General features: G+C 42.5%; 43 protein-coding genes and 1 tRNA gene (2 of these 44 cut by a window edge). 19 read left to right on the top strand and 25 right to left on the bottom strand.

Annotated elements, in window-relative coordinates; all coding sequences use genetic code 11:
- The 3 genes from RM556_RS00520 to RM556_RS00510 all read right to left on the bottom strand — a co-directional run.
- Nucleotides 1–1,227: the 5' portion of a M1 family aminopeptidase gene (locus RM556_RS00520; RefSeq protein WP_311373595.1), read on the bottom strand. Its footprint begins 2,328 nt before the window's first position; the window shows 1,227 of its 3,555 coding nt (coding positions 1–1,227); it begins with the start codon at nt 1,225–1,227; its stop codon lies off the left edge, out of view.
- Nucleotides 1,228–1,236: 9 nt separating this feature from the next.
- Entirely contained in the window at nt 1,237–2,115 is an 879-nt protein-coding gene (locus tag RM556_RS00515; RefSeq protein ID WP_311360005.1) for an ABC transporter ATP-binding protein, read from the bottom strand.
- A gap of 201 nt (nt 2,116–2,316) precedes the next feature.
- Nucleotides 2,317–3,903: an ABC-F family ATPase gene (locus RM556_RS00510; protein WP_311373594.1), complete on the bottom strand. Its 1,587-nt coding sequence runs from the start codon at nt 3,901–3,903 to the stop codon at nt 2,317–2,319.
- Nucleotides 3,904–4,077: 174 nt separating this feature from the next.
- On the opposite strand from RM556_RS00510, the gene RM556_RS00505 reads away from it, so the two are divergent.
- A complete protein-coding gene (locus RM556_RS00505; protein ID WP_311360003.1) occupies nt 4,078–4,572 on the top strand; it encodes a DUF1456 family protein in 495 nt (164 codons plus the stop codon).
- A gap of 16 nt (nt 4,573–4,588) precedes the next feature.
- Here RM556_RS00505 and RM556_RS00500 read toward each other — a convergent pair whose 3' ends face one another.
- From RM556_RS00500 to RM556_RS00485, 4 genes are all read right to left on the bottom strand, one after another.
- On the bottom strand, nt 4,589–5,758 hold the full coding sequence (locus RM556_RS00500; RefSeq protein WP_311373593.1) for an SMP-30/gluconolactonase/LRE family protein: 1,170 nt from the start codon (nt 5,756–5,758) through the stop codon (nt 4,589–4,591).
- Nucleotides 5,733–9,116: a S41 family peptidase gene (locus tag RM556_RS00495; RefSeq protein ID WP_311373592.1), complete on the bottom strand. Its 3,384-nt coding sequence runs from the start codon at nt 9,114–9,116 to the stop codon at nt 5,733–5,735. Before RM556_RS00495 ends, RM556_RS00500 begins: the two co-directional genes overlap by 26 nt.
- Nucleotides 9,117–9,243: 127 nt before the next feature.
- Nucleotides 9,244–11,250: an EAL domain-containing protein gene (locus RM556_RS00490; RefSeq protein WP_311373591.1), complete on the bottom strand. Its 2,007-nt coding sequence runs from the start codon at nt 11,248–11,250 to the stop codon at nt 9,244–9,246.
- 115 nt (nt 11,251–11,365) lie between these two features.
- Complete coding sequence (locus tag RM556_RS00485) at nt 11,366–12,622, bottom strand: multifunctional CCA addition/repair protein (RefSeq protein WP_311373590.1); 1,257 nt, start codon at nt 12,620–12,622, stop codon at nt 11,366–11,368.
- Between the two features lie 298 nt (nt 12,623–12,920).
- Between RM556_RS00485 and RM556_RS00480 the strand changes: the two genes are divergently transcribed.
- Nucleotides 12,921–13,382 (top strand): hypothetical protein, encoded by a 462-nt coding sequence (locus tag RM556_RS00480; RefSeq protein WP_311373589.1) that lies wholly within the window; start codon nt 12,921–12,923, stop codon nt 13,380–13,382.
- 36 nt (nt 13,383–13,418) lie between these two features.
- Complete coding sequence (locus tag RM556_RS00475) at nt 13,419–15,101, top strand: dipeptidyl-peptidase 3 family protein (protein WP_311373588.1); 1,683 nt, start codon at nt 13,419–13,421, stop codon at nt 15,099–15,101.
- A gap of 116 nt (nt 15,102–15,217) precedes the next feature.
- On the opposite strand, the gene RM556_RS00470 is transcribed toward RM556_RS00475, so the two are convergent.
- The 3 genes from RM556_RS00470 to RM556_RS00460 all read right to left on the bottom strand — a co-directional run bounded on the left by RM556_RS00470 (nt 15,218) and on the right by RM556_RS00460 (nt 18,386).
- Nucleotides 15,218–16,093: a LysR family transcriptional regulator gene (locus RM556_RS00470; RefSeq protein ID WP_311373587.1), complete on the bottom strand. Its 876-nt coding sequence runs from the start codon at nt 16,091–16,093 to the stop codon at nt 15,218–15,220.
- A 115-nt stretch (nt 16,094–16,208) separates the two neighbouring features.
- Nucleotides 16,209–16,409, bottom strand: a complete 201-nt coding sequence (locus RM556_RS00465; RefSeq protein WP_311373586.1) for a hypothetical protein — start codon at nt 16,407–16,409, stop codon at nt 16,209–16,211.
- Nucleotides 16,410–16,532: 123 nt separating this feature from the next.
- Nucleotides 16,533–18,386, bottom strand: coding sequence for a M1 family metallopeptidase (locus RM556_RS00460; RefSeq protein WP_311373585.1), 1,854 nt, complete (start codon nt 18,384–18,386; stop codon nt 16,533–16,535).
- A gap of 356 nt (nt 18,387–18,742) precedes the next feature.
- On the opposite strand from RM556_RS00460, the gene RM556_RS00455 reads away from it, so the two are divergent.
- The 4 genes from RM556_RS00455 to modC are packed head-to-tail and all read left to right on the top strand — an operon-like array spanning nt 18,743 to nt 23,298.
- Nucleotides 18,743–20,665: a methyl-accepting chemotaxis protein gene (locus RM556_RS00455; RefSeq protein ID WP_311373584.1), complete on the top strand. Its 1,923-nt coding sequence runs from the start codon at nt 18,743–18,745 to the stop codon at nt 20,663–20,665.
- Nucleotides 20,666–20,680: 15 nt separating this feature from the next.
- The gene (gene modA, locus RM556_RS00450) at nt 20,681–21,472 is read left to right on the top strand and encodes a molybdate ABC transporter substrate-binding protein (protein ID WP_311373583.1); all 792 of its coding nucleotides are present in this window, start codon (nt 20,681–20,683) and stop codon (nt 21,470–21,472) included.
- 27 nt (nt 21,473–21,499) lie between these two features.
- Nucleotides 21,500–22,189 (top strand): molybdate ABC transporter permease subunit, encoded by a 690-nt coding sequence (gene modB, locus RM556_RS00445; protein WP_311360706.1) that lies wholly within the window; start codon nt 21,500–21,502, stop codon nt 22,187–22,189.
- A 2-nt stretch (nt 22,190–22,191) separates the two neighbouring features.
- Nucleotides 22,192–23,298 carry a molybdenum ABC transporter ATP-binding protein gene (gene modC, locus RM556_RS00440; protein ID WP_311373582.1) on the top strand — a complete coding sequence of 369 codons (1,107 nt, stop codon included), beginning with the start codon at nt 22,192–22,194 and terminating at the stop codon, nt 23,296–23,298.
- On the opposite strand, the gene RM556_RS00435 is transcribed toward modC, so the two are convergent.
- The 5 genes from RM556_RS00435 to RM556_RS00415 all read right to left on the bottom strand — a co-directional run bounded on the left by RM556_RS00435 (nt 23,278) and on the right by RM556_RS00415 (nt 29,733).
- A complete protein-coding gene (locus tag RM556_RS00435; RefSeq protein WP_311359990.1) occupies nt 23,278–23,742 on the bottom strand; it encodes a DUF2721 domain-containing protein in 465 nt (154 codons plus the stop codon). The two genes, modC and RM556_RS00435, sit on opposite strands and share 21 nt — an antisense overlap.
- A gap of 401 nt (nt 23,743–24,143) precedes the next feature.
- Nucleotides 24,144–24,455 carry a DUF3240 family protein gene (locus RM556_RS00430; RefSeq protein ID WP_311359989.1) on the bottom strand — a complete coding sequence of 104 codons (312 nt, stop codon included), beginning with the start codon at nt 24,453–24,455 and terminating at the stop codon, nt 24,144–24,146.
- Nucleotides 24,436–27,513, bottom strand: coding sequence for an efflux RND transporter permease subunit (locus RM556_RS00425; RefSeq protein ID WP_311373581.1), 3,078 nt, complete (start codon nt 27,511–27,513; stop codon nt 24,436–24,438). Before RM556_RS00425 ends, RM556_RS00430 begins: the two co-directional genes overlap by 20 nt.
- Before the next feature lies 1 nt (nt 27,514).
- Nucleotides 27,515–28,531 carry a hypothetical protein gene (locus tag RM556_RS00420; RefSeq protein WP_311359987.1) on the bottom strand — a complete coding sequence of 339 codons (1,017 nt, stop codon included), beginning with the start codon at nt 28,529–28,531 and terminating at the stop codon, nt 27,515–27,517.
- The gene (locus RM556_RS00415) at nt 28,528–29,733 is read right to left on the bottom strand and encodes a hypothetical protein (protein WP_311373580.1); all 1,206 of its coding nucleotides are present in this window, start codon (nt 29,731–29,733) and stop codon (nt 28,528–28,530) included. The genes RM556_RS00420 and RM556_RS00415 overlap by 4 nt, the downstream gene beginning before the upstream one ends.
- Before the next feature lie 141 nt (nt 29,734–29,874).
- On the opposite strand from RM556_RS00415, the gene RM556_RS00410 reads away from it, so the two are divergent.
- Complete coding sequence (locus tag RM556_RS00410; protein ID WP_311359985.1) at nt 29,875–30,366, top strand: LuxR C-terminal-related transcriptional regulator; 492 nt, start codon at nt 29,875–29,877, stop codon at nt 30,364–30,366.
- 99 nt (nt 30,367–30,465) lie between these two features.
- Here the strand turns inward: RM556_RS00410 and RM556_RS00405 are convergent.
- From RM556_RS00405 to apbC, 4 genes are all read right to left on the bottom strand, one after another.
- Nucleotides 30,466–30,542, bottom strand: a tRNA-Pro gene (locus RM556_RS00405).
- 76 nt (nt 30,543–30,618) lie between these two features.
- Nucleotides 30,619–33,006 (bottom strand): EAL domain-containing protein, encoded by a 2,388-nt coding sequence (locus RM556_RS00400; RefSeq protein WP_311373579.1) that lies wholly within the window; start codon nt 33,004–33,006, stop codon nt 30,619–30,621.
- Between the two features lie 42 nt (nt 33,007–33,048).
- Nucleotides 33,049–33,642: a dCTP deaminase gene (gene dcd / locus RM556_RS00395; protein WP_311359983.1), complete on the bottom strand. Its 594-nt coding sequence runs from the start codon at nt 33,640–33,642 to the stop codon at nt 33,049–33,051.
- Between the two features lie 101 nt (nt 33,643–33,743).
- A complete protein-coding gene (gene apbC, locus RM556_RS00390) occupies nt 33,744–34,868 on the bottom strand; it encodes an iron-sulfur cluster carrier protein ApbC (RefSeq protein WP_311373578.1) in 1,125 nt (374 codons plus the stop codon).
- Between the two features lie 132 nt (nt 34,869–35,000).
- Between apbC and metG the strand changes: the two genes are divergently transcribed.
- The gene (gene metG / locus RM556_RS00385) at nt 35,001–37,091 is read left to right on the top strand and encodes a methionine--tRNA ligase (RefSeq protein ID WP_311373577.1); all 2,091 of its coding nucleotides are present in this window, start codon (nt 35,001–35,003) and stop codon (nt 37,089–37,091) included.
- Nucleotides 37,092–37,124: 33 nt separating this feature from the next.
- On the opposite strand, the gene RM556_RS00380 is transcribed toward metG, so the two are convergent.
- Nucleotides 37,125–37,868 (bottom strand): methyltransferase domain-containing protein, encoded by a 744-nt coding sequence (locus tag RM556_RS00380; RefSeq protein WP_311359980.1) that lies wholly within the window; start codon nt 37,866–37,868, stop codon nt 37,125–37,127.
- A 123-nt stretch (nt 37,869–37,991) separates the two neighbouring features.
- Between RM556_RS00380 and gloB the strand changes: the two genes are divergently transcribed.
- Both gloB and RM556_RS00370 read left to right on the top strand, forming a co-directional pair.
- Entirely contained in the window at nt 37,992–38,759 is a 768-nt protein-coding gene (gene gloB, locus RM556_RS00375; protein WP_311373576.1) for a hydroxyacylglutathione hydrolase, read from the top strand.
- Between the two features lie 146 nt (nt 38,760–38,905).
- On the top strand, nt 38,906–40,594 hold the full coding sequence (locus RM556_RS00370) for a LysM peptidoglycan-binding domain-containing protein (RefSeq protein WP_311373575.1): 1,689 nt from the start codon (nt 38,906–38,908) through the stop codon (nt 40,592–40,594).
- On the opposite strand, the gene cysS is transcribed toward RM556_RS00370, so the two are convergent.
- The gene (gene cysS / locus RM556_RS00365) at nt 40,591–41,976 is read right to left on the bottom strand and encodes a cysteine--tRNA ligase (RefSeq protein WP_311373574.1); all 1,386 of its coding nucleotides are present in this window, start codon (nt 41,974–41,976) and stop codon (nt 40,591–40,593) included. The two genes, RM556_RS00370 and cysS, sit on opposite strands and share 4 nt — an antisense overlap.
- A 171-nt stretch (nt 41,977–42,147) precedes the next feature.
- On the opposite strand from cysS, the gene RM556_RS00360 reads away from it, so the two are divergent.
- The 5 genes from RM556_RS00360 to RM556_RS00340 all read left to right on the top strand — a co-directional run bounded on the left by RM556_RS00360 (nt 42,148) and on the right by RM556_RS00340 (nt 45,472).
- Nucleotides 42,148–42,648, top strand: coding sequence for a peptidylprolyl isomerase (locus RM556_RS00360; RefSeq protein ID WP_311359976.1), 501 nt, complete (start codon nt 42,148–42,150; stop codon nt 42,646–42,648).
- On the top strand, nt 42,623–43,369 hold the full coding sequence (lpxH, locus tag RM556_RS00355) for a UDP-2,3-diacylglucosamine diphosphatase (protein ID WP_311359975.1): 747 nt from the start codon (nt 42,623–42,625) through the stop codon (nt 43,367–43,369). The genes RM556_RS00360 and lpxH overlap by 26 nt, the downstream gene beginning before the upstream one ends.
- Before the next feature lie 146 nt (nt 43,370–43,515).
- Nucleotides 43,516–44,406, top strand: a complete 891-nt coding sequence (locus RM556_RS00350) for a hypothetical protein (RefSeq protein ID WP_311359974.1) — start codon at nt 43,516–43,518, stop codon at nt 44,404–44,406.
- A 23-nt stretch (nt 44,407–44,429) separates the two neighbouring features.
- On the top strand, nt 44,430–44,873 hold the full coding sequence (locus RM556_RS00345) for an adenylyltransferase/cytidyltransferase family protein (RefSeq protein ID WP_311359973.1): 444 nt from the start codon (nt 44,430–44,432) through the stop codon (nt 44,871–44,873).
- Complete coding sequence (locus RM556_RS00340) at nt 44,873–45,472, top strand: SDR family NAD(P)-dependent oxidoreductase (protein WP_311359972.1); 600 nt, start codon at nt 44,873–44,875, stop codon at nt 45,470–45,472. Before RM556_RS00345 ends, RM556_RS00340 begins: the two co-directional genes overlap by 1 nt.
- Here the strand turns inward: RM556_RS00340 and miaE are convergent.
- Together miaE and RM556_RS00330 are read right to left on the bottom strand one after the other, a co-directional pair.
- On the bottom strand, nt 45,418–46,239 hold the full coding sequence (miaE, locus tag RM556_RS00335) for a tRNA isopentenyl-2-thiomethyl-A-37 hydroxylase MiaE (RefSeq protein WP_311359971.1): 822 nt from the start codon (nt 46,237–46,239) through the stop codon (nt 45,418–45,420). The genes RM556_RS00340 and miaE overlap by 55 nt on opposite strands.
- A 153-nt stretch (nt 46,240–46,392) precedes the next feature.
- Entirely contained in the window at nt 46,393–47,265 is an 873-nt protein-coding gene (locus RM556_RS00330) for a DMT family transporter (protein WP_311373573.1), read from the bottom strand.
- Nucleotides 47,266–47,529: 264 nt separating this feature from the next.
- Between RM556_RS00330 and RM556_RS00325 the strand changes: the two genes are divergently transcribed.
- Nucleotides 47,530–49,434, top strand: a complete 1,905-nt coding sequence (locus tag RM556_RS00325; RefSeq protein WP_311373572.1) for a propionyl-CoA synthetase — start codon at nt 47,530–47,532, stop codon at nt 49,432–49,434.
- Between the two features lie 76 nt (nt 49,435–49,510).
- On the opposite strand, the gene RM556_RS00320 is transcribed toward RM556_RS00325, so the two are convergent.
- Entirely contained in the window at nt 49,511–50,266 is a 756-nt protein-coding gene (locus tag RM556_RS00320; RefSeq protein WP_311359968.1) for a sterol desaturase family protein, read from the bottom strand.
- A gap of 187 nt (nt 50,267–50,453) precedes the next feature.
- On the opposite strand from RM556_RS00320, the gene RM556_RS00315 reads away from it, so the two are divergent.
- Nucleotides 50,454–52,307, top strand: coding sequence for a winged helix-turn-helix domain-containing protein (locus RM556_RS00315; protein ID WP_311373571.1), 1,854 nt, complete (start codon nt 50,454–50,456; stop codon nt 52,305–52,307).
- Nucleotides 52,308–52,512: 205 nt separating this feature from the next.
- Nucleotides 52,513–54,600 (top strand): TonB-dependent siderophore receptor, encoded by a 2,088-nt coding sequence (locus tag RM556_RS00310; protein WP_311373570.1) that lies wholly within the window; start codon nt 52,513–52,515, stop codon nt 54,598–54,600.
- A 78-nt stretch (nt 54,601–54,678) separates the two neighbouring features.
- On the opposite strand, the gene RM556_RS00305 is transcribed toward RM556_RS00310, so the two are convergent.
- On the bottom strand, nt 54,679–57,671 hold the 3' portion of the coding sequence (locus RM556_RS00305; RefSeq protein WP_311373569.1) for an efflux RND transporter permease subunit. Its footprint extends 91 nt past the window's final position; the window shows 2,993 of its 3,084 coding nt (coding positions 92–3,084); its start codon lies beyond the right edge, outside the window; it ends in the stop codon at nt 54,679–54,681.

Here is a 57,671-nt window from a genome sequence, read left to right as displayed (position 1 = left end):
GATAATGACCAGACATACTGCGAAGAACTTAGACAACCAGTAGGTAACATTAGCCACCGGCATACTGTCAGTAATGTCTCCGATTCCGGCACTTCGCTCTCGCCAAACCACTTCTGCACTGTAATAGGTAATGACAATAATATTGACCAAGCCAAAGGCACCATCTATTAACTGCACCATAGATTGAGTCAGTGGCCAGTTTGGTGCGCCATAGAAACCACGCGGATCAATAAACTGAGCAATTAAATTAAATGCACAAAACACCATTAATACTGGGAATGCAGGGCTGAACATAATTTGCTTCATTTCAAAGCGCGTACGCGTAAGAAATTGCTTTATACCCGAGCCGGCTTGGTACTTCACTTTACTCAAACGAAGTGTTGGCGCTTCCTCAATGTTATTTTTTCGTTTTTTCTTTTCAGAGTAAATTTTGATGGATAGCGGAGAAAACATTTTTCCAAACACTAACAAACAGCCTATCCCAAAGCTCAACCACAAGAGACGGTTTGAAATAACAATATCACTGAGTGGAATAGATAAGGTATTGCGCTCGAATGGGCTCCAATAACTGCTTAATTGGCCAAATGTATGCCAACCAAAAGGGTCAAATAAGGCCAAAAGTTGTTTCTGATCTGGTTCATCGAATACGTTTCGAGACACGATATAAATAATGAATAAACCAAGCGCCGACAGGTAAACGGCCATCATACTTCTAAAGCGCAAAGCGACCGAATAGAAGATTGCGGATAACACAAACAAAGTAGTGATTGAAAAAATCACAAATGGGCTAACATAAGCCATCAATGAAAATTCACCTAGGCGAGTCTGATCCAGCCAAGGCATTAATGAACCTAGTAACAACGCAAGTGGCACCATGGAAAACACAGTGACTGAAACTAAAAACGCCCCAAAAAAGCGGCCAAGGCGGTACGGCACTGGTGGAATAGGTTTGGTACAAATGATCTCTGACATCATTGAACTGTCATTTCTGGTCGCCGTATTCGCAACAAAATTGATCACTAAAAACATGGCAAAAAGGCTAAACAAAAACAAGGTCTCAGCTATCGCATAGGGACTATTGAGGTTAGTGTTCCCGCCGGCACCAATAGTAATTTGATCAATTGTCATTGCCAGAAATGGCAACAAGAAAAACACTAAACAAGTCACGATAAAAGAAGGCTGCTTAGTATAATAACGCCATTCAAAGGCAAGCATTTTTAAGAACATATTACTCTCCTAAGCAGCAGTATTGCGCTGTTTATGCAAAGTTGAAAAGTAAACATCTTCTAAATTAGTCGGAGCGAGTTCAAAGCCTTCTGGCGCGCTGTCAGCCATAACATGCACCACGGTTCGCCCAGCAAACAAACGTTTTGAGATAAGTGCCATATTTGCTTCAATTTCTTTTGCTTCTTCCATCGAAACGGTTTTACGCCATATTTTGTCGGCGAGATTGTTAGTCACTTCGATCGGATTTCCTTGCAACAGAATTTCGCCGGCTCCTAGAACCGCCATGTCTGCACAAAGCTCAGATACGTCGTCAACGATATGGGTAGAGAGAATAATGACTTTGTCTTCCCCTAAAGTAACAAGCAAATTGTGGAAGCGATTTCGTTCTTCGGGATCAAGGCCTGCTGTGGGTTCATCTACAATCAAAAGGTCAGGATCACCTAATAATGCTTGAGCGATACCAAATCGTTGGCGCATACCGCCAGAAAATCCGCTGACAGCATTTTTACGATGCTGGTATAAATTAACATGGGCAAGTAAGCCATTCACAGCTTCAACTCGGTCAGCTTTATTTGAAATTCCTTTCAGAATGGCTAAATGATCTAATAGGTCATAAGCACTCACACGAGGGTACACGCCAAAGTCTTGTGGAAGATATCCTAAACGTCTGCGCAGTTCGTTGGGCTGCGAGAGCACGTCTATGCCATCGAAAGTAATGGTGCCCGCATCAGCCTGCTGCAAAGTTGCAATAGTACGCATTAAAGAAGATTTTCCAGCGCCGTTAGGACCTAATAAGCCGAACAGTCCCTTCGGGATAGTCAGATTAACGTTATTCAGTGCTTTTACACCATTGTCGTAGGTTTTTGTGATCCCTGAGATACTTAGCATAACACCCTCTTTTTTATTATTTTATGCGCTAGACGTCTTTGTCTGCTGTTTTTCTTTTGCGTCTACCCTAACAGTGACAACAATGAATATGAATATTTTTTGCACAAAGTGTGCGCTTTATTCGTTTCTAAATGTTACAAAAAAGGCGAGGTATTTGCGCACCTCGCCTTGATAATAAATCTACTCTATTTTCATAGCAAACTAGCGTTTCCCAGAAACATACTCGTCGTAAGTCCCTTGGAAATAATGCAGTTTTTGGTCTCGTATTTCGATAATACTTGTTGCCAAGCTGGAAACAAACTCACGGTCATGGCTCACAAATATCAGGGTACCATCAAAATTTTTCAATGCTTTGTTTAAAGCCTCTATCGCTTCCATGTCCATGTGGTTAGTTGGTTCATCCATTACCAAAACATTGATATCTTGCATCATCAATTTACCAAACATTAGACGGTTCTTCTCACCACCTGAGCACACTTTAACTTTTTTGTTCACATCATCAGCAGTGAACAGCAAACGGCCCAGTATCGCTCTAACTGCAAGGTCGTCATGCTTTGGTGTACGCCACTGTGACAACCAGTCGAATAGATTCAAATCACAATCAAAGTCTTTAGTGCTATCCTGTGGGCAGTAACCAATACTGGCATTCTCCGACCATTTCACTACACCACCATTGGCTTTTAGTTCATCCACTAAGCAACGAATGAAAGTGGTTTTTCCAGCGCCGTTTTCACCGATAACCGCTAATTTCGAACCTGCTTCTAATAAAATCTCATCACCTTTGAAAAGAGTGTCACCATCGAAACCATGGGTCAAACCAGAGAGCTCCAATGCTAAACGATGCAACTTCTTATGTTGCTGATAGGTGATGTAAGGCGATTGGCGACTTGAAGCCACAACTTCTGTTAATTCAATTTTTTCTAATTTCCGCGCCCGAGAGGTCGCTTGCTTCGCTTTTGATGCGTTTGCTGAAAAGCGTGCAACAAAGCTTTGTAACTCTTCGATTTCCGCTGACTTCTTTGCGTTTTCTGTGTGGATTTGTTCTTGCGCTAACGAAGCGGCTGCCATATAGGCTTCGTAATTACCTGGATAAATACGCAACTCGCCATAATCAATGTCTGCCATATGCGTACACACTGAGTTTAAAAAGTGACGATCGTGAGAAATGATGACCATAGTGCATTTTCGTTGATTCAGAACATCTTCCAACCACTTAATCGTGAAAATATCCAAGTTGTTGGTCGGTTCATCAAGCAACAAAATATCTGGATCCGCAAACAAAGATTGTACGATCAAAATACGTAATTTAAGACCTGGCGCCACTTCAGACATCAAACCAAAGTGATATTCTTCGCCAATACCTGCTTCAACAAGAAGTTCAATAGCCCTTGTTTCCGCAGTGTAGCCATCCATCTCGGCAAACTCTGACTCTAAGTCAGCCACTTTCATACCGTCTTCTTCAGACATTTCTGGTAATGAATAAATGCGGTCGCGTTCTTGTTTCACTTCCCACAAGTGCACGTCACCCATGATAACAGCATCGATAACAGAAAAGTTTTCAAATGCGAATTGGTCCTGGTTCAGGGTACCAATTTTCTCGCCAGGTGATACCGAGATATTACCGCCAGTTGGTTGCAACTCACCACTCATTATTTTCATGAAAGTTGATTTACCGCATCCATTCGCACCTATCAGTCCATAGCGATTGCCGTTGCCGAATTTGGCAGAAATGTTTTCAAACAATGGCTTAGCGCCAAACTGCATGGTAATGTTTGCTGTTGTTATCAAGGGAGTATCCGAATTTAAAAAAGTGGGTGTAAAAATATCCATAGAGTTGCGATGGATGAAACGCGCGCACTATACACGAAAACCCCTCTAGGTTAAACCACGAAGCACGACAAAACTATAATCTCGTTAAACGATCCGCTATACTCGCGGTTTTCTATTTCACGTAAGTTACCTATGATCCACAATGATATTCTCAGACGTCTACGCTTCGCACTAAAAGTGAATGATGGTGCAGCAATCGATATTTTTAAATTAGCGGGCTATGAGATGGAGCAAGATTACTTGCAGTGCATCATGAAACGGGAAGAGGAAGAAGGATTTATTCGTTGTCGCGATAAAATACTTTCTTTGTTTTTAGATGGCTTAATTATTAAGCGCCGAGGAAAACAAGAAGGTGTCGAACCCAAAGTGTTAAAGGGCGAAGAACGCATTAACAACAACGAAATACTGCGCAAAATTAAAATCGCTATGACCTACCGTGATGATGACATGATTGAAATACTAAAGTATGCAAACTTTCGCGTCAGCAAAGGCGAGTTATCTGCCTTGTTTCGCAAACCCGATCATCGAAGCTACAAAGCCTGCGGTGATCAACTCCTACGAAATTTCTTGCAGGGCATGGTCAAAAAATACCGTCCGGAAACCAAGCACGCGTCGAAAAACCCTTAGTATCCGCTGAGAAAAACTATTGCGGTGCAGGAATGACCGCAATCGAGTCGTTTTCTAGTGAGCCAAGGAACAAAAACCCTTGGTACTCGACAACAGACGTTATTGCCTGATATCCCTTATCAGACTGCATATTATGCACCAGCTGTCCCTGCTCATTAAACGCAGCAACAAAGCCATATGACGAACTAGCTTGCAAGAGCGATTTGGGCAAACCGCCTATTATTCTTCGTAACAATGGGTACTGTGCGAGTGCTTCAACCTTCGGGTCACGCAGCGCTATAAGCGGTAACCAAAACAAGCCATTGTTTGCAGAAATATTGTCGGGCATCGCCGGTAAGTTTTGAATAAATAACTCTGAGTCTCCGGCTTTTTCGCCCTTTAACCACAATCGATGAACTCGTGAACGACCCGTTTCGTTGATCAAGACAAAGCTATTGTCTTCGCTCATTGCTACCCCATTAGCAAAGAATAGACCATCGATATGGACCTGAGTTAACTTACTTTTAGGGTCGTAACTCAGCAGTCGCCCAGTGGAACTAGCTTCGATAAAGTCATACATAAAGCCATGATAATCAAAGCGTGTAGAAGCATCACTAAACCAAATAACGCCATCATTCCCGATAGCAAGATGGTCAACAAATTTTAGCGCTTTACCATTTACTTCATCTACGAGTACCGTCACTTTGCCCTGCTGATCAATGGATAAAACACCCCGTTCCGCGTCGGCAACTATCAGGTTGTTTTGTATATCCAGTTTCAAGCCCAAGGGGCGACCACCTGTATTGGCGAACTCCATGACGTCAAGGCGAGTAACATTATCTTTATCGAACGAATCAATTATCGGGGCAACGAGCGTTTTGATAATTCGACCGTCTGCATACGCAGTGAACAAATAACCATCATCACTAATCACAATGTCTTCTGGCCCAAGACCAACGCCCTGTAGAAACTCTTTTTGTCTGTGCTTTATCGTGCTTGAGTTCGGCGAATGAGAATACAAATGATCATTAGGATAGAAATCCTCAATCAAACCGGAGTTACTTGAGGGTATCCATGCCACAGGCCTGACAGGCGATATCAGCCATAAAGCGATGAGGAGCAGAAACAGACAGAGAAGTGCAATAATGACACTTCTCTTTAGCCATTTGACTAGCACGCGACTATTCGATGTCGTCTGCAGTTTCATTAACTGGTGGTAAGGACTTTGCTTCTATTGGCATCACAGGCTGTTCAGCAATTTTACTTTTTAAATAAGCAATTGCCGCAGCCAACTGTGCATCCTCGCCATTGAACGTTGCATGGGGCAAGTTGTTCACCTCAATATCAGGTGATATACCTCGCCCTTCTGTAATCCAACGTCCGTCCATTGAATAGACTGGAAACTCAGCTGCTCGGGCTATTCCGCCATCAACGACATTATTACCGCCGCTTAACCAAACACCGGCACCTGCAGTTTGTTTACCGATCACAGTGCCTAAGTCGAGTGCTTTGATACCTGCGGTGAAGGTTTCACCATCAGAGTAAGTAAACTCGTCAGCAAGGACGACTAGGTGTCCTCTAAATGCTTGCTGCATATTCGTAGAACGTTCGCCATTTGTATCTTGCCAGAACGACCAGCTTCTTCTTAACAACTTTTCGATAATGATAGAATCAATGTTGCCGCCTCTGTTGCGACGCACGTCTATGATTAAGCCTTGCTTTTGGTATTGAGCGTAGAACTCTTTTGCGAATGAACTTAAATCGCTTCTGGTCATTGAGTAAAGATGTAAGTAACCAATGTCGTTTTCCGCTTCTGTTACTTTCTGCGCGTTTGAGAATACCCAGTTTCGATAGCGATAGCGTGATTCAGACCGACTCGCATCTGGTTTTACGATTGTATTAAGCAGCTCTCCATCACGCTCTAGGGTTAATAAGACCTGTTTATTCGCTTGATGTGTTAAGGCAACAACTAACTCTGCTATGTTATTGACAGGTCGATTATTGACTTCTTTAATGACATCACCCACTCGAGCGTCTACACCGGGACGACTCAATGGCGCAGCATCACCCGGGAGTTCAGGATCATGTTGATACAGGTGACTAATCACTACACCTGCTGCAGTATCTTCATAGGCGGCTCCTAATACCGAGGCATTGGGTACTTCATCGTTATCATTAAAATCACCGCCCCTCACTTGAGAATGAAGCGCGTTAAGCTCTCCCATCATCTGCTTGAATATATCGTTCAATTCGCGACGATCGCTTAGTCTCGCCAATAAAGGTTCGTATTTCTGCTTTGTAGCAAGCCAATCTATCCCTCGCATATTTGCATCGAATAAAGAATCTCTATGCATCAACCACGCATCTTTAAACATCTGTCTCCATTCATCCTGCGGAGAAATTTTTAACTTCCAAGAAGAAGTTTGGACTCGGTTATCACTAGGGTTGTTCGGGAAAGACGAATTCGCAGGCACAATATACATGTTCGTCGACGCTCCTCGTCCCTTCACTATCAACATAGACTGCCCATCAGCGGACAAAGCATACGAACGAACTGAAGACGTGAATGTTCTTGGCCTAGCATCAAATTCAAGACTCAAGGATTTTAAACTCTGACGGGCGCCAGGTTCGCTTATCTCGTCAATCACATACAAGTGACGACTATTAACAGACAATTGACTAAAGTTGCCGGCACTGACGGGTACTTTCCATAGACGACCGGCTAAACCAGTCCAATCGATTTGTAAGCCAGACTCATCAGTTTCAGCTTCATTAGTTTCAGTACCAGCACTTTCGGTGTCTTTGTCTTCTGCTGCACTGTCATCTGACTCGCCAAAGAGCTCTTCGGTTGGCTCCGCGAAAGGAAATACCGCTTTCTCATTTAGCGCGATGGCGTAAATTTCGCCGCGTCGATCAAAACCTGGCCCCATGTTTCTATCACCCCATGGGCCGCTTGGGTCAGCATTAAAGTTGCGATCCGAGATAAAATATAACCAATCTCCTTTCGCACCGAATGCCGGACTATATGACTCATATTTCGTCGATGTGAGCCTTTCGGTTCTTGCTTCAGCGAGTGAGTGTAAGAAAATACTGGATCTTTCTGTGCCTGACTCTTGATAAGCGGCAACAAAATGCTGACTGTCTCTCGACCAATTGAAATCATTGATACCAGAAGCTAGATTGGATAAAACCACTTTATTGCTACCATCACTTAAATCAAGCAGATATAGCAGACCTCTCTTGGTGTCATGGGCGATTTTTGTGCCGTCGGGCGACAACCACATATTGCGGCGTCCTACTTTAGCATCGTCAGTTAATTGCTTTGCCGGCGTTTTGCCGTCGACCGAAAACGCCCAGATTTCATTCTGGCCGCTAGTATCATTAAACGCGTATACGGTTTTACCATCTTTGCTCAAGATTGCGTCGCGGCTACGTGAGCTTGGGTCTGTATTAAGCTCAATTAAGCGAGATACATTGGTTGTTGCAACTGCAATGCGACCTCTAGCTGTTATGGCGACCTTGTCTTTTTTGGGCGCTAGCGTCACGCTATTCAGATTTTCCAAAGGGCGTTCTAGCCATTTATCGCGTAAATTTGGAAAGTCAGATGTTAGCTGGATATTGAGTTTTTCACTACTGTTATTAAGCAAGTCTAGTACTAAAATATCGGCACCCAATTGATAGGCAATCCTACCTTGATGCATGTCTGCCTGTCGTACTCCCCAATCTGTATATCGCGTCACTTGTTCTAGGTTTGTGCCGTCTAATTGCATACGCCAAATATTGTCTATCCCACTGGCATTACTGACGAAATAAAGGTGTTCTTTAAATAACATCGGGTTTCTTACCGACCCACTATGCTCTTCAGTTAACTTTACGGCTTCTTTGTTTTCACCCAAGGCAAAACGCCAAAGCTCACCGCGCGCTCCACCTTTGTATTGGTTGGCATTGTCACCAGAAGACTGCAGACCATGCTGAACAAAATACACGTAGCTACCGTCTGCATCGATGACACCTTCGATTGCATCAGCGACCGGAATGGTCGATTGCTTCAAAGTGGAAGGGTCAACGGTTTTTAAAACCCAACTATTCGCGGGCCCCATCACTGTGCTAGAAGTGCTATACAAGACCTTACCTTCACTCGTCCAGCCCTGTACATAAGCCCGTGTACTTTCAAAGGTAATGCGTTTTGCTTGACCGCCGGATATACCGATAATGTAGACTTCAGTTGCACCATCGTAATTGGCAGAGAACGCTATACTTTTACCATCTGGTGAAACATGCGGAAAGCGCTCCTCCGCTGAATGTGTCGTTATTCTTAATGCCGTATTTTGACCTGCAAATGCCCCTGCAGACAGACGCCATAAATCGCCCTCTGCGGCAAAGACCATGCTTGTTGATGTTCCTGACTGCCCTTCACCTACATGTATGCTTGGCGCCTGAAAGTAACCCAGTTGTTGATACGATGTTGCGTTATTCTGCGCTGCATTTGCGCTAAGACTAAGAGCCACAGCACAGCATGTAAATAGAAAGGAATGCAGTGTTTTAAGCTTGTGATTTAGGAACATAGACTTCTCTGTGTTAATGAGCGCCAAAGTGCTCAGACTTCGGGCTGCTAGTGTTTATTTATTATTCTAGTTTGATAAGGATAAAGATCTTTGTAGTTAAGATCCAATCCAATATTCGAAGCCCAGTTTATAAAGGATCATTCAGCTTGCCTTGCTTAAAATCTTCATACCACTGCGATAGTTCATCAATAGTCATAGGGTAGCTAAAATAATAGCCTTGAGAGCAGTTTACACCGATATCAGATAATTCATCTGCTTGCTCTTTTGTTTCAACACCTTCTGCAACCACTGAATATCCAAGCTGCTTTGCCATGTACTGAGTCGCCTGAATAATCGCTTGTCCTCCCTCATCCATGGACGCGATAAAAGAACGATCGATTTTAACGATATCTGCGGACATTTTTTGCAGCTGGGATAGAGAGGAAAACCCAGTACCGAAATCATCCACTGACACCTTGATACCTAAACTTTGTAACTCAGCAATTCTAGCAAACATTATGTCCGCATTGTTCGCAAAAACCGATTCCGTTATCTCCAAGTGCAAGCTAGTTGCCGGGAAGCCAGAATTAACTAAAGCTGCTTTAACAATATCAACAAAGTCATTGCGTAATAATTGTGGCACCGATACATTCACGGAAATATCAACTTTATCGTCAAAAATCCAATTACTAGACTCAACACAGGCTTTCATTAACACCCATTCACCAATTTCGTGAATAAAGCCATACTGCTCTGCAATTGGGATAAATTCTTGGGGAGGGATTAAAACGCCATCGAGCTCCCAACGAATCAGCACTTCACAAAATGATACTTCGTTGGTTTGATTATCAATGACTGGCTGATACACAAGATGAAATTCATGATTTTGTAATGCTAGCGCCAAACCTTCTTTCAGTTCCTGTTCGCGCAACTGGGATTTTCGCATGTTTGCAGAGAACACACAGACATCTGACTTAGCCTTCTCTTTTTGCACATACATAGCGGTATCAGCAAGTGAAATGAGTTCAGATTCTTCGTTACCATGTTCTGGGTACATTGCCACGCCAATCGTCGCACCAACGGTTAGTTTGCTTAAATCAACTTGAATACGCTGTGACAAAGACTTAATAAGGTCTCGGCCAAAATCAATAGCATCGTCACTATCTACATCTTCGATAACGATAATAAACTCGTCTCCACCCCAGCGACAGATATACTCTGGACCTGTTGAAAATAGGGTGAGTCGTTGAGCAATTGCGACTAATACCCTATCGCCTACGCCATGTCCCTGGGTATCGTTAATGGCTTTAAAGCCATCGAGATCGATAAACAGTAATGCAAATGGACGTCCTTGCGCTTCACAATTTACAAGAATTTTCGAAAGACTGGTAGAAAACGCATTGCGGTTAAATAAGCCAGTTAGTGGGTCTATATTTGATAGTTCATAAATCTCTCTTGTTCTGTCTTGCACCTTACTTTCAAGTGCTGAATTTGCTTCAGAGATCTCTTTATTTTTCTCTTCCATTGAATCAACCAAATCAGCATTTCGGTTCTTCAACATTATGGCATTGCGGGTAAATTGCGCTGCTCTAATACTAGCAAGTACGAGCACGACAGCGAAAAACAAGCCCAAGACACCAAGAATATTCTGGTTTTTATCGTTACTTAACACCATCATAAAAGAAAGCGGCGCCGTCATCAGAAGTGAATAGATAACTGACAATTTCAGGTTGCCTGACAGTACTGTTGCTCCACCACCAGCGAGAGATGATAAGATGATGATGAGTGTTGATAGCTCAAGCCAATCAGCCGACTGAATAAGCGTTAATGCATAGGTCATCCACATAATCGATGTAATAAGGACGGAGATAACAAATCGCTTCTGTGGACCCGAAGGCTTATAGTCGGTATATCGAAGCTTTCTATGCCAGTAAAAGGTATCGATTAAGCGGAAAGACATGAGGCAAAAGAATAACGCACCCCAAATGTATTTGAATTCTTGCAAGCCTGAATCGGGAAAACCGAATATCAACGCTAACGCGCAAGCGATAGTAACTAACAAGCCCCCCACACTATCTGCGTATAAGGCAGACACAGAGTCTCGCTCGATAATTCTTTTCTGACGAAGTTCTGATGGTTTAATAGCTGCGCTCACTTTTCAAAGGCATGAAACCCGCTCGATTCAAGTAAATAGAAACATTAGACGCTTGATTGTAATCTATATTTTCTTTAAACAAGTCGTTAAGGGCAGCGTTTTAGGTATACGAACGCTAAGCTAAGTATGTATTCCGGAGGCAATCTATCTGGGCAGTTCGTAGGTATTCACCTAGCTCGACACCCGTTTTTCCAAGTGATATTGCCTCTTTTATTATTTGTTTATTGTCCATTGCTTGCAGTGCAGCTAAATAACCAAGTGCTAACTGCGCTTGTGGATAAGGCCTATTGACCAGAGTGGGTCCTCTACCCTGACTATCACAGATGCAGGCATTAACAAATTGAAGAAAACGTTCAGGTTGTTTCAGTGCATTCATTTTTTCGACCATAAATCGGTGTATCGTCGCAGGTTTTAACTCTCTGATTTTATGGCACTTAGTATGATTCTCAGACATCAACGTACCTATCGCCTTAAGCTTATTTGGCACGCGTAAACGTTCACAAAAAGCGTCAATGACCGACATCCCCAAGGCTTCATGTCCATGCAAGTTTCCTTGTTGCTCATAAGCAATAGGCTTACCAAAATCATGCGTTAATGCAGCAAATCGGGTCATTAAATCAAACTTCAGGTCGGCTGCGCGTTGCACCACCAACATTGTGTGAATAAAAACGTCGCCCTCTGGGTGATGTTGCTTTGGTTGCGGCACACTTTGCATCGCTTGTAATTCAGGAAATAAATCAAAATCAATCAAGGTTTTAAAGAACAAACTAGGATGTGGCTCCATTAACGCCTTTTCCATTTCCTTCCACACTCGTTCCGCAACAAGATGTTGTAACTCACCAGCTCGATGCATGCTTTTCATCAAGTCGACTGTACTGGGGTGTATTGTCCACTCTGGTCCAAAGCGAGCTAAAAATCTAGCGACCCGAAGCACTCTGACGGGATCTTCAGCAAAGGCGTCAGTAGTATGACGTAGTATTTTCTGTTTCAGGTCTTGTTGACCATTATAGGGATCAATCAATTGACCTGAACTGTCCATTGCGATGGAATTAATAGTTAAATCTCTGCGCGCTAAATCTTGCTCTAAGGTAACGCTGGTATCTGCTTCGGTCACAAAGCCAGCGTAACCGACACCGACTTTTCGCTCCGTTCTTGCCAAGGCATATTCTTCTTTCGTCTTTGGGTGTAGAAATACTGGAAAATCAGCACCAACGGGGAGATAACCGAGGGCTAGCATGTTTTCAACGGTCTCCCCCACAACGACATAATCGTTGTCTGTACTGTCAATGCAAAGGAGTTTGTCACGCACAGCACCACCTACAAGATAGACTTGCGATAAATCTTTGGCTTGCGTAAATACTTCCTTCGACATTAAACCTTACCTCGTTTAGATAGAATGGCTATTATCGCAATATTCACGCGAAGAGCCAGTGAATTTATTTTGATTTTAGTCATGCTATATTTTCAAAAAAAGTGTTAGCCTTAGGCCGTATAATTTTAATTACCTACACTGATTTGCTATGAATAACAGCGCTCCAGCTCATACACAAATAATAAATCTGCCCTTTATTAAGGCAAAACAATTTAACTGGAAGGTCCTTCTTTTTATAATTGTCAGCCTGTTTTTTCACCAAGTCGCTTACAGTCAAAACACGCACGAACGAGTTCAAATGAGTGAAGATGAATTCGCACTGATTCAAGAAGATAGCAATATTATGGTGAATGCTATGTTCGAAGGTAACGCCGATACTTTCATTCAAAAAACCCACCCTGCTCTCTTTCCTTATTTGGGCGGCAAAGAGAACTTTACGACCTTTCTTGACGCTGCACTGACAGAAATCAGACAAATGGATCTAAAGCTTATTAAGTCGGAACTGTTAAGTCCTAAACCATACTATACAGTAGGTAAAGATTTGTTAGCTATTATTCCAAGAATACAGATCATGCAAATTCAAGAGCAAAAAATAAAAAGCGTTGGTTTTTTAATCGCGGTGAAAGATCAACATAATCAGTTTACCTACCTCGATGGTTCTGGCTTGAAGAATGACCCAAAGGTACTTTGGGAAATGTTTCCGGATCTACCCCAAAATATAACACTCCCAGCCAATACCACTGAAATGATTAACGAATAAAGACACATTACATTCCAAAAAGATAAAGGACGTACAATGAAAACAATAAAAACTATCGCCTTGAGCGCCATTGCCGTGCTGGTCATTTCTGCATGCAGCGACTCTACCAGCCCCACGACAGCGTTGGAGACACCAACGCCAACAAAAGAATCTAGCAATCATCATTTACTCGTTGACCAGTCGCGGTTGGATATCTATTTCCCCGTAGAATTAAGTGCTGATCTTTCCACTTATTCACCTCAGCAAAAAGAAATGTTGAGCTTGCTGATTGATGCATCAAAAATTATGGATGACCTGTTTTGGAAACAAGCATATGGACAAGACAAAAGTGATTTTTTAGCCACTATTAAGGATGCAAAAGTTCAGACTTTCGCTGATATTAATTACGGTCCATGGGACCGTTTGAATGGTGACAAGCCTTTTTTATCCGGTGTTAAAGAAAAGACACTGGGTGCTCAATTTTATCCCGCTGACATGAGCAAGGATGAATTTGAAGCCGCAAGCTTCAGTGACAAAGACGGCCTATATTCGATAGTCAGCCGTGATGAAAATGGTAAGCTAATTGCCACACCTTATTCTGAAGTCTACGCTGAAGAACTGAGTGAAGCGGCAGATCTTTTGCTTCAGGCGGCTGAGCTTGCTGAAAATAAAGAATTTGCTAACTATTTAAAAATGCGGGCTGCCGCTTTTACCAGTGACCAATACCAAGCATCTGATTTCGCATGGATGGATATGAAAACGAACCCAATCGACGTTGTTATTGGTCCTATCGAAGTGTATGAAGACCAACTTTTTGGTTATCGTGCTGCTTTTGAATCTTACGTGTTACTAAAAGATTTATCTTGGAGTGAAAAACTCGCCAAATATGCTGCCTATTTGCCAGAACTTCAGAAAGGCTTGCCGGTAGATGCAATATACAAAGCGCAAATGCCAGGTACCGATGCAGACTTAAATGCCTACGACGTTATTTATTACGCGGGGCATTCTAATGCAGGTAGTAAAACTATCGCAATTAACTTACCCAATGATGAAGAGGTTCAACTTCAAAAAGGTACTCGCCGGCTTCAGCTTAAAAACGCGATGCGTGCCAAATTCGACCATATTATGCTTCCCATTGCAGAAGAGCTGATTGTACCTGAGCAACGTAAACACATTACCTTTGATGCTTTCTTTGGGAATACTATGTTTCATGAGGTAGCACATGGTCTAGGGATCAAAAATCTAGTGAATGGCGACGGTACTGTTCGTGCAGCGTTGAAAGAGCATGGCTCGGCGCTTGAAGAAGGCAAAGCAGATATCCTCGGCCTTTATATGGTCCGTCAGTTATTAGAAAAAGGGGTGATAAGCGAAGGGGTTTTGGAAGATTACTATGTCACTTTCATGGCCGGCATTTTTCGCTCCATCCGCTTTGGAGCCTCTAGTGCGCATGGTAAAGCCAACATGGTGCGATTTAACTTCTTCAAACAAGAAGGCGCGTTCAATAGAAACGAAGCTGGACAATACTTAGTTGATATCGAAAAGATGGGCCAAGCTATCGATGCTTTGTCTAATAAAATATTAGTCTTACAAGGCGATGGAGATTACGCTGGCGTAGATAAGTTAGTGAATGAAATGGGCTTAATTAAGCCTGACTTGGCTGCAGATTTACAGAAGTTATCCGATGCCGAAATCCCAGTAGATATTACCTTCAAACAAGGTAAAAAAGTACTGGGTTTGTAATTCACTTTTTATCTACTAAGGCTTTATAAATTGAGAACGGTTCGCTGAAAAGTGAACCGTTTTTTTTCAAACATCGACAAAGCCCCTCCTATTTGCCACCCATATTTCAGGCAGACTCAGTGATATAAGGCTCGTAAAGTGGTTAACACATCGACTACACCAACATGTTTATTGGCTTTCAATTGACAAAAATAGACGGGGACACTTAAATCAGTCACGTTACCAAACTGAGTGACCGAGCATTGATAAAATTTAGCAATTTGCGTAGCAATAAGGGGAGAAAGACTAGGGTTTTTTGGCTTCGGCAAAACGGCCGCTGCAGATTTGCTAAACAAGGTATTCAAAACAAGTTCAATTGCATTGGTTTTAATTTTCGCTTTTTTCATTTCTGGTAGGGTTTTAACAAGCAAGTCTGTTGTGTTTGCTGACCAATCAAGATGAACAAGTTTGGCGCCGATGTCTATATTACTCTGCGCCAACAAGCCAGCTTCTGATTCATAAAGTGCTAAAGAAACGTCTAGTAACGAGTGGCATTCAATGTCATCTGATTTCAGTAATGATGTCGTCAAGCCAAAGTCAATGCTATGTTCATGCAATTGGCGCGTAATGTTTTCAACTGAAGACACTTCATGACGGATTGTCATCGAGGGGAACTGTTGATTGAGATGCTCTAACGCCGTATCAAAAAATAAGGTTTGCGCGTGAGGAGTGCTTGCACAATTAATGTGGATGCACTCTTCTTCTGCTAGCGCTTTACGAGCATCAGCTAACGTAGCAGACATCATTTCAGCGTAAGGGATAAGGCTTTGTCCTGCTTGAGTAATTTGGATGCTATTTCTATTACGAATGAACAATGCTGTATTGAAGTACTCTTCAAGTAGTTTGATACGCGCGCTGACTGCAGACTGAGTCAGGTAAAGGTTTTCAGCGGCACGCCCAAAATGTCTCGTATTGGCAACTTCTAGGAATGTAGTAAGAAAACGAATATCCACAAAAAAACCAGCTATCAAATGATAACTGGTTTATAGCGTAAAACCTTAGGTGTAATCAATCTTTAATCACACATTATTATGATTAATCAGGCGCTTGAACTAGGGCTGATTGGCTCTAATGCTTGTCATTAAACTCCGCCGTAAGATTAGCTCGCTCATCGCTCATGCGTTTACTCTCACGCTTCTTACGCGCGATTTCTGCCTTGCTCTGAGATGCTTTTTGACTCATAGCGTCATGACGATATTTCCCAACTAACCAATCTTGCTGCTCAATGTCGTCTAATTCTTCTTTCTGAAATCTGTAATCTTTGCTCATGTTAATTACCCATCTGTAGGAATTTGCATAATAAAAGCATCGATTCATACTTGTACAATGAATAATTTTGCCCTACACCATGAATTATTTTTGTGAGCAAAGATCAACAGAAAGTCAGCTAAGCTAGTTAACAAAACCCTCATTTGCCGATACGGTCAATGGGTGGTATCCGGCTTTCGCCTTATCAAACGCTTTCTTAGCAAAAGCTTTGCCTTCTTTTGTCTTACTTAGCTCGCGATATAATGGCTTCACTAGTTTATTCCGTCCAATACTGGTGAGGTAATCAAACAACCTATCGTAGGCAGGCTTGTATTCATTTTGCACAGCTATCATCAACCAACTATGTGCAATTTCATTATTTTTACTATTTGTTAAGTCAAACGCCGTATCCAAGGCAAGCAATTGCTTATCATTCAATTGTTCTGGCATATTATTTAAGAAATAAAGCCACTGATGAACAGTCCAAGCGTTTGTATCAATTTCATTAGCGCTCATATTCCCGCCAAGCCAAGCATCTCTTGCACTATCTACGTTAACGAACGCATCAGATTCTGGCACCGGCGCCCCCTCAGGAATACCTGGCTCAAATATCCAAAGATCAATACGTTCCGCTGATAACTTATCTGGGTACTGCGCTAACAATGTCGTTTTTAGATAAGCAATAAATTCGTCTGTGGTGATACTTTTGAACGCAAAGTCTTCAAAGTACTGCAATAAAAAAGTGTCAAAGTTATCGCGACCAATTTTTTGCTCAATTTCTCGTAAAAACAATGCACCTTTTTCATAAGGAATATTTGAGAAAACGTCATCGGCATCACGCCCGCGAAGATCAATCGCTAGAATTTGATCTTTCGAAGTTAATGATGCGATATCGTTTTGTAAGTCTTGGTAGCCCAAGACCGCTTCCATATTATAACGTGCCTCACCATATATCATTTCCATGATTCGATAAGTTAGATACGTTGTAAAACCTTCATTCAGCCATAGGTCACGCCAAGTCGCATTAGTCACCGTGTTTCCAGACCAGCTGTGCGCCAATTCATGTGCAATTAATGCAACCAAGCTTTTATCACCTGCAATGACAGTAGGCGTAATGAATGATAAGCGAGGGTTTTCCATACCGCCAAAAGGAAATGACGGAGGTAAAATTAATAGGTCGTAGCGATCCCAACCATAAGGCCCATATTTGTTTTCCGTTGCTATCAACATACTCTCTGTGTCTTCGAACTCTTTTGCTGCCGCTTGAAGCATTGAGGGCTCAGCGTATACACCTGTACGAGGACCCATCGCTTGAAACTCTAAGTCACCGATTGCCAAGGCTATTAAGTAAGACGGAATAGCCTGTGGCATGTTGAACTCGTATACACCATCGCGCTCTGTGTCTGGGTCATTTGACGCACTCATCACTGCAAGTAGCTCTTTTGGCGTGCGAATTGTTGCCGTATAAGTAACACGTACTTTTGGTGAATCCTGCAAAGGTATAAAGCTACGCGCATGAATAGCTTGGGCTTGAGTGAATAAAAAAGGATGCTTTTTCCCAGCGGTTTGCGCAGGTGTTAGCCACTGTGCACCCGATGCTGATGGCGACGTTTGATATTCAATCAGTAATCGCTCAGCATTAGTTGGTAACTCGATATATAAAGCCGAACCCAAATTTTCGTCAGCTGTTTTTAGTTCAAAAGGAACCGCTTCGCCGGCCACTGTGACTTTTTTAATATCTAAGTCACGAGTGTCGAGCACAAGTGTATTGGCACCCGGCTGTGCACGTTGAATATCGAGACCAACAGTGCCCGAGAGCTGTTTCAGTTCAAAATCAGCGCGTAAATCTAAGTCTAAGTGAGTGACTGTAATTTCTTCTGGATTTGCAAAGCTATGATAATCCTTACCAACCTCAATAGAGCCAGTGTCCTCAGCTTTAGCTGGGACTGCTGTGTCAGTTTCATTAATGACTTTATTGTTGGGGCTGCATGCTGCCATCGATAATAGACCTATGCTAAGTATCAAAGTAGCAAAACTGGTTTTTATAATATGTTTGTTTTTCTTCACAATGTTTGACTGTCTCTTTGGTTTTATTATGCAGTTATTTTGACACAGTTCGGTACTCAAACCAATGCTATTGAGAACCTAGAGGCTTGCGATGACGGTGCATAAATTGGTCATGATTAACATCACTCTACACTTGCTTTCGTTTTTGCGCTGTTCTACTCTCCGATTTCGCAAAAAAATCATGCGGGCAAAGTGGATTTGGTCGATAAACAATTAGAAAAGCAATAAGTGCGGTAGATTCATCAACTTATTGACACTCAATTTCTTTAAATAAGGTTTATACACACATGCTCGATGTATCCATCCGTCAGAAAATCATTTTCCTTATCTGCTCGCTTGTAGCCATTACTGCATTGTTTGTGGGCACCTTGAGTGTCGTTACCACCAAACGTGATCTGTCTGAACGAGTTCTTAGCAAAGAACTGCCTACCCTGATCAGTAGCATATCAGGAGAAATTGACGCTGAAATTAGCCAAATGCTTACCATTGCGACGCAAATAGCGAATGACCCATTTATCCTCAATTGGTCTACATCAGGTTTTAGCGGTGAAAACGAAAAACTATTGGTCGACAAATTAAAAAGTACGACACTTAATTTCGGACTATCAAGTGCCTCATTTGCCGATAAAAATACTGCAAAATACTGGAATCAGGATGGCTTTCTAAGAACATTACAAAACGACGCAGCCGACGGTTGGTTTTTTGCTTATGTTGACAGCAAAGAAGCAAATTCGGTCAGTGTTTATTCCGATCCAAATACAGGCTCAACTGACTTGTTCGTGAATCATCAGCAAATTAACGGCAACGGTTTGTCTGGCACATCTAAGTCATTTAATGACGTGGTGAATTTGTTACGCAACTTCAAAATAGAGCAAACAGGCTTCGTTTTCTTGGTAGACAAAACAGGTAAGATAGCTATTCCGAGTAATAAAGCCCTGACAAATAAAGCGTCTCTTACCGATTTGTATGGACAGTCATTCAATACAGAATTATTAAATGGTAAAGCATTTGAGACGACCTTAAGCGAACGCGATGGCGTTGATGTTTTACTTTCGTCGGGTTATATACCAAGCATGCAATGGTATGTTATCGCTGAAGTGCCTAGCCATGAGGTGTTTTCTACTGTTAATAAAACCAAATGGACAATCGTTATTTGGTCAATCGTGATAACCATTATTGGCGCCGCTATTGCTTACTATATGTCCGCAACAGTCAGTAAGCCGATCACTCACTTAGCCTCCATGTTTCAAAAGCTGGGCGATGGCAAAGCAAATTTATCGTTTCGGATGAGAGCAGAGGGTCAACAGGAAGTACAAGACGTCGCCAAAGGCTATAATCGATTTGTTGAAAAGCTTGAGAATGTTTTTACGGATATTGCCCAAAACAGCCAGCATTTGCGTGATGTCGCTAGCGTACTCGAGAAAGATTCTGTTATTACAATGCAAAATGTACAGTCAGAAGCCGATAGAACAGTAAAAATCGCAGAGTCGTTACAAGATGTCCGCTCAAGCTCAACATTAGCGTCAAGTAACGCGGAAGAAGCAAACTCAGTTAGTCAACAAATTGCAAAAAATGGCACTCAAATTAGGGAAGTCATTGAAAGCTCACAAAGTGAAATGTCACAACTGGCCATTAAGATCGACGAAGTGGCCGTTGTGATTAAGTCTCTTACCACCAATACAGATACCATTGCGGGTGCGCTTTCAACTATTCAGGCGATTTCAGATCAAACTAATCTGTTAGCACTCAATGCAGCAATAGAAGCCGCACGTGCTGGAGAGCAAGGTCGCGGTTTCGCAGTTGTTGCTGACGAAGTAAGAACATTAGCGAAACGCACTGCCGACTCGACTCAGGAAATTCAAAGCATCATGGATGTATTGAAACAGTCTTCGTCTAGTGCCACAAAAGAGATTTCTCAAATTGTCGAACAATCGAAAGCCTCCTCAGAATCGATTGCGATTGCACAGGACATTTCCCTAAAGAATCGTAGCCTTTTCGACCAAATTGGCGCCAGCAGTGCCCAGGTTGCACTTTCTGTAAATGAACAAACGCTGTCTATAGATGAGATCAGTGAACACATGATTGAGATTCGAGAAAGTGCTAATAGCAACGCTGAAAAAGTATTGGAAATTGCTAATGAAACGAAAGTGCTCAATGAACTGGCAGAGAAGTTAGACAAACTAACGGCCGCTTATCAAAAAAGCCATTAGTGTTATACTGATGGCATGACACAAAAACGAATTTTACTTTTCACTTTGGCAATGCTGGTCCTATCCGCATTGCCGCGTGTTCGTGCGGCGAACGACGAATCACTGCATATTGCCGTAGCTAGCAACTTCATAGCGCCGATGCAAGACCTGCAAAAAGCGTTTGAAACCCTACATAATGTATCGCTCACCATCTCCTATGCCTCGTCAGGTAAGCTTTATGCACAGATAGTGAATGGTGCTCCATATGACGTCTTTTTATCCGCTGATCAAATTAAACCCACATTGTTAACCGACAACAAGTATGCCATTCATTCTAGCCAATTTACTTATGCCAAAGGTGAGTTAATACTGTGGTCTGGACGCGAAAATTTGTGGAGTGCAGGCAAAATATTGACGCATTCAGACCAAACTCATAATCTCGCTAGCCTTTTTAATTCGCTTCAAGTTAAGCGCTTTTCAATGGCGAATCCAAAGTTTGCGCCTTATGGACTAGCTGCACAAAAATTATTACAGAACACCTATGGCACACAAAAACCTCCCGCGACCAAAGTGCAAGGCGAAAGTATTTCACAAGCCTTTCAGTTCGTCGCTAGTGGCAATGTTGATATCGGTTTTATTGCTCGCTCTCAACTGCCTGATTATGGATCGTTTTGGTTACTCGCTGAAGAGGATTACCCAGCCATTAATCAAGATGCCGTGATCTTAAGCGCGAGCAAGCAATTCGCCACTGCAAGTACCTTTATTGAATTTTTACAAAGCAAAGAAGGTAAAAACATCATACAATCTCATGGATATAGAACTGAATAAAATCTTAAAACAAGGAATTTTAAAGTGCTGTCCACCAGCGACATAGATGCAATCGTTCTAACCTTAAAGCTCGCGACCACAGTCACGGTGATTTTACTGCTAATCAGCACGCCATTAGCTATGTGGTTAGCGTCTACTCGTTCATGGTTGAAAGGACCCGTCAGCGCAATTGTAGCATTGCCATTAATCTTACCACCCACAGTATTGGGTTTTTACTTACTCATTGCGATGGGTCCAAATGGTCCTTTAGGAGAGTTTACGCAATCCATTGGCCTAGGCCTGCTGCCGTTTACGTTTTGGGGCTTAGTGATTGCTTCTTTGTTCTACTCTTTGCCCTTTGTCGTACAGCCTATCCAGAATGCGATAGAAGCGATTGGCGAAAAGCCCTTGGAAGCCGCTTCAACACTTCACTGCAGCCCCGCAGATAGGTTTTTTCATGTCATTCTTCCTTTAGCTAAGCCGGGCTTTATAACAGCCAGTGTCTTAGGTTTTGCTCATACTGTCGGTGAGTTTGGTATCGTGCTTATGATAGGTGGCAATATTCCGCAAGAAACCAAAGTGGTTTCGATCCAGATTTACGATTATGTAGAAGCGCTAGAATACACTGGTGCCCATGCTCTATCTGGTATTATGGTGTTATTTTCATTCCTTGTATTGCTGACCCTATATACTTTTCAATCCCGTGGTAAAGCCAGCAAATTTAGTTTGGGTCGATAAAAATGTCTTCAAAAACGGGCGAACAAAATCAAATTCATCTCGCATTTCAATTATCTTACCCTTCTAGGGAGAAGCCTTTTGATTTCGATGTCAACGCCTGTTTCCCGAACAATGGTGTTACTGCCATTTTGGGTGAATCTGGTAGTGGTAAAACAACCCTACTTCGCTGTATAGCTGGTCTCGAAAAATCGACTAGAGGACACTTGCAGATTGGCCAAACCACTTGGCTTTCTGAGCAAGTTAATGTACCAACACACAAGCGAGAAATTGGCTACGTGTTTCAAGATGCACGGCTTTTTGAGCATTTGAGTGTGAGAGACAATCTCGCATTTGCACTTAAGCGTAGTCATGAAAAGGTCACACGCGCCTTCCATGAAGAAGTCATTCACGCCTTAGGTATCGAAGAACTATTAACGCGCTCACCAGACAAGTTGTCAGGAGGAGAGAAACAGCGTGTTGCAATGGCTAGAGCGCTCCTGATCAAACCCAAACTCCTTCTTATGGACGAACCTCTCGCTTCTCTTGATGAGACCAGAAAACAAGAAATACTGCCTTATTTGAGCGCATTACAGTGTATATCTAAGGTACCGATACTCTATGTTAGCCACTCTAGCGATGAAGTATGCAAGTTAGCCAATCATTTATTGGTTATTAATAACGGGAAGTTGGCAACTAGCGGGCCGATTAATGAAGTGTTGTCTAGTACAGAGCTCCCTTCAAATTACGTATCTGAAGCGAGTACCATCTTGGATTGTCACGTGCTGGAAAGGAAAGAGAAGTGGCAGTTAATTAAAGTGGGCTTTGATCATTCATATTTATGGCTTGAAGATAAGGGTCAAGAACTTGGCCAACAGTTAAAAGTACGACTACTTGCCAGTGACTTAAGCATTTCGCTAGACCCAGCGCCGCAAAGCACAATGCTGAATCGTTTAGCAGGACGTATCAATTCAATTCAACGTGATAGCAGCAGTGCTAGCGTACTAGTCAAGATTGATGTGGGTAACAAAGAGCTTGTTGCTAGAGTGACACGAAAATCAATCGATGACCTGTTTTTGATGGTAGGTATGCCTGTCTTCTTGCAAGTTAAATCAGTCGCTATCCTCGTCTAGTTGATGCGACTGTTGAAAGTAATGAGAATTAATTTTCAGCGTAGCGGTTGCAACACTCACTTCCAAAAAGAATGCAATCAGTCCGCCTGTTAGGAAAACCATACTTAACATAAACAGCACTAAGATTGTTGTGTCTAAACTGGTCGTCACTAATCCATTGATCATAAGCAGGATGACATCGACACAAATCACAAGGGCTGCAGCAATCAAAAAGTTAATCGACCAGTTAGCCAAACGCATTCTTTTATTTAGCGAGCGAAGCTCTCTCAATGCTCTAGCATCAATTCGCTGAGACTTCTCTCTGGCAAGCTCTTCAAACCATCGAGCTCTATCAATGACTCTAGCAACACGACCCGTGGCAACGTTAACCATTGTGCCAATACCAACAATCAAAAATATGGGGGCAAGCGCCAACTGAATGATTTCTACTGCACTTGCTGTCATACTTGTTTCCACCGTTTTCGTTTCCTATTTATCAAATACTTCATTCGCTTTTGGCATTCTCACGCATTTGCTTAGCTACTTTCCCAAGCAACACGTCTTTACTTATCGGATAGGATCGCTTGGTCGACATTTGCTTTAATTTGTTGGTTTAAAAATACGCTCGTGACAACGACGGCCGCGAAAAGCAGCACAAAGGAAATAAAAATAGCATAGCGCGTACTTTATTGAAACGGCTGTATATTATATCGTCTACCTAATGCAGTTTTAAATTTGCTCGTAATCGTTTTTTCAATGCCATAGTTTTGCAGAAGCCCTATGGTTTTATCCAACCCGGCCGACGACTCAACTTTCCTACCATCATCATTGCTGGCTCAATTGAAGCAAACAATACAAACTAAAAATCAAACAACCCCTGACTCAACTAAATGACTAACCCAGTATCTAATGTTGTTACCGCTGCTGCTTGCGCCCAGCAATCTGACTAAAAATGCAGAATCACCAGCTTTATGTAAAATTTCGAAACGATAAAAATCGCGATACCCTTCAACTTGTTCGGATAAATTATAATGGTTATGTTCTTGGCTAAAGCCTTGTATTTTACTCAAACTAAATCCACTTAAGAAACTGGCAGCCATCAACGAATCCACAACATCATCTTTTAGAGGTTCTGGCACGATTGCAATTAATATCAATTCATTTTGTTCTTGCGTCACGACGATTCTCCAGCCAAATATAAAAAACAGGTATTAGGAATAAGGTAGTAAAAGTTGATGTAAACAATCCACCAATAACGACTATCGCCAAAGGCTTCTGAATTTCAGCACCTGGCCCGGTTGCAAAAGCTAAAGGGAAAAGTCCGAACATCGCGGTACTTGCTGTCATTAGTACAGGTCGCAATCGTCGCTTGGCCCCGACTACAATACGGTCAATGACATTAACACTTGAGATCCTAGTTTGTTCGAAGTAGCTGACCATGACCACACCATTCAGCACTGCCACTCCCAATAAAGCAATGAACCCAACTGACGCGGGCACCGATAGAAATTCGCCACTCAGAGAGAGTGCAATAACGCCCCCCATTGTTGCAAACGGGATATTCACCAAAATTAAACTCGCTTTACTTAAGGAACCAAAGGTAGTGAAGAGAATGATCATGATGAGAGCAATTGCTATCGGCACAACTACCATTAAGTTATTAGCGGCTCGTTGCTGATTCTCAAATTCTCCACCAAAGCTTAAGGTATAACCTACGGGTAAATTTAAGGACTCAGTAAGCGCACCTTTAAGTTCCTCAACAAAGCCCACAATATCCCTACCAGCAACGTTTGTCGTAACGACAGCAAAACGGTTACTGTCCTCACGTTCAATTAAGATAGGACCTTGTTTGAATGATATGTTGGCAATACTTGATAGCTGCACCAAACTTGCATCTGGCATCAAAATCGTCATTGACTGCATTTCAGCTAGTGTCGATGGTCGACTGTTGCTTAAATCAGGTAAACCAAAGACGATGGGGGTTTTCCGCTTTCCCTCTATCATTGTATTTATTGTCGTAGACTCTATTTGAGACTTTAGGAAAAGTGTCAGTTCAGCAATTGTCATATCATATATACTGGCGATTTCAGGCTTTAAGCGAATACTTAAAAAGTCGCCTCCCTCAATTACCGACGCACTCACATCAACGCTACCTTGGAGTGTTTTAGTGGTATCACTAATCTGCCCTGCGAGCATGGCAAGTTCGTTAATATCATTCCCAAAGACCTTAATTGACACATCACCCGTGCTACCAGTGAGCATCTCTGACACGCGCATTTGTATCGGTTGAGTAAAGCCAACATTGATCCCAGGAAAGCCTGCAAGTACTTTTCTAATCTCCTCTATCAATGCTTGTTTAGATTCGAATCGCCATGTTGAAACCGGTGCCAACTCCATGAAAATATCTGTTTCATTCAAACTCATTGGATCAAGACCAATTTCATCCGAGCCGACCCTTGACACGATTTGTTGTATTTCTGGAAATTTATCAAGTAGGGCATTTTCAATTTGAATATCTAATTGTGTAGACGCCTCAAGTGAAATATTCGGCGATTTCTCTAACTGAACAATAATATCGCCCTCGTCCAGAACGGGCATAAAGGTTTTACCAAGTGCACTGTATAAAACGATACTGGCAAACAGAAGTGCACCGGTAATCAATATAACGGGAAGAGGTTGTTTAATAGTGCTCGTTAACGTTAATTGATATTTATTTTGGAGCCATACAACAAACTTTGGTTCGTTTATGGCCGTTGCTTTTAGTAGCAGTGAAGCCAGTGCTGGTATGAGTGTTAGCGACAAAATTAAAGACGAAACCATGGCAAAAACAATGGTAATTGCCACTGGTTTAAACAGCTTACCTTCTAAGCCGCCAAGAGTTAATAATGGCGAAAATACGATGATAACAATAACCGTTCCTGAAACAACAGGAACCGCAACCTCCTTGCAGGCACGATAAATCAGATGCAATTTGGGTAGTTTCATATTCTGCTTTAAATTATTAACTGTATTTTCAACCACCACCACCGACGCATCCACTAGCATGCCAATAGCAATAACAAGTCCACCGAGACTCATCAAATTGGCAGACATTCCGAAATAGTCCATCAATAAAAACGTACACACAGCCGACATAGGCAGAATAAGAGAAACCACAACGGCTGCTCTAATATTTCCTAAGAACAAAGACAGTAAAATAATAACCAGTAAAACAGCAACTAGAAGAGCCTCCTCTATAGTGCCAATGGCTTTATCGATCAAGTTTTTGCGATTGTAAAACACATTAATATCAGTACCTTTCGGCAATGAACTTTGAATTTGAGCTAATTTATCAGTGACCTGCTCAATGACTTCAGCTGTGTTCGCATCCTTTAAAGCAATGACTATCGCTTCTGCAGTTTCAACACCGTTTCTTGTTACGGCGCCATAACGAGTTAAGTGTCCTATATCTATAAGCGCAACATCTTGTAAACGCACCACACTATTATCGATATTTGCGATAACAATATTTTGTAGTTCATCAATATTGCTAATACGTCCCTCACTGCGCACAATCATCGTGTCATTACCAATATTGACTCGACCAATACTGCCATTTTGATTGATGGACTGGATAATTTCGCTTAGCTGCTCAAATGTCATTCCCACACTGGACAGTTTTATTGGATCTGGGCTTATTTGATAGGTTTTTGCAAAGCCACCTAAAATATTAACGTCGGCAACACCGTTAATACTTCTAAGCAACGGTCGAATTTCCCATTCTAATAACTGTCGTCTTTCAATAAGACTCATCGCCGGATTTTCGAGCGAAAACATAAACATCTCGCTCAATGCTGTGCTCATTGGTGCGATACCACCGTCCAGGTTATCTGGTAGCGATGGCATGACGGCGGCTAGGCGCTCAGTGACTTGCTGGCGGGCCCAATAGATATCAGTCCCCTCTTTAAAATCGATAGTGATATCAGTAATCGCGTACTTCGTTGTTGAACGTAAAACTTCTTTATTAGGAATACCCAAAAGCTCGGTTTCAATCGGTAGCGTAACCTGCGCTTCAATTTCCTCAGGTGTCATCCCTGGTGCCTTTAGAATTATCTTTACCTGAGTTGGTGATATCTCTGGAAAGGCGTCAATTGGCAATGCAAACCATGCTGACCCACCCGCCAATAATAAAAAAAACGAAACAATGAGAACAAATATGCGTTGCGTCAGTGAGAAACGTAAAACTTTATCTAGCATATTACTGCCCCAAACCTAGCAAGATCCCTTGCAACGCGCTTACAGAAGAGACCAGCACATCCTTGTTTACCAAAGAGGCTTTTGATTGAAAAACATAATTGTCGTTTTGAGCATTTATCAAGCTGACCTCAACCCCATCAAAACCATTTTCAGTCTTAATAAAAATGTAGTTTGCTCCCTCCCAACTAAAAACCGCAGACTTTTTGGCTTTGTAAGCATCTAGGGAATATACTGGCGTTGCGCTTACAATTTGTCCTTTCACCAGACGACAATCTCCACTTGTGAGTTGAGCCCATGCCGTTAGATAAAATGCAGATTCGTTTACTTCAGTGAAATCGAGTGCGAATTGGCAGTTTTTCGCGATAAAATATTCGGGGTTTTGCTTCCCATCGATGGGTAGCTTTAGTTTGATTCTCATCGCGTCATTTGGCACGAAGGAGGCGATAAGGCTGTTAGCATCTACCATCCGAATGCCACTATATTCAAGCGAACCATCAATGGGCGAAGCCAAAGTCATGGCATCCTTTTCTTCATCAAAACCAACAACCAGTTCAAAAAAGTGAGTTAGTTCATCAAATTCCATTTTAGTATCATGAAATTCATTGCTGACGTCTAACCATGCCTTTTCGCTGAGAGATTTTCGTTTGTATAGCGCTTTACTATTTTCAAAATGTGCGCGGGCTTGGTTATACAGTTCTTTTTTCATTTGGTACGCCATGTAAAAGTGATGTACCTCTGGCCCTTGAAGCACTGCGAAAGCCTCTCCTTCAGCGATGCTTGCACCACTCCCTTTCAGGTAGCGAATCTGCTGCACATTAATGGGTGACTTCAAAGCGTAAGCCTGCCCTGGTAACGAACTCGCTTGTGCTAAAAGCGCTTTACCACGGTACGAATTTATTGTTTCGATTGTTTGCGTTTGCAACGCTAAATCTTGAAGCGTGGTTTGCTCAACAGACAAGTTCTGTGCAGAAACACTAGTGAAGGTAAGTACGAGGCATAAAAGTGAGAAGGTTTTCATAGTGTAATTCCAGCAGCTTGTTTAATGAGCGCAACTTGGCGCTGAGTGTAAAGTCGGTTCAATTCAACATTTGATTGGGCATCAATATTGTTCAGTAAGGTACGAATGAAAAACTCTTGGTTCGGCGCATTCGCTTCACGCAATTCATCCATTACCTTATTTAATGCATGTAATGTGGATAAACCTTTATCGAGCAATCGCTGCTTTTCTTGTAAAAATGTATATTCTCGCACCCTTGATGCTTTGTTTTCCGTTAGTTGTAAGTACAGTTTTTTTCTTGCGATTTCATGATCGATTGTTAACTTTGCATATTCACTTTTTTGCAAGGAAGAAAGGGTTTCCCCTATTCCAATAGGCACTTCCACACCTACACCCAACTGGTTTTCTGAAAACCCTGGCGTGCTTACATGCTTGCCAGTGAGTTGAATACTCCAAGGCGTAGTTCGTTTACTGCTGCCTAGTAACATTTCATAGGCATTTTCAAACTCGGCATCTAAAGCTCGAACATCGGGGTGATTCGCTATTTCAGCTATCTCTTCCCCCTCAAGGCTTTCACTAATCTGATTAGGCAAAACACGAAGGCCGGTGAGAGCAAAATATTGCTCCTGCAAACTACTAATATTGCGCTGATATTCCATGAACGAAATAGAAAGTTGATTCATTTCAGCTTGCACTATTAGCGCAAGGTATTGCGGAATAGCTTGAGCTGCAGCCATTTCCTCAAACTGGGTTGTCAAACTAGACAGTAAGGTTTGCTTGCGGTTCAAGGCCTCTAAAGATGCTTTTTGTATGCTCAGTTCCCAAAGAATACTTCTTAAACGACCCGATAAAATTAGCGCGAACTGTTGCTTTGCAGTGCTTTGTAGTTTGTCTACTTTGCTATCCAGCTTTTTCTCAATGTCCCTTAAAAAGGGCGACTTGATATCAAAACTAAAGGTAATCTCACTTTCATTGGTGCCCAATTCATCTCTGCTCTCCAAATGCATAAAAGAGACTGATGGTGAACCGTCAAGCCAAGTTGACAAACCCGACTCTTTAACTTGCTCAATATTGGGTTTTATTAACAAATTTGACTGTTTTTCGATAGCTGCTTGTAAACTATCGTGTAAACTTAGATTAGGTTGTGCATGCGTTGGCAAAATTACGCATATATAGACAACGAAATAGCCCCATGGCCACCAAAGAGATTTGAATCTTGTCACTGATTTCTCGCGCTCGTTAAAGTTGCGTCAATACTACAAGATTGCGTCTGCAAGCGCATCAGACATAGGTATTACGCGCCATCGCACATATGTATGACGCATAGCTCTCAGGCCACATAAGTAGTGATTAAGGAAGAAATAATGAGAAACACTGTTGTAGCAACCATCTTATTTATCATCATGACACTAAACGCTTTTGATGTGATGGTAGATGTCGGGTTGGGAATGCCTTTTTGGCATATTGCGCAAGAGGCGTCCTTGGTGCTCCTCTCTGGATTAGGTGCTACCGTTCTTGTTCTGCACATGCGCACAAAAAACAAAAATTTGCAGGAGCTAGCATCGAAACTTGCAGATGCAAATCAGCAGGTCGCTTTACTTAGCGGTAAAATACAAGAAGAAAGAAAACGCTACAGTCTTATTATTAAAAATCAATTTGAACAGTGGGAGTTAACAATGGGTGAGCAACAGGTCGCGCTGCTCTTATTAAAAGGCTTAAGCTTAAAAGAAATCGCAAGCGTAAGAGACACAAAAGAAATGACGGTTAGGCAACAAGCTTCCAGCATCTACAACAAAAGCAATTTAGGTGGAAGACACGAATTTTCAGCTTGGTTTTTGGAAGACTTTTTAAATTAGAGTCAGCCATTCATCTGTATTACTCTTGTCAGCGATTCAAGGCCTTACCTTTACTCAGTAATTTGCGCCAGAGTGATTGCACGCAAAGCAAAGGAGAATTGGTCGGTGTGAGAGGATTCGAACCTCCGACCCCTGACACCCCATGACAGTGCGCTACCAAGCTGCGCCACACACCGACCGAAGTGGGGCATTATATTTACCCACACAGAAAAAGCCAGTAATTTTATACAATTGCCCTTTTTAGCTCAGAATTTAAGCTTTGAGTTTGGCATCGCCTGTAGCTGGCATCGTAAAGTCAGTAATAAAGCTACGCACTTCTTTCAAAGGAAGTGGTTTAGAAAAGTAGTAGCCTTGAATTGTATAACCACCTAACAAATTCACCTTTTCTAACTGTGTTTCTGTTTCAACGCCTTCAATCGTGACACTTAAATTAAGACCTTTTGCTAGCTTTAATATTACATCGACAATCGCTGCTGAGCGCTCCGCTGTGGCATCTGAATCTAACTCAGTAATAAATGAACGGTCTATTTTTAAGGTATCGATGGAGAGTTGCTGTAAATAAGATAACGATGAGAAACCAGTACCAAAGTCATCCAGTGCAATGGAAATACCTTTCTGCTTAAGTAATTTTAACTTATTATTTACTGCATCAATGTTCTCAATAATCGCCGACTCAGTCACTTCTAACTCCAAACGGGATGGCGGAAGACCAGTCCTGTCTAGTGTTAACATCACCATATCAATAAAATTATCAGATAGGCACTGAAGACCTGATACATTGACGCTCACTTTCAAATCGTTTGGCCACGCTTTTGCGTCCTGACATGCTTGCTCCAGCACATAACTGCCAATAGAAATAATTTGCCCCGTTTCTTCGGCCAATTCAATGAAATCGCCTGGAGATACTCTGCCATGTTTAGGGTGAGACCAACGTACTAAAGCTTCCATGCCTGTTACATTATGATTTAAGCTATCAACCTGAGGTTGGTATTCAACAAAAAACTGACCTTCGTCTACCGCAACCCGCAAGTCACTCATCATCTGGATACGTTTGTTGTTTTCAGCCTCAAGCAGGTTATTAAAAATAGTGAACTGGCCTTTACCACTTCCCTTCGCAGCATACATTGCTATATCAGCTTTCTTGAATAAATCATCGAGAACAAGGCCGTGTTGCGGCGCGACGCTCACACCGACACTCGCTTTAATTTCAACCTGTGTGTTGGTTAAGCGAATTGGAGCAGATAAACAATCGAGTATCTGCCTTGCTCTTCGTTGTGCATTTTTTACCTCTGTACTGAACAGAATAAATTCATCTCCGCCTAATCTAGCGATCATTTCTTTTGGCAGTAATGCTTGTGTAAAACGGTGAGCAATATGTTGAAGTAATTTATCTCCTTCATGATGACCAAAGACATCATTTACTTCTTTGAAGTTATCCAAGTCTATCAACATGATCATGAAAGGAATTGCACCGGACTCAAAGCGACTTGCATGCTTATTGAATTGGAAGCGATTCGGTAGCCCTGTCAGCATATCTGTTTTCGCCAAGCGTTCAATTTCTTGTTTGTGTGTGTACTCTGACGTCACATCTTTGGCAACACCGCGCCAACCAATGAGTTCATCGTCCTCAAATAGAGGTTTACCCGATAATGACATCCAAGCGACTTGATCGTTTAAGTAGATTGGAAACACAACGCTGTTAAATTCCATTTGATTTGCTACAGCCTCTTCCACTTGCTTAATTTTTTTGAGGTGGTCAGCTTCAGTACAATGAAAATGTTGCGATAATAAGGTGGGTAGATCGAGTTCAATGATTTGTTCGTTGTCGAGATGAATAGCAGATTTAATTTTGCTCGGTAAATGTGACAATTTCCCTCGTCCGTCCAACTCCCATAGCCAATCACTCACGTGATCTTCAAAGTCCTGCATCAAGACGCTCATACTCTCTTTTTGATATTCCGCCTTGGATTTTTGAATTTGAGCGCGTTGCTCTGCTGCAATTCTCATTAAGTAAGTACGATGTAGAGCCAGTATAATGGTGCTAATCAAAGCAGCGTAGAACAATATCATGCCACTCAATACGATACTAAAGGTAAGGTCTCCAAGCATGAAGCCAATATGGATGGATGATATTGTTAATGGTCCTATCCAATAGAATGCAGCTCTTGGAACCATACAAAGAGCAAAAGCTCCGCCACAAATCATACCCGTAATCATCGCTACCAGTACGAGTCGTCCCTCATCACCTACAATTGGAAAGAGATAATAAGAGTACAGACTAAAGCCCGAAGCTACGGCAACAGCAAAAATACAATGAATCCGCATTGCGACCCGGTTGGTAATGTATTCTTGGTTTCGACGCCAAAAGTACTCTGACCATATGAGCCAACTAAGCGAAACACAACAGAGAAAGGAAGCAATCGAGTTGAGGTACTGAGAGTTGGCAAAGTCTTGAAACATGAACGCCACTAACAAGGCGTTGAATATGTTGAAAGGCTGAGTGACGTATAGAAGTTTAGATATGATTGCCAGCAGCTTTGACTGGACTTCAGATATCTGCGATTCTGACAGCCCTACTCCGTGCAGCGACGCTTGTTTAAATTGAATTATGCTTGATATTTTTAGTTTTGGTTTTGCCAAACTTTCACCTAATCCTGAGTATAGCTCACGCCTTTACTACATTTATTCGCTCTTGTCGTCAGCGCTGATACGACTCGCAATTGCGCCTATTTGGCCTTTGTATTTTGCATCTACTCTGGCATTGTAAGGTTTTTCGGCATGACCGCTAAGCATCTCAAAACTTATTGCACCTATTTTCATAAGAGGCTTCAGCGCTAAGGGAAGTTTTCCGCTGTTATAAAACTCTAAAACAATCTGACCTGACCAACCTGGATCGATTCGGTGCGCAGTGACATGAACCATCAAACCCAATCGAGCAAGAGACGAACGACCGTCAAGCCAACCGACGATATTATCTGGTAAGGTAATTGATTCATGCGTAACTGCTATCGCGAGCTCACCTGGATGAAGGAAAAAGGAGTCTTCATCTGCAATGCAAATTTCGTCGCTCATAACTGAATCGAGGGCTTTTTGAACGCTTTCTTTCGGGCCACTCAAATCAATATAAGGCGCTGCATGTTCTTGAAAAACTCTGAACTTATTACTGAGCCTGACATCGACAGTCAAGCCGCTGATTTGATCATAATCGGGTGAAGGAACGATGCTTATTTTCCCTTCTTGCAGATACTTGAGAATATCCTTGTCACACAAACGCATAACTTTGTTCCTTGAAACACAACAACCACTATTTAGGAATGCTTACCTAAACTTATGTGATTGATTATGCTTGCAGATGGCAGCGCTTGCAATATTTTCATTTATTGTTGATTGACAATAGCTATACCTAGCTCAGGATTTCCTTGTGTATGCTTCGTTACTAAGGCGTGCTGAGGCATTTCTGTGCCTATTTTTATAGACACTTGTTGAGCGATTTCACGATAAATAAGACTGGCTTCATTGCCGGGATCAAAGACCACTATTGGCTTCCCTTCGTCAGCATGCTCTCGAATAGCGTTACTCAAAGGTAATTCGCCTAACACGGGTATTTCAAATTGTTGTGCAAGTTTAGCTGAACCTCCTTTGGAGAAAGGATAGGACTTCTCTCCGCACGCACATTGGAAATAGCTCATATTTTCAACGATCCCCAATACTGGCACATCCAATTTGCCGAACATCGCAATGCCTTTTTTCGCATCAGCAGTAGCAATCGTTTGAGGCGTACTAACAACGACGGCTGCGCTCAAGGGTACCTGCTGCGCTAATGTAAGATGAATATCGCCCGTTCCTGGCGGCAAATCTACGATTAAATAATCTAACAAGGGCCACTTCGTTTCATAAATTAATTGCTTTAATGCTTTGGTCGCCATGGGTCCCCGCCATATGGCCGCGCTCTCACTGTCAACTAGATAACCGATAGAATTAGCAACTACACCATGCACATCAATTGGAAACATAGTTCGGTTATCTTCACTCGCTGGATGCGCCTCTGGGTTACCCAGCATGATCGGAACAGATGGCCCGTAAATATCTGCATCCACAATCCCTACGCGCGCTCCCTCTTCCATCAAAGCAAACGCAAGGTTAACACTAGTAGCCGACTTACCTACGCCCCCTTTGCCTGAGGAAACCGCAATCACATTCTTAACATTGGGTATGGGTGTTGTTTTCGCCGCTGTGATAGGAATATTATAGCTAACCTTTATTTCACTCTTGTTTAAGGATGGCATTTGCTCAGTTAAGTAAGCAGCAAGTGCGTCCAAACGTGAATTCGCACAGAATGGCAAACTGAGCTCAATAACCTGTTTTTTACCCTTCTCTAAGCTTTTCTCATCAGCTAAAGCAACGATAGCTTCGCGGTGTTTTGGTTCGCTATTAAGGTTAAAAAATGACGCGACCGCCTGCTCAATTGCATCGTTTCTTTCTAGCTTTTTTCTTGAAAACACGGCGAAAAACTCCTTTTTGGATAAAGATGCGTCAGAAAACTACTTATTCGATAGAATTACGTAATGCAAAATAAGCTTGTTTGGGCTACCATCTGCGCATTAATTTTTATTTGTGAAACCTATATTTAATCTATGTCTACTACTCAAGTTGCTACGGCTGAAAAACGCCGTATTTTGGTCACCAGTGCATTACCCTACGCAAACGGTTCAATTCATTTAGGCCATCTCTTAGAACATATTCAAACCGATATCTGGACTCGATTCCAACGAATGAGAGGTCACGAATGTTACAGCGTGTGTGCAGACGATGCGCACGGTACACCGGTCATGTTGAAAGCACAAGAGTTAGGCATTACGCCAGAACAAATGGTCGCTAAAACACGCGAAGAACATCACCAAGATTTGCTTGATTTTCACGTTGACTATAACAATTATTATGTGACTCATTCAGAAGAAAACAAGACTCTTTGTGAATTAGTCTATAACAATTTGAATGACGCTGGATATATCAGTAAACGCGTGATCAGCCAGTTATATGATCCCGAAAAAGAAATGTTTTTGCCAGACCGCTTTATCAAGGGTGATTGTCCTAGTTGTGGTGCTGAAAACCAGAACGGCGACAACTGTGATGTATGCAGTGCTACTTACAGTCCAACTGAAGTAAAGAACCCACGTTCGGTAGTTTCTGGTGCAACACCAGTGTTGCGCGACTCTGAACACTATTTCTTCGACCTTCCTAAGTTTGAAGATATGCTGAAATCTTGGATCCGCTCTGGCGCTATACAAAATGAGATGGCAAACAAACTAGAAGAATGGTTTGAGCAAGGGCTACAGCAATGGGATATCAGTCGCGACGCTCCTTACTTTGGTTTTGAAATACCCAATGCTCCGGGCAAGTTTTTTTATGTTTGGGTAGATGCTCCAGTGGGTTACATGGCCAGCTTTAAACATTTCTGCGATGCCAATGCTATCGATGACGCCCCGTTTTGGGCAAAAGATACTGACACAGAGCTGTATCATTTCATTGGTAAAGACATTACTTACTTCCACTGCTTGTTCTGGCCAGCAATGCTTGAAGGTGCCGGGTTCAGAAAGCCGACCGGTGTGAACATTCATGGTTTCGTAACTGTTAACGGCGCTAAGATGTCCAAATCGAGCGGCACATTTATTAAGGCTCGCACCTATTTAGAGCACTTGAACCCCGAATACTTAAGATATTACTTTGCATCGAAATTAAACGATTCGGTAACAGATATCGACTTAAATTTTGAAGACTTTGTCCAGAAAGTAAACTCTGATTTAGTGGGTAAAGTTGTCAATATCGCTAGCCGCTGTGCAGGCTTTATCACTAAACGCTTTGACGGCAAACTGTCTGATAACATTGAAAACCCTGAGTTACTTGCTACCTTCCAGAAAGCCAGTGAAAGTATTGCTCAGCATATTGAAGCTCGTCACTATCATAAAGCCGTCCGCGATATCATGGCATTAGCTGATCAAGCAAATCAATATATTGATGCACAAGCACCTTGGGTGACGATTAAAGATGAAGCTAAACAAGCATTCACTCATGATGTGTGCTCTCTTGGTATCCACTTGTTCCGTATCCTCATGGTTTATTTAACGCCAGTTATGCCGAAGTTATCAGAGCAGGCACAAGCATTCTTGAATGACTCATTCAATTGGGACAGCGCACAAGAAGTTAAATTGGGTCATTCAATCAACAAGTTCAAAGCGCTGTTGCAACGCGTTGAGATGGACAAAGTGAATGCTATCATCGAAGACTCAAAAGAAAGTCTAGCACCAGCAACAAAACCAGCGAAAGAAGCAAAAAAGAAAGCCTCTACACCGGCGCTTGAAACTCAATCTGGAACGCCCCTCGAACAAGATCCTATCGCTGAAACGATTAGCTTTGAAGACTTTGCCAAGGTCGACTTACGCGTTGCTCGAATAGCAAAAGCCGAACACGTTGAAAAAGCCGATAAGCTCCTTCGTTTAGAATTGGATTTGGGTGGTGAAACAAAACAGGTATTTGCTGGTATTAAATCAGCGTATCAACCTGAAGAGTTGGAAGGTAAACTGACTGTTATGGTGGCTAATTTAGCACCACGTAAGATGCGTTTTGGAATGTCAGAAGGAATGGTGCTAGCGGCTGGTCCTGGTGGCAGCGACCTCTTTATTCTTGAGCCTCATGATGGCGCCCAGCCTGGCATGAAAGTTAAGTAGCTTGTCGAGCTACTTAACTGTCATTTAAGATAGTTAGAGTGAGTCGCGATGGCTCACTCTAGCACTTGCTGCAGAAAAACTTGGCTTCTTCACCTTCCATTTAGGTTTTATCGTCGAAAGTGGTATCTCTCTTTTCCTCGCCACAATGACGTACATTGACGATAAGCCTGGCAAGTACCGCTTACAAAACTTTTGTATTCTTGATCCTTGAGAAAAGCGTTTGCTAGCAAATAAGGACGAGTACATAACATACTCCTGCTCGACTATTTCAAAGCCCAAAAGCTGCAACCAGTCCTTTATTCTAGCGCTGGTGAAGAAGCGTCCCTGATGCAATAAATTGCCTTTATTTATAGGAAAGTATTTAAGCACGCCAGCCATACTGAAAGGGTTAAATCCAGCAATAATGACTTGCCCATTAGCAGTGATGGCACGATCAACTTCGCGTAAAATTTGGTGAGGATCCTGAGCAAAATCTAGCTCGGCGGCCAACAAGAAACCATCAACGGAGTTTTGTTGAAGAGGTAGTTCTCGCGAGATACCCCTGACATTGCAACCTGCAGTTATGGGCTCGCTTAGATTAACGATGTGTTTTATTGGCGAATTAACCAAGGCGACATCACCACTGAGCGTTCCTAAACGGACGAAATGATAACCAAATATCCGCTCAACTAAAGGTGCACAGGCTAGCTCAAGCTCTTGTTTAATCAGCTCGCCTTGGCTAATATCAGACCATCCAGTAGGATACTGAGGCTTAACCGCACTTAGTGCTGATTTCATCACGCCACATAAACCTTGTTAGTTAATTTACCTTGGCCTAAGGTTATAGTGAACACGACTCTACTTGCAAGCGTAATACTCATACTGCACACTTAATAGCATAGATATTTTAATGAGGCTAAGATGAATCAGATTTTCGCAATTTCCGCTTTCGATGACAATTATATTTGGTGTTTACATGACGGCAAATACGCCATTGTTGTTGACCCTGGCCAAGCTAAGCCTGTAGAAGAAGCCCTGATATCAGCAGATTTAACACTGACTGCAATTCTTATAACTCACCACCACTATGACCATGTGGGTGGCGTTCTAGCACTCAAAGAGAAGCACAACGACGTGCCTGTATATGGTCCCAAAAACCCTAATATTAAAGGCTTAACGCATAATTTATCGGAAGGAGACATTGTTTCCATTGAAAGCCCGTCTGTCACACTCAATGTCCTCGAACTTCATGGTCACACAATGGACCACATCGGCTACGTTAATGAAGACCTAGTATTTTGTGGCGACACTCTTTTTTCTGCTGGCTGCGGTCGCATGTTTGAAGGTACCCCAGAAATATTCTACAAGTCATTGAGTAAACTTGCCGCACTTCCAGAGAATACCAAAGTGTATTGCACTCATGAATATACACTTGCAAATCTGGCATTCGCAAAACACGTCGACCCTGAAAACATGGCATTACAGGAATATAGCCGGTGGGCCGAAGAAACTCGAGCACTTGGAAAAATTACCCTGCCAAGCGATATCAAAACGCAAAAAAGAATTAATCCTTTCCTGCGCTGTGAGGACAAACGCATAGAGGAAAACATTGCGAAAGAGATGAACTTATCACCTGCCAATGCAGTCGAAGTATTTGCGGCTTTACGTTCGCGAAAAGACAGTTATTAATTGCACCTTGAATTAGGTATGATTAAGGAGTGTTTTTTTACTCGTCGATGAACGAGTTGGTGATCAAAAATAAGAATAAAAACACCATAAAAACAGATACCGATAACGGTACACAACAATAAATTTGCGCATAAAATTAGGTTCTAATGAAATACATATTCGCAGCTATGCTGCCCCTAGTGTTGACGGGTTGCCTCGTCACACCAAGTGAGACTACCGATAATGCATCTAACTCGAGCGAGAGTGAGCATGAGATTGGGCATGAAATTGAGAATACCAGCCAAGAAAACTTTGCCTTTGCAAACGATTTAAGCTGCAACGTCGCTGTCGACGCTGACCATACCTATTGTGAAAGTGACGCAGAAGGCGTGCTTCCAGTCGTTCATCCAGCGAAACCGGTTGAACTCACACTAATTGAAGATGAAGTACCAGCCCCTATCGAAATTACCAATGTTTGGGAACGAGTTCGTCAGAGTTTGACGTTTGCGGTGCCTGATCAAAAACGAGTTGAAAATCAACGTCGATGGTATTTGCGTCATCCATCCTATATGAAACGAGTATCGAAGCGCGCTGAGCCGTTTTTATATTACATCGTTGAAGAGTTGGAAAAAGCCAACATGCCAGCGGAACTGGCTTTATTACCTATCGTTGAAAGCGCATTTGATCCTTTCGCCTATTCGCATGGGCGTGCTGCAGGCATGTGGCAGTTTATCCCTGGCACCGGCAAAAATTATGGTATGAAGCAAACATGGTGGTATGACGGTCGTCGTGATGTTATCGCTTCCACCGAAGGTGCAATTAAATACCTTCAGCGCCTTCATAAACTTTTCGATGGTAATTGGTTACATGCTCTGGCCGCTTACAACAGTGGCGAAGGTCGTGTCATGCGAGCAATCCGAAACAATAAACGCCGCGGTAAACCAACTGACTTTTGGTCTTTAGACTTACCTCGCGAAACACGTGCCTATGTGCCGAAGCTATTGGCCCTGTCAGATATTCTTGCAAATCAACAAGAATATACCTTTGATTGGCCTGAAATCAGCAATCAGCCGGTGATTGAAATTGTTGATGTCGGTTCTCAGATTGACCTTGCTATGGCAGCGAAGTTTGCTGGTTTAACAACAGAAGAGTTACATGCTCTAAACCCTGGATTTAATCGCTGGGCAACTGATCCGGATGGTCCACACCGTTTAGTCGTACCTAAGCGAGTGGCTGAAACATTTACGCTGGCGCTACAAGACACCGATCCTAAAGATAGATTAAATTGGGTACGCCATAAAGTGAAGCCGGGTGAAAGTCTTGGTCTTATTGCCAATAAATATCACACCACGATTGATGTGATTCAAAGCATTAATGGCATGAAGAATAACGTCATATACGCAAACGATTACTTGTTAGTACCGGTTGCATTGAAAAGCCTAGAAGAATACTCACTATCGGCAGATCAGCGCTTAGCCCGAACTCAAGCTCAAAAGAAAGGGGCCTATCAACTCACTCATAAGATTAAGAGTGGTGATACCTTCTGGGATTTGTCTCGCGAATACAAAGTGTCAGTGCGTGAACTAGCAAAATGGAATGGTATGGCACCACGAGATCCATTGATGCCAGGTAAAGACCTTGTCGTTTGGGTAAATAAAGTATCGCCCCAGCAAACTGACAATAGCATCATGCGCAAACTGACCTACACGGTTAGAAACGGTGATTCATTATCTCGAATAGCCAGCAAGTTTAAAGTTTCAATTAGTGACATTACTAAGTGGAATGATCTGAACAGTAAGCGCTACTTACAGCCTGGGCAAAAACTCAAGCTGTACGTAGACGTAACAAGAACCTAAGCTTTACGCCAAGTGGTGCCGGAAGCGCTATCTTCTAGCACCACGCCCAACTCGTTAAGTGCATCGCGCGCTGCGTCGGCTGCCGGCCAATCTTTATTTGAGCGTGCCGTATTGCGTCGTTCAATTAACGCTTCTACTTTTGAGGCAAATTCATCACTGCCCTCTCCTGCAATATTTCCTTGCAAATAATCGGCAGGTGACATTTGCAGAATACCTAATATACCGCCTAGTTTTTGTAAAACACCCGCAAGGTCGGCAGCTTCATCACCTTCTGCTTTATTCAGGTCTCTAGCCACATCAAATAATACAGAGAAAGCCACTGGCATATTAAAGTCATCATTCATCGCAGCTTCGAAACGAGACAAATAGCCACCTTTGGATAACGCTACATCTAAGTTGGCATCGATGCCACGTAGTGCAGTGTATAGTCTTTCTAATCCCGCTTTTGCTTGCGCGATACTGTCCTGAGAATAGCTTAACTGACTGCGGTAATGAGCAGACATGAGGAAAAAGCGTAAGGTTTCAGGATCATGTACTTTCAACACATCTCTCAATGTAAAGAAATTACCCAGTGATTTCGACATTTTTACGTCATCTACCTGTACCATACCCGCGTGCATCCAAGTGTTCACATATGGTGTATCAAATGCACAGCATGATTGCGCAATTTCATTTTCGTGATGAGGGAACATCAAATCTGAACCGCCACCGTGGATATCAAAGTGTTCACCTAAGTGTTTGTGATTCATAGCTGAACATTCAATGTGCCATCCTGGTCTGCCATTGCCCCATGGTGACTCCCAACTAGGCTCCTCAGGTTTCGCCGATTTCCATAGTACAAAATCAAGCGGATCATCTTTGTCACTTGAAGTTTCAACCCGCGCACCAGCATTAAGCTGACTTAGGTCTTGCTTGCTCAAACGGCCATAGGCTTCGTACGAACTAACATCAAACAAAATGTCACCCGACGGCGCTTGATATGCATACTTCTTATCCATCAAACGCTGTATCACGTCGATGATCTCGTCCATGTGCTCAGTCACCTTCGGCTCAACATCAGGCTCTAAAAGATTAATTGAAGCAAAGTCCTCATGCATCATAGCAATGGTTCGCTCAGTCAATTGACTTGGCGTTTCATTATTGGCAATAGCTCGCTGTATGATTTTGTCGTCAACATCGGTGATGTTTCTAACGTAGTTCACCTCATATCCCGCATGACGTAAATAACGCACCATAATATCAAAGCTTAAGTAAGTGCGAGCATGCCCCATATGACACAGGTCATAAACAGTAATTCCGCACACATAAAGACCCACTTTGTTCTCAACTAAAGGAGTAAAGGGTTCTTTCTTACGAGTGAGTGTGTTGAATATCTGTAACATCAGCGCTATTTACCTATGTTGGTTTTATGATTAGCCGCGAATTCTAGCACTCAAGCCATAAATGTGAACCCGTTTTGTGAATTAAGCAGCAAAATGAACGCTTGAGCATTGGTCTTGTGGGTGTTTTACGCTAACATTGCGACAAAATTTCTCTGATATTAGGAAGACATTATGCAACATGTGTTATTAACAACAAATCACGGCGACATCAAAATTGCCTTATTTGAAGATGCGGCACCGAAAACAGTGGCAAACTTTATTACCTACGTAAAAGAAGGTTTTTACAACGGTACGATTTTCCACCGTGTTATCGGTAACTTCATGATCCAAGGTGGTGGTTTTGAAGCTGGCTTAGAACAAAAATCAACGAATGATCCGATTGAGAACGAAGCGGACAACGGCAAAAGCAACAAAACTGGCACATTGGCAATGGCAAGAACGCAAGACCCGCATTCTGCAACAGCGCAATTCTTTATCAATGTGAAAGACAATGACTTTCTTGATTTCTCTGCACCAAATGTACAAGGCTACGGTTACTGCGTGTTTGCTGAAGTGATTGAAGGCATGGACGTTGTTGAAAAAATCAAAGGCGTACAAACTGGGAACATGGGCATGCATCAAGATGTGCCTTTAGAAGACGTTGTAATTGAATCGGCAAGCATTGTTGAATAAACCGGTCACTTATTTCATCTCAGATCTGCACTTAAGTGCAGATCGGGATGATATCAACGCATGCTTGTTCCGTTTTCTGGAAACCGAGGCTAAACAAGCTGACGCCTTATATATTCTCGGCGACTTATTTGAGGTCTGGATTGGCGATGACAACATCACCGAGTTTTCAGAAAGCATCGCTGAAGCACTTCGTACATTAAGCAAAACTGTCCCTATTTACTTTATTCACGGCAATCGTGATTTTGCGATTCGTGAGGAATACGCTGAAAAAGCGGGTATGACAATTCTCCCCGAACAAGACGTGATTAATTTATATGGGCGCTTAGCCTTAATCATGCATGGTGATGAATTGTGTACACGCGATGTGGCATATCAGAAATTCAGGAAAAAATCTCGCAGTTGGTGGTGGCCACGTCTAATGTTATTGCTTCCTTTAAGTATGCGAAAAAATATCGCAGAGAAAGGCAGAGAAACAAGTAAAAACAATCAAAAACAACTCACCGCAGATATCATGGATGTTACTCAGTCTGAAGTCGAAGACGCTATGCGCAATCACGAAGTGGATCTCTTAATCCATGGACATACCCACCGCCCCTTCGTTCACCACTTCAAAATTAACGGCAAACCCATGCAACGCATCGTCTTGGGAGATTGGTACGATCAAGGAAGCATCCTAGTAGCAACGCCCGATTCACTCGCGTTAGAAACCCGACAATTTTAAATCAGACAATATGGCCAAAAGTGTTTGAAAAACAACTCATTGATGTCTATCATTCCAAGTTGAGTTTTCATTAACCCTCAGACTCGACGCCCAACAGGTAGTAGAAAGCGTCATCACATTCTTGCAATTTGATAAGGACATCTAACATGTTCAAAAGAAGCATCAAGTACTTAGTACTGGTTGTGATAAACATCGTGATTCTCGCCGCACTTTATATTCAACAAAATCAGAAAGACTCTGACGCGATAGATACCGACTATATGATCAGCTTACTTGACGCCAATACTAAGTTAGAGGCAGAAATAGAGGCACTTGAGGCAAAGAACAGTCTCCTAGAGTCTTCAAGCGAAAGCGCTCAAACGCAATTGACCCAGACAAGAGGGTTAGTTGATAGAAATATTGCACAACTTGCTCAATGTCGTAATGACCAAGCTGCAGCGTTAGCATTATCCAAGCAACAGGCGCGAGAACGAGCAAAAATCACCAGTAGCCAGGTCTACAATGCCGAAGAGTGCAGTGATAACGCTGTCCAAGCTAGTTTCTTAGGTAAGCAATTAAATTCAATGAAAGAACGCATGGCTGATTTGAACAATAAAAACAGCGACCTTTCGACACAAACTCAAGTCCTTCGCAATGAACTTGCCAAGGTAAATGAAGAGTCATTGAGGTTTTCTAAAGAAAAGTTGCGTTTACAAGAAACTATCCGTGAATTAGAAAGAGATTTGTCTAGCAATATTTATTTGAAACAGGTCTATACCACCCCCACATACTGTCAGCCGCCGCGTTTTGAAGAACTCGTCTGTGTTGAAAGGTTACTTGTTCGTCCACAGTTTAGTAAAAAACCGACAACTGATGTGAGAACCACCCTGCGCGATCCAAATGGAAAAGTGATAGGTCGCTTCAGTTTTGATTCAACGAAAGCTAAGTTAATAAACTTCCCCTTCCCTCGTGACTCTGAATCGCAAGCCGGTGAATATACCGTGACTTTCGAAGTCAATGAAATGGAGTTAGTGGAGAAGCTTGAGCTCAAACATTAAACAAAAACAACGAGGAGTCGTTTATGAGAACGGTTGTCTATGTATCCGGTACGTTTGATCTTTTCCACCGCAATCATCTAAAAATGATTGAATACGGCGCCGGCTTGGGCGATACCTTGATTGTCGGCGTTAGCACAGATGAACTTGTTTGCACATACAAAAAGCCACCTAGCGTTCCGTTTGAAGAGCGTATAGCCATTATTGAAGCGCTAAAGTACCCTGATGTCGTTATTCCACAGCGTTCCTTAGAGCACTCAGAGCGTGTAAAAGACCTAAATATTGATATTTTTGTTGTGGGTGATGATTGGCGTGGTAAGTATGACTATTTGCGAGACTTAGGTGTGCAAGTGTTCTACTTCCCTTACGGCGCTGGCGTAAGCAGCTCGAACTTAAAAACGAAAATATATAATCAATACAAAAAACTGGTTGATGAAGCAGATGTTCACCAAAACCCTGAGGTGAAGTAATGCTGAACGTGCTAATAACAGGTGGTGCAGGTGATTGGGCCAGTAGTTTTAAGGAGCAACACCAGCAACGCTTCGACATCACAACAGTTAGCCGCAAAGACTTAGATGTAAGCTCACCAGAAGCCGTCGCAAATTTCTTTGCCGACAAGTCCTTTGATGTTGTCATCAATAATGCTGGCAGCATTCATCCGGCACGTTTTGCAGATGCCGATCCCCAGAAGTGGATAAACGATATCAACGTAAATTTAATTGGTACGTTTTTGGTATCACAAGCTGCAGTTAAAGCGAAACCAGATACGCAAATTATTAATATCTCTTCAACCGCAGCTTTCAATGCCTATGGCAATTGGTCTTCTTATTGCAGTGCGAAAGCTGGTGTATTAACACTATCTAAGAGTTTAGCAAATGATGGATATGATGCTTATTGTGTTTGCCCTGGTGCCATTGATACGAAATTTAGAGATGGTTTAAATCTGTCAAATGCTAATGCCATGACTTGCGAGCATTTGAGTAAATATATCGTGGATATTATTGATGGGAAATATCAAAGTGGAGACGTGCTATTCATCCGCAAAGATGAGTTTGTGCTCAATCCCTGAGTAGGTACACCACTGTGAAAACGAAAGTCATCATCGCTCGACACAATCAGCTCAGCTTCAATTTGTGCGAATTCATTCACTCTTACTGATATATCTTGCCCAGCGATTGACTCAGCCAGCGTCAAATAGTCTTCAAAATGGCGTGCTTCAGACCGTAATAACGAAACATAAAAATCGCCCAGCTTTTTATCTACAAATGGCGCTAACTTAGCAAAGCGTTCACACGAGCGCGCCTCAATAAAGGCCCCACAAATTAGCTTGTCAATTAGCGCGTTCGGCTCGTGCGTTTTTACATGCTTAAGCATGCCTTTTGCGTAACGACTTGAACTGATGTTTTCATACGACACCTGATAATGCTCCATCATTTCAAGTACTTGATAGAAATGATGTAACTCTTCCTTTATCAACAAGACCATTTTATCAACGAGCTCTTGTCCGTATTGATTACCTTCAAGCGCCATCATAGATTTATTAAGCTTGTTATGCTTCGCTAAATCTCGCCAATCTCCTTGCATTCGATAAGTGAAGTCTTCGTATGGCTTTAACCAAGCTAGCAGTGCCTGAGCACTTTCTTTGTCCACCGCGTAACGACGAATCAAAAACATGGCACTTTGTGCTGCTTTAAGTTCACACACTAAATGGTCAAGTAGCACAATAGAAAGATTTTTCGGCTTAATAGCCTCATCTACCCAAGCTTGAGGTGTTTCGCATAGAAGAAATGCGTTAATTGGCGCTAATAAACCTTGGATATTTTCTGCTTGGGTCATAAAGACTTTCACTCTGTTGCTGTGACGGCTGATTGAAAAAGGTGAGAGGTTTATCACCTCTGGAATTCGCTCAGGATTATCGATCCTGAATTATTCAGGCGTGCGAATGATAACTGAGTCGGCCTATTCAGACAATCACTAAGCAACAAGCCTTTAATTTCTCGAGGCTATTTTATTTGTCCATAAGGCACCTAACATTGCAAGCAAGAAGCCAGGTATCATCATTAGCTGTGGCACTTCATCTGCAACAAGCCATGCTATTAAGGCCCCAACCGCCGGTACCATGAACATGATAGAAGCAACTTTTGCTATAGAGCCCTGCCTAACCATTGCAAACATTAATAAGATGCCAACAATCGAATTACCAATCACTAAAAATGAAATTGCCCCCCAAAAAGGTAGGCTACTTTCCATAACAAAGCCTTCAAAGAACAAAGCAAAAGGGATAGATATCGCGGAAGCAAACGCATATTGCACCCATGTAGCAACAATAGGATGAACACCTAGCTTTCTCTGCTTTTCAATGACTTGGCCGATAGAAAGTCCAACTACGGCGGTAAAACCAAGGATAGCTCCCAATAAATATCCTTCATCTCCATCCATATCTACACCAATAATTAGAGCTGCGCCTAATAAACCCAAACTTAAGCTAGCCCATACATTCCACGCAGGCACTCTCTTGGCGAGTAATGCACTAGAGATAATAACCAAAACAGGTTGTGACGCCGCAAAGAGAGCCATAATACTCGCGCTCGCCCCCAGTTTCATTCCAAGGTAAATACTGCCGAAGTGACCTATATGTAAGAAAAGCCCGGTCCCCATTAATGCGTAGGATTGGCGAAAATTAGGTATCGGTAATCGCCATAAAAGTACCAAAGGGGTAAGAACTAAAAATGCACCGAAAAAACGGAACGCCAGCAAATTGAATGGTTCGGTATAAACCAACGCAAGTTTACCCATGGCATAACCAGCACTCCAGACGAGTAAAAACAGAACGGGATAGAATGGTTTCAGAGCTGCGAGCACGTTGGAACTTCGTTAAGGATGTATAGGCAGATGCTAGCATTTTACCTGAGTTATTCAACGCGATTATAGTCGTATGGACCTTTAACAAAATTGAAAGCCAGCTTGAAAACTTTCATAGCTAAAACTGAAGTCGCATATCGCCACTTGTTACTTTGCATTATGGTAGTTGGCATAAGCCAAGATTAACTAAAAAATAATTCATCAAATCATGCTGTTCACTTTAATTGCGTAGCGTGAAGACAGAATAACAGAAGGTAATTGAGCATGTCTTACAACACTGAATATCAAGCATCTATAAACGACCCAGAGGAATTTTGGCGAAACAAAGCGACGGACTTACCCTGGTTTAAAGCACCAGAACAAATTTTATCTGAAGACGATAATGGGATTGCAAGATGGTTTGCCGATGGTGAAATGAACACTTGCTACATGGCGCTTGACTATCATGTAGAGCAAGGCCGTGGCGATCAAACTGCTATCATTTACGACTCACCGGTGACCTCAACTAAGCAAAAAATCACGTATCATGACTTGCTCGAGAAAGTAGCTCACTTCGCGGGCCTAATGCAAAGTCATGGTGTTGGTAAAGGTGATCGCGTCGTCATTTATATGCCTATGATAGCCGAGGCAGTCATCGCCATGCTAGCGTCAGCTCGGATTGGTGCCGTCCACTCGGTTGTTTTTGGTGGTTTTTCTGCACACGAGCTCGCAGTTAGAATAGACGATGCCCAACCTACCCTTTTAATAACCGCTTCGTGTGGCATAGAAATCAATCGAACTATTGAGTACAAGCCCATGGTTGATGAAGCAATTAGACTCGCTTCTCACAAACTAGACAAAGTTATCTTGTTACAACGAGAGCAATGCCTGGCCTCAATGCAAGAAGGTCGCGATATTGATTGGGCTAGCGCGGTCTGCAAAGCACCGAGAGCAGACTGTGTCAGTGTAAAAGGAACAGATCCTCTTTATATTCTTTACACCTCAGGAACAACGGGTAAACCCAAGGGCGTTGTGCGCGATAATGGTGGTCACGCAGTCGCCTTAAAATACTCGATGTCTGCTGTCTACAATATGCAGCAAGGTGATGTATTTTGGGCTGCTTCTGATGTAGGCTGGGTAGTTGGTCACTCGTATATTGTATATGCTCCACTATTGCACGGTTGCACTAGTATCGTGTATGAAGGCAAGCCTGTTAGAACGCCTGACGCTGGTGCATTTTGGCGAGTCATTGAGGAATACAAAGTCAATGCTATTTTCGCTGCCCCAACTGCGTTTCGTGCAATAAGAAAAGAAGATCCAGAGGCATCTTTGTTGGCAAATTATGACCTATCCAGCTTACATAGTATTTTCATGGCGGGTGAACGTCTTGACCCACCAACATATGAATGGACTAAACAGAAAACCGCAAAACCAGTCATTGACCATTGGTGGCAAACCGAGACTGGCTGGGCAATTGCTTCTAATTTGGTCGGAATTGAAAAGTTAGAGACCAAACCGGGCTCTGCAACGAAACCTGTACCAGGCTTTCATGTGCAGATTTTGGATAACAATGGAAAGCCTCTACCTGCAAATACTCAAGGCTCTATTGCCATCAAGTTGCCTTTGCCGCCAAGTTGTTTAGCCAGTATTTGGGGCGATTTCGATCGTTTCGCTTCTGGCTATTTAACCGAATACCCCGGTTACTATTGCTCCGGAGATGGTGGTTACATTGATGAAGACGGATATTTATTTGTTATGGGTCGGACTGATGATGTCATTAATGTTGCCGGTCACCGCTTATCAACTGGCGAAATGGAAGAGATTCTAGCAGCTCATGATGCCGTTGCTGAGTGCAGCGTCATTGGCGTCTATGATAGTTTAAAAGGGCAAGTCCCTGTCGGTTTGGCCTTGTTAAAAGACGGCGCTACCATCAGCGAAGCAGAGCTTCAGAATGAGCTAGTGGCAATGGTGAGAAAAGAAATAGGTGCTGTGGCCTGCTTAAAGCAGACCATCGTTGTGCCCCGCTTGCCAAAAACACGCTCAGGCAAAATCCTCAGGAAGCTTTTGCGTCAAATAGCAGAAAACCAAGATTTTATCACTCCCTCCACAATAGACGATCCTAGTAGCGTAGATGAAATCAAAGCCATCATGCAAAGCAATGGTTTGGTAAAGGAGCAGGCAGAAGCCTAAACTCAGTAATCTACTTAAGGCATAAGACCAAGAGGTCGTGCACTTGCATTTAGCAAGTGCACACTCGAGTGCATTGTTATCTCTTATCTCTGGAAATATCCTTCCACCTAAGCATTTCTAATACTCGGGCTGATGCGCCATGGTAAAAGCCTATTTCTACATCGTAACGCTTCGGGTTTCTGAACGTACCGAACACAATATCAAAAATAGGTAAGTCACTGTAGTTGTATGCATGTATGCCTTTAGCATGGTGAATACTATGACTTTCTGGGCGTTGAATGATGTAACCCAGCCAATGGGGTGTGCGGATATTGCAATGTTGAAAAACAACTAAAAATTGCGATATCAGCAAAAAATAAGTCGCCGCTTGCGGGCTAATACCCACCACTAACACTAAACCAATACTACCAAGAAAGGTAAACCCAATCATATCGAAAGGACTAAAGTAGAAAGCACCTACCGTATCTACTCGCTCTGCGCTGTGATGCATTTGATGAAAAATACGCCACAGGGAATCACTCTGATGCATACAACGATGCCACACATACAATAGTCCTTGGAAGACCAGTAAAGCTATCAGAACACCCAGCCAAGTGCTCACCTGTGTTAGATCAAATAGTTGATAAGCTTGTAAATATTTGTCCCAAATTAATGGCAAATATGTGGCCACATAAAAGTAGACGATGAACGATATACCCCCTCTTAAATACCAGCCTTTGCTGATCGGCTGATATCTCGCAGGAAACGCCTTTTCGACAATGAATAGTAGAAAAAATAAAGCGAGCAACGATAGTGAAATAGGGTCTATAAGCACTTCAATTGGATTAGGCACAGCAGTTTCCTTAAATTAGATTGCGACAATTCCTATTTTGTAACTTCTCGTGTTATTTACATGAATTATCAGTAACACTTGCCTAATGATTACCTAACGAATGAATAAGCTTACGTTATGCAACAAGACTTATACGACATAAATAGTTAATATTGGAAATACACCATGGTTAGGAAAGACTAGGTTCATGATTTATCGTGTCTCTCAATATGAGATCAATACAACGCAATTTACATTTAGTGATTCGGGCAAGACGGTGCCTGTTGAACCAAAAGTATTTGATGTCATTGTCTATTTACTGAATCATCGAAATACCGTTATTTCTCGTGACGAATTGTTTGCACAAATCTGGGCCAACCGAGAAGTGACTGATACAACCTTAAGCAACCACATTAAAAGTGCTCGCAAACTGTTCGGTGATAGCGGCGAATTACAAAGCGTGATCAAAACAATTCGCGGGCGTGGTTACCAGTTTGTAGCTGATGTTGAGGAGTTGGCTCAGCCTCAATTGAATGAAATACCAGTAAAGAATCAACGAAACATTAGGCGCCTAACTACACTATTTATCTCAATCGTATTGTTTATTGGCTTTTGGCTATGGTGGACCAACGAAACGTCAGTAAGTAACGAAGATAAACGACGGCTTGTGCTTGTATTACCTTTCGCCGTGTCGTCTGTTGAACATGAAAAATGGCAAGCGTTCGCTGATCAAATGACAAGGGAAGTCATACGAAAACTAAACCATGTTCCTGATTTGAGAGTCATTCCTGCCTCTTCCGCATTTATTTTTAGAGAGGATCCTTCTTACTCTCATATTCGCAATAAATTACCGGACGTTAGTTATGTCTTGAACGCTGTAATCAATCACAGTGGCAGTGGCTACATTCGAATAAGCGCCGATATGGTTGGCCTACAATCAGAAAAGCTCATTTGGAGTCGAGACTTTGAAACTAACGTCAATGAGTCAAACTATTTTACGATTCAAAATAATATTGCCAATACCGTGACTGAGTCATTGGAGATTGTATTAGGCGAGGGCGAAAAAGCCCTATTGAGTGCACTACCTACGGAAAACTTAGCGGCCTATGAGCTCTATGTTAAAGGTCAAGAACAACTTAACCTCCTCAACCATGCATCGTTGTTGCGATCAATTGAACTGTTTGACCAAGCAATCACATTAGACCCTACGTTTATTCTCGCTTTAGTCGCGAAAGCGAATGCCTACCGCATTATTATGGCATATTTTGAAAAGCCTGCGGATGTGCTACCAAAGGTCATTACGTCGGTAAATGCAGTACTGACTCAGGATCCCCAATCAGCCGAGGCTTTATCAGCATTAGGCTTAGCTTATGTGCTTGCTTGGCGATGGGAAGATGCATGGAAAATTCTCAACAGAGCAAAAACAGCTAACCCAGATTTAGCATTAACAGAACTAGGCTTTGCGCTCTACTTTGCATCAATGGGAGATAAAAAATCAGTCAATCGAGCATTGCAGAAAGCAACAATGCTAGACCCATTAAATGTCGAAATTGCTGATTGGGGACATTGGGCTTTGGCCATGGTAGGCGACCTAGAGTTTGCTAGGGAATGGGCAAAAAAACAAATACGCTTACATCCTCAGGTAGGGATGGTTTTCAGCGGTGCTAGTGTTTCTTCAGCCTTAGATGGTGACTATACTGGCGCAATTGAAATAGCGGAAAAAGGGATTAAGCTCGACCCAGAATCTCCATATGCTTACTTAGCATTGGCTCAAGCTTATGGGTATGCTGGTAAAAAAGAAAGAATACCCTCATTACTTCAAAAGGCAGAATCACTGAATAAGTATATGTGTCCCTATGAAAGTGCAGTCAACTACATCATTTTAGATGACTTTGAACGGGCATTTTCACTTTTGAATGAAGCGGTCTCATCTCGTTCAAATTGCTTAGTGTTCACCCATGTCGATAAGAGACTCGAGCCTATTAAAAATGATCTACGATATGATGCCCTGCTTACTCGTATCGGACTAGACGATAATTCATTAGCTAAGCATCTGAAATAAAGGGTAAAATTATACGTTGGGGTCCAGTATGAGAACCGCTTATTCAGCCTTAATTGCTGCACTCCCAAACCTTCAACTAGAACAAAAGATACTACTCGCACAACAACATTAATAAGAATCGTTATCATTTGCATTGACTATCTTATTACATGCCTATAGAATGCCCGCAAATAATGAAATTATCTCAATATTAGTGGAGTTAACATTGAAGTTTACAAAAACCTGCTTAGCAATTTCCGCCGTATTAGCGGCGAGCTCTTTTTCAAGCAAAGCTAACTTAGATGCGGCAGAGGCTGTTGAAAGGATCACTGTTAGAGGTGCTTTCTTTGGGCAAAATTCTGCAGACTCATTAAAAACACCTACGGCTCTAATCAATGTACCATCTTCCCTTTCGGTCGTTGATAAAATCCAGATTGAAAGACAATCGTTAAGCAGCATGGCAGATATTCTTCAGTACACGCCAGGAGCTTCCGCAGGGCAAGGTGAAGATCATCGCGATCAAATGACCATTCGCGGGCAAAATACAACAGCCGACTTCTTCATTGATGGTCTGCGCGACGATGTGCAATATTTCCGTCCTTTATACAACCTTGAGCGCGTAGAAATATTACGCGGCTCTAACGCCCTACTCTTTGGTCGCGGTGGCGGTGGCGGTATCGTTAACCGTGTTTCAAAAACAGCTGACTTAACCGATAGTTTTGCGTCAGTGAATGCCGGGATTGATACTTTCTCTGCCCATTCGGTTTCACTTGATATCAATCGCAAGATCGACGATGAACAAGGGCTCCGAGTAAACGCATTCTACGAATCAATGGAAAACCATCGTGATGGGAAAGAAGGCGATCGCGTTGCAATTAACCCGACCTACTCTGTTTATGTTGGTGAAGAAACCAAGTTAACGTTGTCATATGAATACGTCGATGATGAGCGCGTTATTGACCGTGGTGTGCCGTCAAATGGTAATGAACCATTGGTGGGTCAAGATGAAACGCTTTTTGGCGATCCAGACTTCAACCTTACGACTTTTGAAGGTCATATCGCTCGAACGGTACTTGAACATAACATTAACGATGACTGGTCAATAAACGGTACATTGCAATTTGCTGACTACGATAAGCTATACCAAAACTTTTACCCTGCCGGATATGATGCAGAAACGAACCTAGTGACGATTGATAACTACATCGATCCGACACAGCGTGAAAACCTTATTCTGCAAATCAATGCTGTTGGTCAAATTATGACAGGAGAGATTGAGCACACTATCCTAATGGGTGCAGAATATGGTAATCAAGACACTGCAAACAAACGTGATGAATTACGTTTCAACGGCAGTGATAAGTTTACTATCCCATTGAATAGTATCTTTGTGGCGCCCCCCATTGAAGAGCAGCGCAATACCAGAGACAGAGCATCTGACGTAACATTCACATCGGTGTTTTTCCAAGACGAAGCTCGCGTCACCGATTGGTTAATTCTTGTCGCAGGTTTGCGTTACGACAGTTTTGATATTGATGTTACAGACAATGTTGCCCTTCGAAACGATACCCAGGGTTTGTTTGGCCGCAAAGACACTGAAGTATCGCCAAGACTTGGTGCTATCTTCAAACCAGATGAGAACCTGTCTCTTTATGTGAGCTACAGCAAGTCTTTCTTACCTCGTTCAGGTGATCAATTCTTAACACTTAACCTGAGCACTCAAGCGCTTGCACCTGAAGAATTCTTAAATAAAGAAATCGGCGTGAAGTGGAACCCAACAGATACACTTGCTGTGACTGCTGCTATTTTTGAAATAGAGCGTGAAAACGGCACTGTGGTTGACCCTAGCAACCCCGAACGTTCTCTACTTACTGGCACAGAAACCAGTGGATTTGAAGTACAAGTGGTCGGTTATCTTACTGACCAATGGCAAATCAACGCAGGTTATAGCCAACTAGATGCTGATGAAATGGGCCGAGTTAGCGATGGTATCGTTAGCAACCGAACTTTGTCGCAAGTCCCTGAGAATATGCTATCGCTTTGGAACAACTATGAATTTAGCGAAAAGCTGAGGTTAGGTCTTGGTTTTGTATATCAATCGGAGCAGTTCGCTTCTTTGTCTAACACCGTTGAGCTACCTAGTTTTACTCGCGTTGACCTAGCAGCTTATTACCAAGTTAACGAGAAAACCAGTGTTCAATTCAATATTGAAAACCTCTTAGATGAAGCGTATTTCTCAGCTGCTCACAATGACAACAACATTACCGTCGCTGAGCCAGTTAATGCAAGAGTGAGTGTCAGTTACAAGTTCTAAGTGTCACAAGCTTGCTGCATAGCACTTGAATAAATCGCAAGCAAATAAGAAGGCCACTCAAATGAGTGGCCTTTTTTATCACACTTTAATAACCCGTCCGATAACGCGTTTTGTGTCACCTAGCATCTCGCTCGCTGCGCGTCTTATCTTCAGTAACAATAAATAAGCAATTGGCACCAAAAATAAACTCGTTACCGTACTGAAAATAAGGCCGCCAATAATGGCAATCGCCATGGGAGCATAAGGAGGGCCATCTCCGCCAATATTGACGTTACCTATCGCCAATGGCAATAGACCCAATACCGTGGTTGATACTGTCATCAGAATGGGTCTTGCTCGAGTCAAACAACCTTCAACAATCGCCTCTGGAACCGACATGCCCAAATTCGCAAGCTGGTTAATTCTATCGACCAAGACGATACCGTTGTTCACGACGATGCCCATTAAGATCAGCATGCCTATCATCCCCATCACTGTCATTGAATTTCCAGTGATTAAGAAGGCCCAAAACACGCCTGTAATGGAAAAAATCAGAGAGGTTAAAACGGCTGTAGGTAATAAAAGTGATTCAAATAAGGCCGCCATGACTATATAAATCATCACCACAGCAAGCAGCATATTCGTCAGCATAATCGACTCATCTTCGTCTTGACGCTGAAAGCTTCCTTCTAAAGACCATGAATAGCCAGATGGCAATTCAATGTTTTGCAAAATAGACTGAATTTTTTCGCGAGCTTCATCAATGGTGACATCTTCTTCCAAATTGCCACCGATACTTAATGAGGTTTGGCGACTGCTACGCTGAATTTGTGATAAGCGGGGTTGTACTGTCATTTCTGCAACCATGTCTAAGGTCACATTTTGATCGCCATCTCTAAATATCACTAGGTTCTTCAAGCGATCAACAGAGGTCTGTAGTGATTCGTCGTACATTAAACGAATGTCGATTTCCCCTTCACTGTCGTTTCTAAACGTACGCAAATTAGAGCCTCTCAAAGCGGTGCTAACGATAGTGGCCACATCACTGCTGCCCAGTCCAAAGCGATAAGCTTTCTCGCGGTCAACTTTCAATTGCAGTTCAAGATCTTGGCTATCCACATCGGTTTTCACGTCTGTGATCCCATCAACGCTGTTGAGTATTGGTACGATTTGATTAGCAAGTGTTAGTAATGTTTCAGATGAGCGGCCAAATAATGTTACTCGAACACCACCTCCAGAACCCTGATCCCATTGAAACGAGGGCTTAGCCCTGGCAAAACGTGGGAAGCGCTCTTTCATTGCTTCTTTTAACTCTTTCACTTTAACGGGCAAATCGGGTTCTAAGGTAATACCTGAAACGGCAAAGCCTGCGGTGAAATAGGTGTAAACCTGCTTAATATGAAACTCTTCCTGATTAGCATACAAAAAATCTTCCATTTTCGTGACTGTAAGCTCTACCTCATCCAAGTTGTAATTACCTTGAATATCATAGTTCAACCAAATCCGGTCTTGATTAGCGTTATTGTCTTCATCACTATTTATGAAGGTAAATGGAATGGCGGTGCTTGCTAAAATGCCAAAAGCGATGAGTACTGTTATCTTTTGATGAGATAAGGTCCAACGCAATACTCGCTCGTAATTTGCCTTGAATATGGAATTCTTAGCCACTTTGGGCTTAGGTTGGATTTTTAGCTTTGTCGTCAATAGTGGGATAAGTGTTTGCGCGAGTAAAAGTGAGGCAAACAAAGAGATACAAATGGAAACAGCCACGTGCTCTAGAAATACGGTCAGCTCGGCTTTCACACCCACGATATTTGGTAAGAATACAATTGCGGTCGTTGCCGTTCCAGCAATCACCGCTAAACTAACTAAGGATACACCCTTTTTAGTGGCCTCTATTTTACTCTCTTCTGTTTCTGCGTGATTTTTCTCACGCTCTTGGAATACGCTTTCAGTCACTACCACTGCGTTATCAACTAACATCCCAACAGCTAACATTAAGCCCATCAGTGATAAGATGTTTAGGGTATAACCCATAAAATACATGCATGCGAGCGTGATACAAATAGCAAACGGGACCGACAGAACAACAACCAAGGTGGTTGCAACGTTGCGAAGGAATAAATACAGCACGACCATCGACAGCAATGCGCCGATCAAGCCCGAGTTTAATAAGTCTTGCAATGAAGTGGTTACGCTGTCTGCTTCATCTTGCATAATAAAGACATTAATACCGTTAAACGCGGAACTATCCTTTGCTTCATCAATTGCGTTCATCACCGCAGTAGAGACCTCTACCAGGTTTGCGCCAGACTCTCTAAATATATTCAAACCAATGGCATGTGTTTTATCAAGATGGCGACCTTCATCTGCTTCTGGCGTCTCAAAGCTCACTTCAGCAATGTCACTCAAGCGCACGTTTTTTGCCACAATCAAGTCGGCGATTTCTTGCTTACTTTTATATTCGCCCTCGGGGTTGACCGTAATCTTTTGGTCCAAATCAAAGAATTGCCCTGCTGTCATAGAGAAGTTAGCTTGACGTAAAGTGTTGGTTAGCTGTGCAGTATCGATATGCAAAGCGGCGATACGATCAGGATCTAAGCGAATGGATATTTGTTTTTTTAATACACCGTACAGCTCCACTCTCGAAACGCCTTTAATGCGTTCAATTGGCATTTTTAAGTTGCGTTCTAATAAGTCGTAGGAGTTAGAAATATCGCGGTCACTGGAGAGCCTTAGTTGAAACACTGGCATATCTGCTAAGTTAAACTTAAATACCATTACCCGCTCAACATCGTCAGGTAGTAAGTGACGGATTGCGTCTATTTTTTCACGGGCCTCGATACCTTTTGCCTTAATATTTTCATTCCAGTCAAAACGCACATTAATTTGTGCGTTGTTCTCGTTAGAAAAAGAGCGCAGGCGTTTAATACCCGACATCGTTGCTAATGCCTCTTCGACAGGACGCGTGATCATTTTTTCTATTTCTGCTGGCGTCGCATCTTCATATGGAATTTGAATAAACAATTCAGGAAAGTCGATACCTGGAAATTTTTCCAAGGGTAATAAGCGACTCGCGCCTAAGCCAAGCA

This window comes from Alteromonas sp. W364 (assembly GCF_031846205.1).
GTDB lineage: Bacteria > Pseudomonadota > Gammaproteobacteria > Enterobacterales > Alteromonadaceae > Glaciecola > Glaciecola blandensis.
Note: the sequence above shows the minus strand (reverse complement) of the source record. Positions and strands in the feature narration are given on the sequence as shown.

Coding starts and splice junctions, on each gene's coding strand:
- RM556_RS00515 (WP_311360005.1), bottom strand. CDS start 2,115: ATGCTAAGTATCTCAGGGATCACAAAAACCTACGACAATGGTGTAAAA.
- RM556_RS00505 (WP_311360003.1), top strand. CDS start 4,078: ATGATCCACAATGATATTCTCAGACGTCTACGCTTCGCACTAAAAGTG.
- RM556_RS00500 (WP_311373593.1), bottom strand. CDS start 5,758: ATGAAACTGCAGACGACATCGAATAGTCGCGTGCTAGTCAAATGGCTA.
- RM556_RS00495 (WP_311373592.1), bottom strand. CDS start 9,116: ATGTTCCTAAATCACAAGCTTAAAACACTGCATTCCTTTCTATTTACA.
- RM556_RS00485 (WP_311373590.1), bottom strand. CDS start 12,622: ATGTCGAAGGAAGTATTTACGCAAGCCAAAGATTTATCGCAAGTCTAT.
- RM556_RS00480 (WP_311373589.1), top strand. CDS start 12,921: ATGAGTGAAGATGAATTCGCACTGATTCAAGAAGATAGCAATATTATG.
- RM556_RS00475 (WP_311373588.1), top strand. CDS start 13,419: ATGAAAACAATAAAAACTATCGCCTTGAGCGCCATTGCCGTGCTGGTC.
- RM556_RS00465 (WP_311373586.1), bottom strand. CDS start 16,409: ATGAGCAAAGATTACAGATTTCAGAAAGAAGAATTAGACGACATTGAG.
- RM556_RS00460 (WP_311373585.1), bottom strand. CDS start 18,386: ATGGCAGCATGCAGCCCCAACAATAAAGTCATTAATGAAACTGACACA.
- RM556_RS00455 (WP_311373584.1), top strand. CDS start 18,743: ATGCTCGATGTATCCATCCGTCAGAAAATCATTTTCCTTATCTGCTCG.
- modA (WP_311373583.1), top strand. CDS start 20,681: ATGACACAAAAACGAATTTTACTTTTCACTTTGGCAATGCTGGTCCTA.
- modC (WP_311373582.1), top strand. CDS start 22,192: ATGTCTTCAAAAACGGGCGAACAAAATCAAATTCATCTCGCATTTCAA.
- RM556_RS00435 (WP_311359990.1), bottom strand. CDS start 23,742: ATGACAGCAAGTGCAGTAGAAATCATTCAGTTGGCGCTTGCCCCCATA.
- RM556_RS00425 (WP_311373581.1), bottom strand. CDS start 27,513: ATGCTAGATAAAGTTTTACGTTTCTCACTGACGCAACGCATATTTGTT.
- RM556_RS00420 (WP_311359987.1), bottom strand. CDS start 28,531: ATGAAAACCTTCTCACTTTTATGCCTCGTACTTACCTTCACTAGTGTT.
- RM556_RS00410 (WP_311359985.1), top strand. CDS start 29,875: ATGAGAAACACTGTTGTAGCAACCATCTTATTTATCATCATGACACTA.
- dcd (WP_311359983.1), bottom strand. CDS start 33,642: ATGCGTTTGTGTGACAAGGATATTCTCAAGTATCTGCAAGAAGGGAAA.
- metG (WP_311373577.1), top strand. CDS start 35,001: ATGTCTACTACTCAAGTTGCTACGGCTGAAAAACGCCGTATTTTGGTC.
- RM556_RS00380 (WP_311359980.1), bottom strand. CDS start 37,868: ATGAAATCAGCACTAAGTGCGGTTAAGCCTCAGTATCCTACTGGATGG.
- gloB (WP_311373576.1), top strand. CDS start 37,992: ATGAATCAGATTTTCGCAATTTCCGCTTTCGATGACAATTATATTTGG.
- RM556_RS00370 (WP_311373575.1), top strand. CDS start 38,906: ATGAAATACATATTCGCAGCTATGCTGCCCCTAGTGTTGACGGGTTGC.
- cysS (WP_311373574.1), bottom strand. CDS start 41,976: ATGTTACAGATATTCAACACACTCACTCGTAAGAAAGAACCCTTTACT.
- RM556_RS00360 (WP_311359976.1), top strand. CDS start 42,148: ATGCAACATGTGTTATTAACAACAAATCACGGCGACATCAAAATTGCC.
- RM556_RS00350 (WP_311359974.1), top strand. CDS start 43,516: ATGTTCAAAAGAAGCATCAAGTACTTAGTACTGGTTGTGATAAACATC.
- RM556_RS00345 (WP_311359973.1), top strand. CDS start 44,430: ATGAGAACGGTTGTCTATGTATCCGGTACGTTTGATCTTTTCCACCGC.
- RM556_RS00340 (WP_311359972.1), top strand. CDS start 44,873: ATGCTGAACGTGCTAATAACAGGTGGTGCAGGTGATTGGGCCAGTAGT.
- miaE (WP_311359971.1), bottom strand. CDS start 46,239: ATGACCCAAGCAGAAAATATCCAAGGTTTATTAGCGCCAATTAACGCA.
- RM556_RS00325 (WP_311373572.1), top strand. CDS start 47,530: ATGTCTTACAACACTGAATATCAAGCATCTATAAACGACCCAGAGGAA.
- RM556_RS00315 (WP_311373571.1), top strand. CDS start 50,454: ATGATTTATCGTGTCTCTCAATATGAGATCAATACAACGCAATTTACA.